Raw genomic sequence first — 55864 nt, 5'->3', positions numbered from 1 at the left:
CGCCGATCAGTGCGCCGACCTGCACCTGGCCGCCAGCGAGGTGGCCGCCAACGCCTTCCGCCACGGCCGGCCGCCGGTCTCGGCGCGGGTGTGGGCCGACGACACCTCGGTGGTCTGCACGATCACCGACTCCGGTGCCGGCTTCGACGACCCGCTCGCCGGCTTCGTCCCCGCGCACGGCGACGACCTCGGCGCGGGCGGCATGGGACTGTGGCTGGCCCGCAAGCTGTGGGACTCCGTCGACCTGCTCCCCGGCACCACCGGCGGCCTCACCGTGCGGCTGGCCACCACCCTGCACCGCGCGGAGGCCGGGCGCGGCGCGGCTTGACGTCCGCGATCTCTCACTGCTGAGGTACCGGGGTGGAGGATGCCGTGGACCTCATCCTCGAGCAGTGGGCCCGCGAGCGGCCCGACCTGGACTGCTCGCCGATGGGGGTCATCGGCCGGATCACCCAGCTGCAGCGCGAGGTGCACCTCGCCCAGCGGGCCACCTTCGCCCGGCACGGCCTCGACGCGCCGTCCTTCGACGTGCTGGCGGCCCTGCGCCGGGCGGGGGAGCCCTACCAGCTGACGCCCACCGCGCTCATGCGCACCGCCCTGGTGACCTCCGGCGCCATCACCCAGCGGCTGGACCGCCTCGAGGAGCGCGGGCTGATCACCCGCACGCGCAGCGAGGCCGACGGGCGGGCCGTCGTCGTCACGCTGACCCCGGCGGGCCGGCAGGCGCTCGACGCGGCGCTCCCCGACCACCTCGACACCGAGCGCCGGCTGCTGGCCGGGCTCAGCGACGACGAGCTCGCGGAGCTGGCGGGGCTGCTGCGCCGCTTCCTGGTGACGCTCGGGCGGTTGCCGCAGCGGCCCTAGCCCGCCGGCGGGACGTCCTCCGGGTGCAGGTCCGAGCGCACCCGCACGAAGCGCAGCGGGTGCCGGAACACCCCGGCGGTGAGGGCGGCGTCGGCGCTGACCTCCACCACGGTCACCGGGTCGACCCGGGTGAGGGGGACCGACAGCCGACCGCCGCCGAAGCGGCCGGTGCCGATCCGGTCGGGCCACGGGTGGTCGGGGCCGGCGGGGGAGAGGACGGCGGCGAGCTCCGCGGCCTGCGCGGGGGAGAGCGGTGCGGTCCGGCCGACGACGACGAGCTCGCCGTCGCGGTGGCGGCCGGCGACGAGCTGGGAGGGACGCTCCAGCGGGCCGATGACGCCGCCGGCGAGCACCTCCGTGGTCTCCCACGACTTCACCTTGAGCCACTCGCGGCGGCCCCCGGCGTAGCGGGTGGCCGCGCCCTTGGCGACCAGCCCCTCGATGCCCAGCGGGCGCAGGTCGGCGGCCCACCGGCGGGCCTCGGCGGGATCGGCGGTCACCGGCGAGAGCTGCATCGGCGGCGCCCACCGCTGCGCGAGCTCCTCGAGCGCCGCGCGGCGGGCCCGCAGCGGGCGGCGGCGCTGGTCGGTCCCGCCGGAGGCGAGCAGGTCGAAGGCGACGTAGGAGGCCGGGTGCGCGGCGGCCAGCGCGGCCATCCGCGACGGCGGGGTGACCAGCCGCCGCTGCAGCAGGCCGAAGTCGAGCCGCTCGCCGCCCCAGACGACCACCTCGCCGTCGAGGACCGTGCCGGCGGGGACCTGCGCGAGGGCCGCCGCGGCGAGGTCGGGGAAGCGGTCGGTGAGGTCGCGGCCCTGCTTGGACCACAGCCGGGTGCCGGTGGCGTCGCGGACGACGACGAGCCGGTAGCCGTCCCACTTGGGCTCGTAGCGGCAGCCGCCGGGCAGCGCGGTCGTCGTCGGCAGGTCCCGGACGGGCTTGGCCAGCTCCACCGCCACCGGCCCGGCCAGGTCCGGCGGCAGGCCCGGCAGACCGGGGACGGAGAGCGGCACCCGGTCAGCGTCGGGCCTGTCCGGCGCCGGCGCAGGCCCCTGAGCTGCCGGCTCACCCCTTCAGGGCACGTCGCGACGCTCCGCGACGGTCGCGGAGCCGGGCACGAGCGGGACGGCGGTGTCCAGGCACGATCGGGTCACGGGCTGCGGTGGACGTCACGCCCCGTGCCGGAAGCGGTTGGTGCAGGCAACCGTTGTCCGTCGACGAGTCCGCCGCCGTCCCGAGGAGCCCCCGTGTCCCGTCCCGTCGTGCAGGTGGTCGCCGCCAGCACCCGCCCCGGCCGCCGCGGCATCGCCGTCGCCCGCTGGGTGCAGCGCCTGGCCGAGGCCCACGGCGCCTTCGACGTCGAGCTCGTCGACCTCGCCGAGGTGGGCCTGCCGGTGTTCGACGAGCCGCACCACCCGCGGCTGCAGGACTACACCCACCAGCACACCCGGGACTGGAGCGCGACGGTCTCCCGCGCCGACGCGTTCGTCTTCGTGACGCCCGAGTACAACCACTCCTTCCCCGCCGCGCTGAAGAACGCGCTGGACTACCTCGCCGTCGAGTGGGCGGACAAGCCGGCCGGGCTGGTCACCTACGGCGGCGTCTCGGCGGGCCTGCGCGCGTCCGTGGCGCTCAAGCCGGTGCTCGGGGCGCTGCGGGTGCACACGGTGCCCGAGGCGGTGTCGGTGCCGTTCTTCGCCCAGTTCCTCGACGCGGACGGCGAGTTCGTGCCCAACGCCGAGCTCGAGGGCGGCGGCAAGGCGGTGCTCGACGAGCTGGCGCGGGTCACCCCGGCCCTGCGCTCCCTCCGCACCGCCTGACCGGTGCCGCCGCGCGCTGGTGGCCCCGGAGGAGGAGCAGGGCGTAGGCGGCGAGCGAGGGGCCGTCGGTGAACCGGCCCTCTGCGATCATCGTCCGCAGCTCGGTCTCCGGCACGAACGCCGTCACCATGTCCGCCTCGGTGGCCTCGCGGGCGGTCGGGCCGGACGTGAGGCCGGTGGCCAGCCAGACGTCGAACTCCTGCGTCGACAGGCCCGGGGCGAGGTCGAGGTGGCCCAGGTGCTCCAGCCGCTCGGCCCGCAGCCCCGTCTCCTCGGCGAGCTCGGCGCGGGCCAGCTCCTCGGGGGTGCCTCCGCTACCCGCGGTCCAGGTGCCCTGCGGGAACTCCCACGCCCGGCGCCCGATCGGGTGGCGGAACTGCTCGACCAGCCAGAACCCGTCCCGCTCGGCGGCCAGGACGATCGCGAAGTGCGGCTTCTCGACGACGGAGTAGACCCCGGTCGACCCGTCGGCGCGCTGCACGGTGTCCTCGCGCAGCCGGATCCAGGGGTTGCGATAGATCTCCCGGCTGCCCGTCGTCCGCATGCAGCCGAGCATCGCAGGGGAGCCTGGCAGAGGCGGACGATGGGGGCAGGAGGTGAGCGGGTGACCGAGCGGAAGCCGGCCGGGGTGTCGTTCGAGACCTGGGTGGAGCGCCAGATCGGGCAGGCCCAGGAGCGGGGGGACTTCACCGGGCTGCGCGGCGCCGGGCGGCCGCTGCCGGCCTTCGACCCCGACGAGACGGTCTACGACTGGGCGGTGGCCAAGGCCCGCCGCGAGGGGATCACGCCGGCGGAGATGCTGCCGCCCGGGCTGGCGCTGCGCCGGGAACGCGACGACCTGCCCGCCCGCGTCGCGGCGCTGCCGTCGGAGGCCGCCGTCCGCGCCGTCGCCGAGGACTACAACGCCCGCGTCGAGGCCTTCTGGCGGCGGCCGCAGGAGAGCCGCTGGTCGCCGGTGCCCGGACTGGCCGACGTCGACGCGCTGGTGGCGGGCTGGCGGCGGGACCGCCCACCTCCGCCGCCCGCCGTCGAGGAGGACGCCCCGGTGGCGCCGCCGCGGCGGCGCAGATGGTGGCACCGGAGCCGTCGTTGACGGCCCCGGTGCGGGGTGTGACGGTCAGGCCGGCGACGGCACGCGGTCGAGGAAGCCGAGCACGGTGCGGATGCGGCCGTCCCCGTCGGTGACGGCGACGTCGAAGCCGGTCACCGGCGCCTCGGCACCGTCGGGCCCGAGGTGCCACGTGAAACGCAGCTGGCCGTGGTGGGCGTCGGCGGGGCCGGCGAGGCGGAAGACGAACCCGGGGAACTGCGCCTGGACGGCGGCGATCAGTCCGTCCAGGCCGTCGCGTCCCTCGACGTCGGCCAGCGGGTCGGTGTAGCGGACGTCCGCGGTGAACAGGGCGTCGACCAGCGCCCGGCGGGCGGCCGGGTCGGTCTCGTTCCAGGCGGCGAGGTAGCGGTCGGCGAGGTCGGTCGTGGCGGTCATGGCTCTCCTGTCCGGGATGGGGTTCAGCGGGTGCGCAGGGCGGTGAGCTGCAGGGCGGCGAAGCCGGCGACGACGGCGGCCTGGAGCAGCACCCAGGTCGTGCCGGCGGCCGTGAGGTCGAAGCGGTCGGTGACGACGGCGGCGACGCTGCCGGCCACCCACAGCGCGTTGGCGCCGACCACCACCTCGACGGCTCCGGTCGGCACGCGCCGGCGGGCACCGACCAGCGCGACACCGGCGGCGAAGACGAGCAGGAAGGCGCCCAGCCCGCGCAGCACGCCCGGGGGGACGCCGAGCAGGTCGGTCAGCAGCGGGGCGGCGGCGAGGTATGCGGCGCCGTTGGCGCCGGTGACGACGGCGTCGAGGCGCAGCGCCGTCCGGAGCAGGTCGAGGGGGCGGCGGGTGGGGGTGGCGGTCGTGGTCATGGCGACGACCGTGCCGCCGCCGGGGAAGGGCGTCGATTACCCGTCAGGTAGGCGACGCCGGACGTCGTCGTCGCTAGCGTCCGCGGCGTGACCGCCACCGTGACCGCTCCCGCGCCGTCCGTCGGGGCGCTGCTGCGCGGCTGGCGGCAGCGCCGCCGGCTCTCCCAGCTGGACCTGGCCCTCGACGCCGGCGTCTCCGCGCGGCACCTGAGCTTCCTCGAGACCGGCCGGTCGCGGCCGAGCCGGGAGATGCTGCTGCGACTGGCCGAGCGACTCGAGGTGCCGCTGCGGGAGCGCAACGAGCTGCTGCTGGCCGCCGGTTTCGCCCCCGCCTACGGCCGGCGCGCCCTCGGCTCCCCGGACATGGCCGCGGTCACCCGCGCCCTCGACCTGGTGCTGACCGCGTACGAGCCCCACCCCGCGCTGGTGGTCGACCGGTCCTGGGAGCTGGTCACGGCGAACTCGAGCGTGGCGCTGTTCCTCGACGGCGTCGCCCCGCACCTGCTCGAGCCCCCGGCCAACGTGCTGCGGCTGAGCCTGCACCCCGAGGGGCTCGCGCCGCGGATCGCGAACCTGCCGCAGTGGCGGGCGCACGTGCTGCACCGCCTGGGCCGCGAGGCCCACCTGACCGGCGACCCCGGGCTGGCCGCGCTGCACCGCGAGCTGTCCGCGCTGCCCGGCGGCACCGACCGCTCGACGCCCGACGGGATCGCGGTGCCGCTGCGGGTGCGCGCCGGCGGGGAGGTGCTCTCCCTGCTCAGCACGGTGACCACCTTCGGCACCGCCGTCGACCTCACCGCCGCGGAGCTGTCGGTGGAGGCGTTCCTGCCCGCCGACGAGCGCACCGCCGACGTCCTGCGGGCCGCGCGTTCACCGGTGGCGAACCCGCGCCTGCCCGGCGGGTGACGGGGTAGGGGAGGCAGCACCCGATCCGCGAGGAGGACCCATGACCGAGGTTCCGGGCACCGACCGCGACCAGGCGCGGGAGAACGTGCTGCACGAGACCCCGCTCGTCCCCGAGGACGTCGAGGCGGCCGGCGACGACGACCCGCGCACCACCGACCACCCGAGCTACCACGGCACCGACGGGGAGACCGGCGAGGAGGCCAAGCCCCCGCCGCACAGCACCGAGCTCGACACCTGACCCGTCGGCGCTCGTGCTCTGCCCCCGGTGGAGGGGCAGAGCACGAGCGCACCTACAGGACGTCGAACTCGTTGGACGTCGCCCCGCCCGACAGCAGCGCGTAGCCCGGGCCGCGGTCGAAGAACGGCTCGTCCCCGGTGCGGGCCGCGCGCACCTGCGCGCGCAGGGCCTCGGTCGCCTCGAGGTCGGCGGTGCCGTCGTCGCGGACGACGACGCCGTAGTCCTCGCGCGCGCCGCCGACGGAGACCTTGCGCCAGGCGACGTCGCGCAGCACCTCCTCCACCGGCCGCTCCAGCGGGTCGCCCCACCCGCCGCCGCCGGTGGTGCGGATGCGCACGACCGTGCCGGCCGGCAGCGGCTCGGCGTCGGCGAGGGCGTCGACCTCGCGCTCGTCGGGGCCGCCGGGGTCGACGGTGACCTGGAACGGCCGCCCCGCCTTCCCGCCGTTGACGCCCCAGCAGGACAGGATCGAGCGGTCGGCGATCGACATGAAGTGCGCGTCGCGCAGCACCCGGATGTGCTTCTCGTAGCCGCAGCCGCCGCGGTGGCGACCGGGTCCGCCGGAGTCCAGCGCCAGCCCGAGGCGCTCCACCCGCAGCGGGAACCGGGACTCGGTGAACTCCGTGGGCAGGTTCCGCGAGTCGGGGACGACGTGGATGGTGTCCTCGCCGTCGGCGTAGTACCGCCCGCCGGAGCCGCCGCCGAGCACCTCGCGCATGAGGTAGGGGCGGCCGTCGAGGTCGGTCCCGTAGACGCCGGTGTAGCGGATCGTCTCCTGGTCGGCGGGCATGCGGCCGCCGGTGGCCTTGGCCAGCACCCCGGCCAGCACGCCGAGCAGCCGCAGGATGACGAAGGTGCGGGCGTTGGTCGGCGCGGGGAAGACCGGGGTGAGCAGCGTGCCCTTCTCGGGGAACCGCATCTCGATCAGCGGCACCACGCCCTCGTTGACGTCGAGCTCGGCCATGCGCTCGGGCGTCTCGGCGAGGTTGCGCAGGATCGGCGCCAGCCACTTCTTGAGGAAGTTGCCGTCGGCGTAGTCGCCGCAGTGGTTGATCGGGCCCTTGGCCTGCGGGCCGGTGCCGGTGAAGTCGATCACCAGCGGCACCTCGCGGGTGGAGTCCATGGTCAGCGTGATCCGCTGCCGGTGCAGCTGCGGCGCCTCGACGCCGTCGTGCTCGGCGTAGTCCTCCCAGACGTAGGTGCCGTCGGGGATCCGGGACAGGATCTCCCGCCGGTAGACCTCGGTGGAGTTGGCCAGGATCGCGTCGAAGCAGGCCTCGACGGCGGCCACGCCGTAGCGGTCGAACAGCTCGCCCAGCCGCCGGGCGCCGGCCAGGCAGGCCGAGCACTCGGCGTCGAGGTCGGCGGCCAGCGAGTCGGGCATCCGCGAGTTGCGGGTCATGATCTTCAGCGCGCTCTCGTTGGGCACGCCGCGGTCCCACAGTCTGATCGGGGGGACCATCAGGCCCTCCTCGTACACGCTGGTCGCCGCGCTCGGCATCGACCCGGGCACCGCGCCGCCGATGTCGTCGTGGTGGCCGAAGGCCTGCACGAAGGCGACGACGCGCTCCTCGCCGTCGGCGTGCGCGAACACCGGCACGGTCACGCACAGGTCGGGCAGGTGCCCGATCCCGCCCTCGGAGAGGTAGACGTCGTTGTGGAAGAACACGTCGCCGGGGCGCATGGTGTCGATCGGGTAGTCGCGCACCACCGGGTGCACCAGCGCCGAGTAGGAGCGGCCGGTGAGCTTGCGCAGCTGCCGGTCGTGGATGCCGGCGCGGAAGTCGTGCGCATCGCGGATCATCGGCGAGCGCGAGGTCCGGCCGATCGCCGTCTCGACCTCCCGCTCGATCGCCGCGAGCGTGCCCGCGACGATCTCCACGAGCACCGGGTCGGCGGCGGTGCCGTCGGTGAGGCTCATCGCGCGGACTCCTTCTCCAGCAGCAGGTTGCCGAACCGGTCGACGGTGGCGGTGAAGCCGGGGTGCACCGGCACGGTCGAGCCGAACTCCTCCACCACCGCCGGGCCGGCGACGACGTCGCCGGGGGCCAGCCGGGTGCGGTCGTAGGTGGGGGTGTCGGCCCAGCCGCCGGCCCCGTCGCCGGTCCCGTCGTCGCCGAAGAGGACCGGCCGCGAGCCGGTGACGGCGCGCTCGACGCCGCTCTCGGCGGGCGGGAGCTCGGGCAGGTCGGGACGGCGGATCGGGCCGATGCCGGTGACGCGCAGGTTCACCCACTCGACGGCCTGGCGCGGGTCGGCGGCGAAGTCGTAGCCGTAGAGCTGCCGGTGGGCGGCGTGGAAGGCCTGCGCCACCGCCTCGGCCGCGGCGGCGTCGAGGTCGCCGTCGGGCACGGGCACCCGCACCTCGAAGGCCTGGCCGACGTAGCGCAGGTCGGCGGTGCGCTGCACCCGCTGCTCGCCGCGGCCGAAGCCCTCGCCGTCCAGCGACTCCCGGGCGCGGTCCTCCAGGCCGGCGAACAGCGCGCGGACCCGGTCGAGGTCGAGGTCGGCGTGCCGGCTGATCGCCGTCTGCACGTGGTCGTTGCGGACGTCGACGGTGAGCAGCCCGAACGCGCTGACGTTGCCGGGGTTCGGCGGCACCAGCGTCCGCGGCAGGCCGAGGACGTCCATCAGCCGGCAGGCCAGCAGGGACCCGGAGCCGCCGAAGGTGGTGAGGGTGAAGTCGCGGACGTCCAGGCCGCGGGCCACGGTCACCTGGCGCAGCGCGTTGGCCTGGTTCCACGCCGAGATCTCCAGGATGCCGAGCGCCGTGCGCTCCAGCGACAGCCCCAGCTTCCCGCCGAGCTCCTCCAGCCCGGCCCGGGCGGCGTCGACCGACAGCGGGATCTCCCCGCCGAGCAGGTGCGGGGGGATCCGGCCGAGCACGACGTGCGCGTCGGTGACGGTCGGCTGGTCGCCGCCTGCGGGGTAGCACATCGGGCCGGGGTCGGCCCCGGCCGACCTCGGGCCCACCTTGAGCGTGCCCTCGGGCGACAGCCACGCGATCGAGCCGCCGCCGGCGCCCACGGTGACGACGTCGATCATCGGGATCTTCGACGGGTAGTCGCCGACCGAGCCCTCGGTGGTCAGGGCCGGCTCGCCGTCGACGACGACGGTGACGTCGGTGGAGGTGCCGCCGCCGTCGCAGGTCAGCACCCGGTCGAAGCCGGCCGTCCCGGCGATGAGCGCGGCCCCGAGCGCCCCGGCGGCGGGGCCCGAGAGCATCGTGGTGATCGGCTGGTGCACCACCTCGGCCGCCGACAGCACGCCGCCGTTGCTCTTCATCACGTAGAAGGGCACGCCGGGGGCGATCTCGTCGAGGCGGGTGCGGATGTTGGTGACGTAGGCCCCCACCCGCGGCTTGACCGCGGCGTCGACCAGCGTGGTCACCGACCGCTCGTACTCGCGGTACTCGCGCAGCACCTCCGAGCTGATCGACACGACGGCGTCGGGGTGCTCCTCGCGCAGCACCTCCAGCATCGCCCGCTCGTGGCCGTCGTCGGCGTAGGCGTGCAGGAAGCAGACGCCGATCGTGGTGATGCCGGCGTCACGGAAGAAGCGGGCGGCGGCGACGGCGTCGTCGCGGTCGAAGGGGCGCACCTCGGCGCCGGTGTGGTCGAGCCGGCCGCGGACGGTGCGCACGAGGTCGGCGGGGACGATCCGCGGCGGCTTGACCCAGAAGTAGCTGTTGCCGTAGCCGTCGGGCACCGACTGCCGGGCGATCTCCAGCACGGACTCGTAGCCCTCGGTGGTGACGAAGCCGATCCGGTCGAGCCTGCCCTCGAGCAGCTGGTTGGTGGCCACGGTCGTGCCGTGGCTGACCGCGGTGACCGCGCTGCCGTCGAGGCCGAGCAGGCCGAGGACCTTGCGGACGCCGGTGAGGAAGCCCTCGGCGGGGTCGGCCGGGGTCGACGGCGTCTTCGTGGTCGTCGTCGCCCCGGTCTCCTCGTCGACGGCGACCACGTCGGTGAACGTGCCCCCGGTGTCGATGCCGATCCGGACCCGGCGCGCCGCTGCCATGCCCGGATACCTTAGTGCTGAGACATCCGGCTCCGGAAGAGCCGCGCCGCACCCCGCTCCACCGGGCCTCCGGGAACCGAACGCCGACGATCGACGTGGAGCGGTGACCGTGATCTCATCGCGGTGTCGAGGAGTCACGACGGGGGAGGGGCCGACGTGGGCGACGAGGGGGCCGGCGACCGGGCCGGGGCGCGCGGCGGTGAGCGCGGCGTGCCGGACTGAGTGGACGACCGACTGGCGCAGGCGTTCGTCGAGGGCACCGACGCCCTCGTCACGGTCGTGGGCGCCGACGGGCGGATCCTGCTGGCCAACCCGGCGCTGCAGCGGTTCACCGGGTGCTCCGCCGACCGGCTGCTGGGCCGGCGGTTCTGGGACGTGTGGGTGGTCCCCGAGCACCGGGAACTCGCCCGCGACGCGCTCGAGCGGGCGCTGGCGACCGGGCGGGCGTACCCGCAGGAGGGCGACTGGCTGACCGGCGAGGGCACCCGCCGGCTGGTGTCCATGCGCAACAACGTGCTGCACGCCCCCGACGGCCGGCCCTTCGCGGTGGCCTGCGTCGGCGTCGACGTCACCGAGCAGCGGCGCCGGGAGGAGCAGCTCGCCCAGCGCGCCTGCACCGACCGGCTCACCGGCATCGCCAACCGGCACACCTTCTTCGAGGAGCTCACCCGGCGGCTGGACCCGGGGTCGGCGGACCCCTGCGGCGTGCTCTTCTGCGACCTCGACGGCTTCAAGGGGGTCAACGACGTGCACGGGCACGGCGTCGGCGACACGGTGCTGGTCGAGGTCGCGGCCCGGCTCCGGGCGGCGGCCGGGCCGGCCGACGTCGTCGCCCGGTTCGGGGGCGACGAGTTCGTGCTGCTCTCCCCCCGCTGCGACGAGACCGACGTCGGCGAGCTCGCCGCGCTGGTGTCCGAGCAGGTGGCCTCCCCGGTGCCCACGGTGGCCGGCCCGCTGCGGGTCGGCATGAGCGTCGGCGGCGCCGTCGGCCGGCCGGGGGACGCGCCCGACGACGTCGTGGCCCGCGCCGACCGGGCGATGTACGGGGCGAAGACGCGGCGCCGCCGCCGCTCGGAGCGTTGAGGAAGGACTGCACTAACGGCGGGGGCGGCCGATCCCGGTGGCGTAGAGGACGGCGAGCACCGCGCCCGACGGCGCCAGCCAGGTGAACCACGGGTAGACCGGCCCGCCGTTGCCCAGCGACACCAGCAGCCAGACGACGACGTTGACCGCGACCACGCCGGCCCACACCGTGGCCAGCACCCGCATCGCGGTGCCGCCGGGCGTGCCGGAGAACACCCGGTGCCGCGGTGCCGGCGGCGGCGGGGGCGGGGGCTCGGGCAGGTCGCGGGTCACCTGCTGCAGCTCGCCGCGGGTGCGCGCCGCCCACACCGTCTGCAGCCGCTCGTCGAACTCGTGCAGGTCGAGCTGGCCGGCGCCGACCGCCCGGTGCAGCCGGTCCTGCACCGCCCGCCGCTCGACGTCGGACACCCGGAGGTCTGCGGTGCGGACCGGTTCCGTCATGGCGCCCATCGTGGCAGCCCGGAGGCCGCCGGCGGGTCCGCCGACCGGTGGACGGCCGGTGCGGGCGGACCGCTCAGGCGACCTCGACGGCCCTGAGCCGGGCACCGCGGGCGGCGGCCAGCCGCTCGGCCTGCTCGCCGACGGCGTCCCGGAGGGCGGCGGTCACCGGGCGCCACGGCTCGACGGCGACGGTCAGCGACGACCCGGCCTTGCGCGCCCGCCACGCCCCCACGACCTCCCCGTCGGCCAGCACCGCGCCCGGGCGGCCGAGCACCGGCCAGAGGGCCCTGCGGTGCGCGGGGTCGGCGACCAGGGTCTCGCGGTCACGGCCCTGCAGGAACAGGTCGAAGGGGCCGAGCAGCCGGGTGCCGCGGGCCGGTCCCGCGCCCAGCCGGTCGGCGTCGGCGGCGAGCAACCAGCGCCGCTGCCCGTCCACCTCGACCTCGACGGCGTCGTCGGGCCAGTGGGCGGTGACCTCCCTGACCGGCGCGTCGAGGTAGCCGGCCACGTGCTGGCGGGTGGCCGGGCCGAGCAGGTGCAGGTACGCGCGGACGACGTCGAGGCGGTCCGGGACCCCGTCGGCCGGCGCGAACCCGGGCACCGGCTGCAGCACCGGGGGCGAGGTGCCCGGCTGCAGCTCCAGGCCCGCCCGCAGCGCGGCGAGGCGGAACGGCTGCTCGTAGAGGTGCACCGCCCCGCACGGGCGGCACCACCGGTTGTACGGGCCGGGCCCGTCGGCGTCGGCGAGGGCGTCGGAGAGCCGGCGCGACATCTCGCCCTTGACCGTCGGCGCGGTGACGATCTCCCGCATCCGCCCGGCGATGGTGTCCAGCGCGGTGAGCACCGGGATGCCCGCCGCGGTGAGCGGCCGGGCCGCGTCGAAGACCCGCTTGGCCGCGTCGGCCTCGGAGAACGGCGCGGTCGCCGCGGCGACGGCGGGCAGGTCGGCGCGCCGGTACAGGTGCGGGGCGCCGCGCAGCGTCCAGACGAGCGCGAGCTCGGCCGGGTCCACCGCCGCGACGTCGACCCCGCGGACCGCCAGCGCCCACGACCCGCCGTCGGGACCGGTGTCCTGCACGCCGAGGTCGAGCACCGCGGTGTCGGCGACGGTGCCGGCCTCGCGGTCGAGCTGCTGGACGGCGACGCGGTACGCCAGCACGTCGCGGGGGGACGCCGTCCGGCTCATGGCCGCACGCTAGCGCCGCGCACCGACGGCACCCGGCGCCTCAGGCCGGCCGGGACTCGACGAGCGCCGGCGCGACGGGGGCCAGCGCCTCCGGCGGCCCCGGGCGGCCGAAGTACCAGCCCTGGCCGAGGTCGACGCCCAGGTCCCGCAGCGCGGCGGCCTCCTCCGCGGTCTCGATGCCCTCGGCGACCACCGTGACCCCGCAGCCGTGCCCGAAGGTCACCAGCGACCCGACCAGCCGGGCGAGCACGGGGTCGGTGTCCAGGCCGCTGACGATGCTGCGGTCCACCTTGATGACGTCGGGGTCGGTCACGACGATGTGCCGCAGCGAGGAGAAGCCGGCGCCGACGTCGTCGATGGCCAGCCGCATCCCGGCCGCCCGGAAGGGCAGCAGCGCGCGGGTGAGCGCGTCGTAGTCCTCGACCGGGTCGTGCTCGGAGAGCTCCAGCAGGACGCGGTCGAGGGGCAGCTCATCCAGCAGCGCGGTGAACGCCGGGGTCAGCAGGGTCTGCGGGGAGACGTTCATGGCCACGTAGCCGCCGACCCGGTCCAGGTGCGCGGCCGCGCCCCGGAGCGCCAGCAGCTCGACCTCGTGGCCGCGGCCGATGCTGTGCGCCTCCTCGAAGACGACGTCGGGGCCCTTGTCCCACTCGCGCGGGAAGCGGCTGAGCGCCTCGGCCCCGACCCGGTGGCCGGTGACCAGGTCGACGATCGGCTGCAGGACGACGTTCGGGCCGCCGGCGGCCACCAGCGGGCCGAGGCGGCCGTCGATGTCGTCGCGGCGCTGCCGCTCGCGGATCTCCGGCTCGATGACCACCGAGGCGGCCGAGGCGAGGACCCTCATCAGCGCCTCGTCGCGGGTGGTGAGCTCCTTGTCGGAGGTGAACCCGAACGCGCAGAAGGTGCCGTAGAGGCTGCCGTCGGACAGCGTGACCGGCGTCGAGACGTAGCTGCGGATGCGCGGGATGCGCGCCGAGGGCAGCGACATCGCCAGCGGGTACCGCTTCACGTCGTCGATGACCGCGGGCAGCCGGCCGTCCAGGATCGCCTGGCAGAACGAGGTCTCCTGGGCGACCGCGGCGCCCTCCTGCACCAGCAGCGGCACCCGGGTGTCGACCACCTCGAGGTGCTGGGTCGTCCCGTCCATCCGGGTCAGGAACGCCACCGGCATGTGCAGCGACTTCCTCGCCGTCCGCAGCAGGTCCGCGACCTGCTGCTCGGCGTCCGTGCGCGTGCGGGCCATGCGGGTGCTCCTCGTCCGGAGGGGGGTGACACCTCCCCATCGACACCGGCCGGGCACGGCTGCAGCGGCCCGCCCGGGTCTCACCCGGACCGATGAGTCGCGGCCGCGGCCGGCGTCTGCACCCCGACACCGCCCCCGGCCCGGAGGAGAGCACCGTGCGCCCGCTCGTCGTCACCACGTTCCTGACCCTCGACGGGGTCGCCCAGGCTCCCGGCGGCCCGCAGGAGGACCCCTCCGGCGGCTTCCCGTTCGGCGGCTGGCTGGTGCCCTTCGCCGACGAGGCGATGGGGGAGCAGATGGACGCCTGGTTCCGGCCGGCCGAGGACTTCCTCCTCGGCCGCCGGACCTACGAGATCTTCGCGGCGCACTGGCCGCACGTGGACGCCACCGGCGACCCGGTCGCGGCGGCGCTGCAGACGAGGACCAAGCACGTCGCGTCCCGGACGCTGACCTCGCTGGAGTGGTCCACCGCCCGGCTGCTCGACGGCGACGTGGTGGCCGCGGTCCGCGCGCTCACGGCCGCCGACGGCGGGGAGCTGCAGGTGCACGGCTCCATCGGGCTGGTGCAGACCCTGCTGGCCGAGGACTTCGTCGACGAGCTGCGCACGATCGTCTTCCCCGTCGTCCTGGGGCAGGGCAGGCGGCTGTTCGCCGGCGGGGCCGCCCCGCGCACCTGGGAGACGGTCTCCTCGGTGACCACCTCGACCGGCGCGGTGATGACGGCGCACCGGCGCGTCGGGGAGGTCGCCACCGGCTCCTTCGCCCTGGACGACGGCTGAGTCGGTTGGATTCTCGTACCGAGAGGCGTAGGGTCGCTCCCGGCCCCGGCCGGACCGTCCGGCCGGGTCCTGCGGAGGAACCGTGAGCCTGGCCGCCCTTCCCGACACCACCACCCGTCCGGCGCCCGCGCGCGTGCTGACGTTCGACCCGAGCTGGCGGTCGTTCACCCACGTGCAGGGCGGCCTGGTGGTCGGGCACCTGCTGGCCGCGGCGGCCGACCGGGCCGGGGCCGCCCCGCGGGCGGTCACCGCGCACCTGCTCGCCGGGGTCGAGCCCTCGGCCGAGGCGCGGGTGGAGACCGCCGCCGACCGCACCGGGACCACCGGCAGCGTGCGCGCCACGCTGGAGCAGGGCGGCCGGGTCACCGCCGTCGCGCAGGTGCTGACGCTGGCCCGCCCGGTGCGGCCGGCCCCGCCCGATCCGGTCCCCGCGGTCGGCGACGGGGTGCCGTTCGCGCTGCCGCGGGACCTGGTGCCCTTCGCCGAGCACCTGTCGGTCCGCGCGCTGGGCACGACGCGGCCGCTGGCCGGCGGCGACGAGCCGCGGCTGACCGCGTGGGTGCGCGTCGACGGCGACCTCGAGCCGCTGGTCGGGCTCGGCGTGCTGCTCGACGCGCTCCCGCCGTCGCTGTTCGCCGTCCGCACCACGCCTCTCGCCGTGCCGACCGTCGAGCTCACCGCCCACCTGGCCGGCCCGCCGCCGGCCGCCGGCGCGTGGGTGCTGGTCGACCAGGTCACCACCTGGGTCGACGAGGACGTGGCCGTGGACGACGCCGAGCTGCGCGCCGAGGACGGCTCGCTGGTCGCGCGGGCCCGGCAGACGCGCCGCCTGCTGTCGCGCTGAGCCGCCGGCTCAGCCCTCGAGCAGGCCGGCCTCGTGGGCGAGGATCGCGGCCTGCGTGCGGTTGGCCAGGTCGAGCTTGGTGAGCAGCCGCGAGACGTAGGTCTTCACCGTCGCCTCGCTGACGAACAGCCGCCGGGCGAGGTCGGCGTTGGACTCCCCGCTGCCCAGGAGGGTCAGCACCTCGCGCTCGCGGTCGGACAGGGCGGCCACCCGCCGCAGCGCCTCGGCCCGGCGGGGTGCGGCGCGCCGGTCGACGTAGGAGGCGATGAGGGTGGCGGTGACGGCGGGGGAGAGGGTCGCCGTCCCGTCGGCCACCGCGCGGACGGCGGCGGCGATCTCCCGCGGCGGGGTGTCCTTGAGCAGGAAGCCGGCCGCGCCGGCGGCCAGCGCCGCGTAGACGTACTCGTCCACGTGGAAGGTGGTCAGGACCGCCACCTGCGGCGGGTCGGGCAGCGCGAGGATCGCCCGGGTGGCGGCGAGCCCGTCCATCCCCGGCATGCGGATGTCGGTGAGGACGACGTCGGGGCGCAGCTCCCGGGCGGCGGCCACGGCCGCGGCACCGTCGCCGGCCTCGCCGACGACATCGACGTCCCCGGCCGCCTCGAGCACGGTGCGCAGGCCGAAGCGGACCAGCTCCTCGTCGTCGACCAGCAGCACCCGGATCCGCCGGGCGTCGGGCTGCCCGCTCACGCCGGGATCACCGCCTCGACGCCGAAGCCGCCGTCGAGGCGCGGCTCGGCCCGCAGCCGGCCGCCGAGCGTGCGCACCCGCTCGGCGAGGCCGACCAGCCCGAAGCCGCCGCCGGGCACCGCCTGCACGGCGCGGGCCGGTGGCCCGTTGCGCACCCGGACGCGCAGCTCGGCCGGCGCCCGCTCGACGCCCACCTCGACCGGAGCGCCCGGGGCGTGCCGGCCCGCGTTGGTCAGCGCCTCCTGCACGATGCGGTAGGCCGCCCGCCCGACCGCAGGGTCGACCGGCGCGCTCCCCTCCGCGGGCCCGGTCCAGGCCACCGTCATCCCGGCGGCGCGGGCCGCCTCGACCAGCCGGGGCAGGTCGGCCAGCCCCGGCTGCGGACCCAGCGGCGCGGACTCGTCGACCTCCTCCGCGCGCAGCACGCCGACCATCTGCCGCAGCTCCTCCAGTGCCTGCCGCCCGGCCGCCTGCACCTGGCCGGCCAGCTGCTCCACCCGCCCGGGGTCCTGCGCGGCCACCTCGATCGCCCCGGCCTGCAGCACCATGAGGCTCACCCGGTGCCCGACGGCGTCGTGCATCTCGCGGGCGATCCGCGTGCGCTCGGTGAGCACCGCCTCGCGGGCCAGCAGTTCGCGCTCGGCCTCGGCCCGCTCCGCCCGGCCGGTGAGCGCCGCGACGAGCTCGGCCCGCGTCCGGGCCCAGGCGCCCAGCGCACCGGGCAGCAGCACGGTGAGCACCGCGCCGCCGGCCGCGCCGACCCACTCGCTCGCCGTGCCGAGCGTCCACGGCTGGGCGACGGCGACGACGCCCGCGACCGCCGCCGCGGTGCGCAGCGGCCAGCGGCCCTCGTAGCGGCCGACCGCGTAGGCGGTGAACAGGGTCGCCACGGTGACCGCGGGGGTCAGCGCCGCCAGGACCGCGCCGACCGCGAAGGGGACCAGTGGGGCCGACCGGCGCAGCAGCGCCAGCGTGCCGACGAGCAGCACGGTGCCGGGGACGACGAGGGCCAGCGGGCCGTTGCCCGGTGCCGCGGCGGACAGCCCGACGGCGACGGTGCCGAGCAGCGCGAGAACCACCTCGAACCCGACGCTGCGGGGTCCGAGGCCCGGCCACAGCCGTGCGCGCAGCCCCATGGCGCGGAGCGTAGGACGCCGCGCCGCCCCGGCGGGTCGTCCGTCGGTCGCTGCCGGGGTCACCGTTCGGACGACACGGCGCGCGACTCCCGGCGCTGCGGGTCGAGCCCCGCGGCCGACGCGGCGCACCCCCGCTCCCGGCCAGTCTCGTCGTCGTGACCGGACGGGCCGGTCGGCGACCGAGGAGGTCCCCATGATCGAGGTCAGCGGGCTGACCAAGCAGTACGGCTCCCGGACCGTCGTCGACGACGTGTCCTTCGTCCTCGAGCCGGGCACGGTGACCGGCTTCCTCGGACCCAACGGGGCCGGCAAGAGCACGACGATGCGGATGATGACCGGCCTGGTGCCGGCGACCTCGGGCACCGCGCTGGTCGACGGCCGGCGCTACGCCGAGCTGCCCAACCCCGGCGCCGTCGTCGGGACGCTGCTCGACGCCTCGGCCGTGCACCCCGGCCGGACGGGGCGGGTCCACCTCCAGCTGCTCGCCGCCGCGATCGGGGTTCCCGGGGCGCGGGTCGACGAGGTGCTGGAGACCGTCGGGCTGTCCGGGGCCGCGCGGCGGCGGATCGGCGGCTACTCGCTGGGCATGCGCCAGCGGCTGGGCATCGCCGGGGCGCTGCTGGCCGACCCGCCGGTGCTGGTCTTCGACGAGCCGGCCAACGGCCTGGACCCCGAGGGCATCCGGTGGATGCGGGACCTGCTGCGCGGGCACGCCGCCCGCGGCGGGACGGTGCTGCTGTCGTCCCACCTGCTCGGCGAGGTCGAGCACACCGTCGACCGGCTGCTGGTCATCGGCGCCGGGCGCATCGTGGCCGACGGCCTGGTGGCCGAGCTGCTCGGCGACGAGGGCACCGCCGTCCGCGCCGCCGACCCGGCCGCGCTGACCCGCGCGCTGGAGGCCGCCGGCTTTCCCGTGCAGCACGGTGCCGACGGCCGGCTGACCGTGCCCGGCGCCGAGCCGGGTGCCGTGGGCGCGGTCGCCGCCGCGGCCGGGCTGGCGCTCAGCGACCTGCGCCCGGCCAGCCGTGGCATCGAGGACGTCTTCTTCCAGCTCACCGCCTGACCGCCCCACTACTCCCTCCCGAGGAGACCGTCGTGACCACCTCCCTGACCACCCCCGCCGCTGTTCCCACCCGCCAGGCCGTGCGGTCCCGGGGCCCGTCGGCCGCCACCCTCGTCGGCATCGAGGTCCGCAAGTCCCTGTCCACCCGCTCGGGGAAGACGCTGGCTCTGGTGTCGGCGTTCCTCGCCCCCGGCGCCGCCGCCGTCATGGCCATGACCAGCGACGACGACCTCGGCTCGGCCGCCGGGCCGATCGGCGCCCTCGGCCTGGTCACCGTGCTCGTGCTGCTGGCCGTGGGGGTGCTGTCGACCGCCGGCGAGTGGACCCACCGGACCGTGCAGACGACGTTCCTCGTGGTCCCCCAGCGCGGGCGCGTGCTGGCCGCCAAGGCGGTCGCCGTGGCCCTCCTCGGTGGGGTCCTGGCCGCCGTCTCGGCCGCGGCGACGGCCGGCGTGCTGGCGGTGGCTCCCGTCGGGGACCTGGCCTGGGACGGCGTCCCGCAGGCCCTCGGGGTCGTGGCCGCGGCCGGTGCGGCCTTCGCGGTGATCGGTGCCGGCGTCGGTGCCGCCGTCGCGAACTCGCCCGCGGCGCTGACCGGCCTCTACCTGACCGTCCTGGGCGTCATGCCGGTCCTGCGGCTGGCCCAGCCGGGCATCGCCGAGAAGCTCGACCCGGCCGACGCCGTCCTCGGCCTCGCGCTCGGGCACGGCGGCACCACGCAGGTGCTGGTGCTGACCGGGTGGGTCGTCGTCAGCCTGGTCGCCGGTGCGGTCGTCACCTCCCGGCGGGCGGTCGCCTGACCGTCCGCCTCGCCCGGACCCTCCCGGCCCACCGCGGCCGGGAGGGTCCGGTGGCGTTCCCGCGGGAACGTCCCGGGCTCGGGCCCCGCCGGGCCCGGCTCCGCCGGGCTCAGGCCGCGGCGGTCGGCTCGCCGGCGCTCTCGGCGCGGATCCGGCGCTCCAGGTCGCGGTTGCCGAGCAGGACGCTCACGACGTAGCCGAGGTCCATCCGTTCTCCGCCGACGCCGAGGGTGTCGGGCAGGCCGGGCGTCCCGTCGGGGAGGGGCAGCCGGGTGACCGGCGTCGCACGGCCCGGCGCCCCGGCCGGTGTCCTCCCGGCCCCCGGCTCCCCGAGGCCGGCCGCGAACGCGGCGTCGGCCGGGCCCCACACCCGCCGGCCGTCGGGGGTGACGGCGACGAGCTCGCCCGCGCACCGCGTCATGACCAGGTCGAGGTCGTGCGCCAGGCCGTGGTCGGCGTCGCAGAGCAGCACCAGGTTGTCCAGGTCGGTGGCGCCGCCGAACACCCAGTGCCGCAGGTGGTGGGCGTGCAGCCGCTCGATGCGCGTCTCCGGGCACTCGGGCCGCGCGCACCCGCCGTCCCGGCGCCACAGAGCCCGTCGTTGCGACCGGGTGGCCAGCCGTCGGGCCCGACCCACGGCGAGTGGCTCACGGCCGCGCGACAGCATGGTCACGACCGTGGCCTCGCACAGCATCCGCCGCACCTGGCTGCCGTGCAGCGGCGGCCCGCCCTCCAGGTGGGCCCGGCCGGCGGCGGCGTCGTCGGCGACCACCGCCGCGTCGACGTGCACCACGATCTCGCGGCGGGGCGGGTCCCCGGCCCGGCGGTCGGCCTCGGGAGCCGCGGCGGCCAGCCGGGCGACCGCGGCGCACCGCCGCGCTGCCGTCCGCTCGCGGGCGAGGGCCACCTCGTCGACCCCGCCGGCCGGGCCGTCGCCCTCGCGCCCGGGGTCGCCCTCGCGCCCGGGATCACCCTCCCGCCGGGCGGCGGCCCGCTCGCGGCGGGCGTCGCGCTCGGCGAGGGAGTCGACGCCGGCCAGGAAGGCCGCACCCTCCTCGGCGTCCAGGCACAGGCGCACGTGCAGCATCCCGTCGTCGTCCCACCAGTGCTCGAACCGCCGCTTCTCGCGCACCGTCCCGGCATCTGGAGCGTCCGACCGGCGCCAGGCCCGGACCACCCGTTCCACCTGGGCGGCGGTGGCCTCGTGCGCGAGGTCGAGCAGCGCGGCCTCGGTGTCGGCCTCGGCGACGCGGGTCAGTGCCCGCACCTTGGAGTAGGAGAGCCGGCCGGCCGCGAACGACTGCCGGGTGCGCGGCAGGCCGGCCAGGGCCCGGGCAACGCGGACGTGCTCGCGGGCCGCGCCGGGGGACAGGCCGCACTGCCAGGCCAGCCAGTGGGCGCACGACCGCAGACCGGCGCCGCCCCAGCCCTCGCGGCGGTCGAACTCCGCGATGAGCGCGAGCCACTCCGCCGTCGCGGCGGCCAGCCGGACGGCGGTGCCGGTGATGCGCTGGGCGAGCTCGTCGAGCGACAGCTCGGGGTCCTGGTCCATCGACGTCCTCCTCGAACACGTGTTCGACACGGTAGAGGAAGACGCCGACAGAACCGCTGGTCAGCGAGCCGGGACGTTCCCGCGGGAACGCGCCGGCCCACGCCCGGCTCATCCGCGCCGGTTCAGTCGAGGCCGCCGCGGGCCACCAGCTGGCGGGCGATGACGTCGCGCTGGATCTCGTTGGTGCCCTCGCCGACGATCATCAGCGGGGCGTCGCGGAAGTAGCGCTCCACGTCGAACTCGGTGGAGTAGCCGTGGCCGCCGTGCACCCGGATGGCGTCCAGCGCGATGCGCATCGCCGTCTCCGAGGCATACAGCTTCGCCATGCCGGCCTCCAGGTCGCACCGCTGCCCGCTCTCGTACCGCTCGGCGGCGTGCAGCACGAGCTGGCGGGCGGCGGTCAGCGAGGTGGCCATGTCGGCGAGCAGGTTGCCCACCGACTGGTGCTGCCAGATCGGCCGGCCGAAGCTCTCCCGCTGCTGGGCGTAGCGCAGCGCGTCGTCGAAGGCGGCCTGGGCGACGCCCACCGCACGCGCCGCCACCTGGATGCGGCCGGTCTCCAGGCCGGTCATCATCTGCGCGAACCCGCGGCCCTCCACCCCGCCCAGGACGGCGTCGCCCGGCGCCCGGTACCCGTCGAAGACGAGCTCGCAGCTCTCCACGCCCTTGTAGCCGAGCTTGGGCAGGTCCCGCGAGACGGTCAGCCCGGGCCCGTGCTCGACCAGCAGCACCGACACCCCGCGGTGCCGCGGCTGCGCCGCCGGGTCGGTCTTGCACAGCAGCGCGATCAGCTGCGACCGCCGCGAGTTGGTGATCCACGTCTTCGCGCCGTCGACGACCCAACCGTTCCCGCCCCCGTCGCCGTCCCGCCGGGCCACGGTGGTCATCGCCTGCAGGTCCGACCCGCCGCCGGGCTCGGTCAGCGCCATCGTCGCCCGCACCTCACCGGTCGCCATGCGCGGCAGCCAGCGGTCCTGCTGTTCGCGGGTGCCGAAGGCGACCAGCAGCTTGGCGACGACGGTGTGCCCGCCCATCGCCCCCGCCAGCGACATCCACCCCCGGGCGAGCTCGGCGGTGACCAGCGCGTAGCAGGGCATCGACACCGGCGCCTCGCCCCACGGCTCCGGGATCGCCAGGCCGAAGACGCCGAGCTGCTTCATCCGCTCGATCAGCGCCTCGGGGTAGGTGTCGGCGTGCTCGAGCTCGCGCACCACCGGCCGCACCTCGCGGTCGACGAACGTCCGCACGGTGGCGACGACGTCGCGCTCCTCCGCGCTGAGCGCGGTCACGCCGGCGCCCCCAGCGTCGCGGTGCCGGTGGCCGACGCCGGTGCGCCGGTCGCCGCGGCCGACAGCTCGACCCGGTCGCCGTCGAACCGGCCGGTCGCCCGCACCGGCGTCCCCGCGTACGCCGGGCGGACCAGCCGGTGCGCGAACGACGTGACGGACCGGTCCGGCGCGTGCCGGCGCGGCACCTCGAGCAGTAGCAGCGCCAGCAGCGGCCCGTGCACGACCAGGCCGGGGTGGCCCTCCACCTGCGTCGCGTAGGGCTGGTCGTAGTGGATGCGGTGGGCGTTGTAGGTCAGCGCGCTGAACCGGAAGAGCAGCGCCGCGTCGGGCAGGACCGCCACCCCCGGCCCGTCGGGCAGGCCCGGCGTGCCCGCCCCCGCCGGCGCCGGTGAGGAACCGGCCTCCTGCGACCGGTAGACGACGTCCTGCTCCTCGGTGACCAGCAGCGCGCCGTCCTCGCGGTACTCGCTGCGCACGGTGACCAGCAGCATCTCCCCGCTCCGGCCGGCCTTGACCTCGCAGCGGGCCAGCGACGACGTCCGCTCGACCACCGACCCGACCCGCAGCGGCGCGGTGACCTGCAGCCGCCCGCCGGCGATCATCCGGCGCCGGTGCGCCAGCGGCGGGAGGAAGTGCCCGGAGCGCGGGTGGCCGTCCTCGCCGAGGTCGGCGGTGGCCGGGCGGTCGAGGAAGGTGAACAGGTGCCAGCCCGGCGGCAGCGGGTCGCCGTCGCGCAGCGGGGGAGCGGGCTGGTCCAGCAGCGCGGCGAAGGCGGCCGCCGGCCCGGGCGCGACCACCTCGGTGCCGGTCAGCGGGCCCGGCGCCCAGCCCTCGACGGCGTCGGTCAGGGAGGTCACCGGGTCATCGTGCCGCCTGTGACGCCGCCCGCACCCCGGAATGGCGCGGGCGGTGCGGGTGTCGGAACCGGTGTGGACCTGTTCTCACCCGTGACCCTCGGCGACCTCGAGCTCGCCAACCGCGTGGCCATGGCGCCGCTGACCCGCATGCGCTCGGGCTCCTCCGGCGTGCCCGGCGACCTCGTCGTCGAGCACTACGCCCAGCGCGCCGGGGTCGGCCTGATCGTCACCGAGGGCACCTACCCCAACCACGAGTCCCAGGCCTTCGTCGGCCAGCCCGGCATCGTCACCGACGAGCAGGTGGCCGGCTGGCGGCGCGTCGCCGAGGCGGTCCACGCCCGCGGCGGCCGGGTCGTCATGCAGGTCATGCACGGCGGCCGGGTGACCCACCCCGACACCAACGGCGGCCGCCGCGTCGTGGCCCCCAGTGCCATCGCCATCGACGGGCTGGCCCGCACCTCCACCGGCAAGCACCCCTACCCGGTGCCGCACGCGCTGACCACCGACGAGGTCCGCGACGTCGTGCGCGACTTCGCCCGCGCCGCCGAGCGCGCCGTCGAGGCCGGCCTGGACGGCGTGGAGGTCCACGGCGCCAACGGCTACCTGCTGCACGAGTTCCTGGCGCCGTCGTCCAACGTCCGCGACGACGAGTACGGCGGCTCGCCGGAGAACCGTGCCCGCCTGGTGGCCGAGGTGGTCACCGCCGTCGCCGACGCGATCGGCGCCGGGCGCGTGGGCCTGCGCGTCTCCCCCGAGCACGGCATCCAGGACGCCCGCGAGCCCGACCGCGCCGACGTGCTCGCCACCTACGGCTCGCTGCTCGACCGGCTGCGCCCGCTGGGCCTGGCCTACCTCTCCGTGCTGCACCGCGATCCCGCCGGCGACCTGGTGCAGGAGCTGCGCCGCCGCTCGGGGATGCCGCTCGTGGCCAACAGCGGCTTCGCCTCGGTCACCACCCGCGAGGAGGCGCTGGCGCTCATCGAGGCCGCGCACGCCGACGTCGTCGCCGTGGGCCGGGCGGTCATCGCCAACCCCGACCTGGTCGAGCGCTGGGCGGGGGAGCACCCGGAGAACGAGATCCGGTCGCACCTGTTCTACGCGTCGGGCGCCGAGGGCTACACCGACTACCCGGCGCTGCGCGCCGGCTGAGGTCCCGCAGCGGGCCCCGGGAGCCCCCTCCGGACGTCCGGAGGGGGCTCCCGGCGTCAGCGGATCAGTACCAGCCGGTCGCCTGGGAGTGCGCCCAGGCCGCGCAGGGGCTGCCGTACCGGTTCTCGATGTAGATCAGCCCGGCGTCGATCTGCCGGTACGGGTCCGACGTCTTCGCGATGCCGGTGCCCGCCCACGTCGAGTCGAGGAACTGGGCGATGCCGTACGCGGTGCTGCTGGGGTTCTGCGCGTTCGGGTTCCACCCGCTCTCCCGCTCCCACAGCTGCTCCAGGCAGCCGAACTGGGTGCTGTCCCCGCCGAGCTGGGCGAGGGCGTAGTCCTTGTACGCCTGCTCGCCCGTGGCGGCCGGGGCCGGCGCGGGCGCCGGAGCAGGAGCCGGAGCCGGAGCCGGGGCCGGGGCCGGGGCCGGGGCCTCAGCGGGGGCCGGGGCCTCAGCGGGAGCCGGGGCGGCGGCCGCCTCGGCAGCCGGCGCGTCGCCGCGGTCCCACCGGTCACCGCGCCAGTCGCCGTTCCAGTCGGAGCTGGCGTCGCGGCCACCCCAGTGCGGCTCGTCGGCCTGGGCGATCGCCTGCCCGCCGAAGGCCAGGGCGAGGGTCATCGCCCCCGTGGCGGTCAGCAGGTGCAGGGCGCGGCGCCGCCGCGTCGCGGTGGCAGCGGTGGGCTCGAGGTGGGTGTGTGCGTGCATCGGGTCGTCCTCCTGGAGGGCACGGTCGAGGGCGCCGTCACCGGACGGCGCTGGCTCGGGATGTGGTGCGGCACGGGGCCTGGGACGGGCAGGGATCGGCAGCCGGGCGCGCGGCACCGGCCGGACGGGGAGTCCGGCTGCAGGCGCGTGCGACGGCTGGGTGTGCAGGCTGGTGGCAGGCGGGAGCGCGACGGTCCCGGACCTGCGGGCGCGGGGGCGCAGTGCCCCGGCGCGGTTGTGCTCCGTTCTCCCCTGGCCGCCTACCAGGTCAGCTGACGGGTTCGGGCTGGGAGTGCCCTACCCGCTCCCGGGGTCCGGGAGCGGGACTCACCCCGGTGGTGCAGGTGGGTCCCCGGCTCGCACCCACGTGGGCGCGACTCGGCGGCATCCGGCAGGGGTCCCCCGGACGGGGACGAGACGACCGGCCGGACGCCGAAACGCTAAGGACGTGACCCGTTCGTGACAATCTGAGACCCGGACGGCAGCGCGACAGGCCGACGTCCCGTCCCCTCCGCGCAGGGACGGTCACCCCGTGCGACCACCGTCACACCGGACACCCCGTCACCGGACGCGCCGTCACCGGACGCGCCGCGACCGCCGGGACGACGTGTCCCGGCGGTCGCAGCGTGTCCGGACCGGCGGCGTCAGTCCCCGGGCTGCCAGTCCGGAGCCGTCCAGCGGTGGAAGACCCGGGCCACGGAGTCGCGGGGGGTCTGCCACGTCTCCGGGCGGTAGGGGCTGACGAAGGGGGCGAGGTCGGCCATCACCTTCGCGAAGGCCGGTCGCAGCGACTCGTGGTCCCGCCGCACGGCCGCGGCCCTGACCGGGTCCTGCTCCAGGAGGTGCACGACGACGTCCTCCATGGAGTACAGCCAGCGGCCGGTGATCCCCGTCCCCGCCGACAGCGGACCGGCGTCGGACTCGGCGTACACCCGGGCGATGTCCTCCTCGCTGCCCGGCCGCATCCGCTGGACCATGACGGTCAGCTGACGCTCTCCGGTGACCCCGCCCTCGGGCACCCACGTGTAGAAGTGCCTCGCCACCGAGTGCGACGGGTTCTCCCAGTAGCTGGGGTAGGGCGTCACGTAGGGGGCGATGGCCTCGGCGATCGCCTGGAACGCCGGCAGGCCGCGGCGCTGCCCGGAGACGGCCGGGTCCTCCTTGCGCTCGAGGACGTGCAGGTACAGGTCGTGGTGGGAGAGCATGACCCGGCCGACGACGCCGAGGTCCTGCGGCCGGGTGATCCCGTCGTAGTGGGCGAACACCGAGCCGACCCGGTCCTCACTGCCCGGGACGAGGCGGCACACGATCACGTTGCGGAACGGACGCCACGTGGCCGAGGCCCAGGTGGCGGGGATGGTCGCGGACATCGCCGGCGGTGCTGCCGTCGACGGCGCGGACGTGGACGGCGCGGACGTGGACGGCGCGGACGTGGACGGCGCGGACGTGGACGGCGCTGGGCTGGAGGTCGTCGGGGCGTCGGTCGACGCCAGCTGGGGAGGGGCGTGGTTCATCGTGTGCCTCCGGACACGGCGTTCGGGGTGGAGAGGAGGGGCGGGTCGGAGCACCCCGTCGGAGGCCGAGGTGGCAGGCGACCACCCGACGCGTCGACGGGGACGTGTGGTCGCCCGGGGTGGAGCCCGTGACGGCGGGAGCCGGTCGCAGAACGCGTCCGACCTCGCCCCCGGCGTCCGCTCGCGCGGGCCGGGGACGAGGTCGGTCGGGTGGGACGGTGCTGCTGCCGTGCGCCCGGTGAGGGTCACGGTTCCCCCTGGGTGGTGCGGTGGTGCGGTGTTCCTGCCGGCGGGGTCAGACCGCGTAGACCCCCGCCAGGTGTTCGCGCAGCGCGTCCTCCCGGACCGGCCGGGTGCGGAAGCCGACGTGCCCGTCGGGCCGCACCAGGTAGGCCGCGGCACCGCGCCCGCTGATCCCGTACGCCGTGCGGAGACGGTCGCCGGGGTCGGTGAGCACCGGCAGGTCGACCAGCGGCGGGACGACGGCGCCGGGGCCGGCCACCAGGTAGGCGCGCACCTGCCCGCGGGTGTCCGCCTTGAGAGCCGCGGCCGTCTCCTCGAACTCCCGCAGCTCCTCCGCGCCGACCGAGGAGTCGACCGAGATCAGCAGCGTCGCGTGCGTGCCGCGGGTCAGGTCGAACAGCCGCAGGTCGTGCGCCACGCCGAACCGGCGCAGCCCCGTGACGTCCGGCGCCCGGTACCCCGGCTCCGGCCCGCCGTCGAACCCGCGCCGGCCGGCCTCCTCGCCGACCAGCGGGCTGTCCGCGTAGTTCATCGTCATCTGCATCTCGAGGAGGAACTGCGCCTTCTCGTCCTCCATGTCCATCTCGTCGGTGAACGCGATGGCCACGGCCCGGTCGACGATCGCCCGGCCCGCCGGGCGCCGCTCGGCCTCGTAGCTGTCGAGCAGGTCGGGGGAGGCCTCCCCGCGGACGGCGAGGGCGAGCTTCCAGGACAGGTTCCACGCGTCCTGGATGCCGGTGTTCATGCCCTGGCCACCCGCCGGCGGGTGCAGGTGCGCGGCGTCGCCGGCGACGAACACCCGGCCCACGCGGTACCGGTCGACGATGCCGTGCTTGATCCGGAAGATCGACGCCCACCGCAGGTTGCTCGCCGTCGTCCCGGCCGGACCGAGGTCGTCGATCGCGGCCTGGATGTCCTCGAGACCCGGCGGGTCGTACTCCTTCCAGAAGCCCGCCGGGACGACGCCGGTGCCGATCGTGTCCTGCAGCCGCTTGGGGGCCAGCGTCGCGACCCGGTAGCGGTTGCGGCCCTTGAGCGGGACGCAGACCAGCATCCCGGTGAAGTCGCCGTCGTCCTCGATGCGGACCCAGCGCACCAGGTGCCCGGGCGGCATCTCCCAGTCGACGTCGACGTCGCCGAGCATGAACAGCTGCGGGAAGATCGACAGCCCGCCGTCGAAGGTCAGGCCCAGGCCCGCGCGCACCGCGCTGGAGGCGCCGTCGGCACCGACCAGGTAGGCCGCCCGCGCCGACTCCTCCTCACCGCCGGGGTGCACCAGCGTGGCGGTGACGCCCTCGTCGTCCTGGGTGAAGCCGGTGAGCTCGACGCCGCGCTCGACCTCGACGCCCAGCGAGCGCAGCCGGTCGCCGAGGATCCGCTCGGTCTCGTACTGCGGGAGGCCGAGGTGGGCGTAGGGCAGCTCCTCCAGGCCCGACCAGTCGACCTGGTGGGTCCGCTGGCCGTTGACGAACACCGTCTGGCCGTAGAGCCAGGCGCCGGCGTCCATCGCCTCGGTGACGATGCCCTGGTCCTCCCAGATCTCCATCGTCCGGCAGTGGATGCCGATGGCCTTGTCCGCCTGGGTGGAGGCCTCCGGCCGCTTGTCCACGATCCGGACGGCGATGCCGCGGCGGGCCAGCTCGATGCCGGCGGTCATGCCGGCCGGGCCGGCCCCGACGACGAGCACCTCGGCCGCGGGCCGGGTGCGCGCCCCCGCGGGGGGCCGGTCCTCGCCGGCCGCGACCGGCGCGGCGGCGGGGGCCTCCTGCACCGGGGCGGGCGTGGGGAGGACGGCCTCCGCCCGCGGCGCGGGGGCGACGGGGGCGGGCGCGGCCGGGGCGGGTGCCGCCGGCGCCGGCGCCGCCCGGACACCCCGGACGCCGGCCTCCTGCGGCCGGTACCGGATCTCGTAGAGCTTGCGCTGGAAGAACACCGACAGCCAGCGGATGAGCGGGCCGCTCTGGTCCTGGTGGGAGGGGTCCTCCACCCAGTTGCGGAAGTCCTGGTCGGACTCCCACTCCGCGAAGATGTGGTACAGGTCGGAGTCGGGCTCCTTGAGCAGCTCCTCCCGGATCAGCCCCTTCGTCCCGCGCAGCCGGTCGGTGACGATCGCGTACGCGCGCTCGAAGGCCTCCTCCTCACCCGGCGCCACCTTGGTGCTGATGTCGACGCGCACGTGCGAGGCCTGCTCGCCGCCGGTGATGCCGTACAGCACCTCGAAGGTGCTGCGGTCGGCGTCCTCGCGCAGGTCCCGCAGCGCCGCGGTGAGCGTCTCGCGGGCCGCCGACCGGCCGAACCCGTCGACCGCCTCCTTGTCGGCCCAGTCGGCCACAACCAGGAAGGTCCGCGGGTCGGCCGCGTCGCGCATCAGCTCCTGGCGGAGGTTGCCCGGCACCGCGGCGATGTGCGACGCCGCCTCCCGCCAGGCGTCCTCGAAGGCCTGCTCGCAGCCCTCGCGGACCCGCATCCGCAGCAGCGTGCGCACCGCGCCGTCGTGCGCCGTCGCGGGCCGCTCCTCCAGGGTCGTCATGCCGTCGCTCCCTCGGGTCGGCGCAGCACCAGGCTGCTGTTGAAGCCACCGGTGCCGCGGGCGAGGACGACCACGGTGGACAGGTCCTGCACCCGGCTGCTGGTGACGAGGTCGACGCCGGGGGCCTCGACCGGGTCGTCGAGGTGGGCGGTCCCCGGCACGATCCCGTCGCGCATCGCCAGCAGGGCGGTGGCCACGGCCAGCGCCGAGCCGCCGGCCATGAGCCGGCCGGTCCACGACGACGGCGCCGTCACCGGCACCGGCGTCGCGCGGTCCCCGAACACCGCGGCGATGGCGTCGAGCTCGAGCCGGTCGAGCTCGGGCACACCGGCGCCGTCGGCGAGGACGAGGTCGACCTCGTCGGGGGTGACGCCGGCGTCGGCCAGCGACACCCGGATCGCCCGCGCGTACTGGACGGCGTCGGGCGCGGGGTCCTCGTGGTGGTGGGCGTCGTGCGTGGCCGCGTAGCCGGCCACCTCGCCCCACACCCGGCGGACGCCGCGCGCGCGGGCCGCCCCGGGCTCCTCCAGCAGCAGGATCGCCCCGCCCTCGCCGACCACGTGGCCGTTGGCCCGCCGGTCGAAGGGCTTGTAGGCGTCCTCGGGCCGCTGCGCGGTCGACAGCCGCCCGCTGGTGGCCTGGCACAGCATCGCGTACGGGCACAGCCCGGCCTCGGTGCCGCCGACCAGCACCGCCGGGGTGCCGCGCCGGACCACCCGGCGGGCCCAGCCGATGCTGTCCAGCCCGCCGGCACCCTCGGTGACGACGACGCCCGAGGGCCCCTTGAACCCGTCGCGGATGGACACCTGGCCGGTGCTGGCCGCGTAGAACCAGGCGATCGACTGGTAGGCGCCCACCGAGCGGGGCCCCTTGGCCCACAGCCCCTGGATCTCGTGCTGGCTGAACTCGTTGCCGCCCGAGCCCGAGGCCAGGAACACCGACGTCGCGTAGGCGTCCTCCGGCGCGGTGTAGCCGGCGTCCTCGGCGGCGAGCGTCGCCGCCGCCAGGGACATCCAGGTCCACCGGTCGGTCTGCACCATCAGCTGCGGCGACACGTGGTCGGCGGGCACGAAGTCGCGCACCTGCCCGGCGAGGGTGATCCCGTATCGGGCGGCGTCGAAGCCCTCGACCGGCCGGATCGCGGGCTCCCCGCGCACCAGCGAGGCCCAGTGCTCCTCGACACCGACCCCGGTGGGGGCGACGACGCCGATCCCGGTGACGAGCAGGTTGCTCACGACTCCCTCCGGGTGGGCGAGGCCAGCACGATCGCCGACTGGAACCCGCCGAAGCCGCTGCCCACGGAGATGGCGACGTCGACCTTCTGCTCGCGCGCCACCTTCGGCACGTAGTCGAGGTCGCACTCGGGGTCGGGCACCTCGTAGTTGGCCGTGGGCGGCAGCACCCCGCGGCTGACCGCGAGCGCGGTCGCGGCGACCTCGATCGACCCGATGGCGCCCAGTGAGTGGCCGACCATCGACTTGATCGAGCTCATCGCGACCCGGCCGGCCGCCGGGCCCAGGCTGCGCTTGACCGCCGCCGTCTCGTGCCGGTCGTTCTGCTTGGTCCCCGAGCCGTGGGCGTTGACGTAGCCGACCTCGTCGGGGTCGATCCGGCCCTGGCCGAGCGCGACGGTGATCGCCTCGGCCATCTCCAGGCCGTCGGGCTTGAGGCCGGTCATGTGGAAGGCGTTGCACCGGCTGGCGTACCCGGTGACCTCGCAGTAGACCTCGGCACCGCGGGCCCGGGCGTGCTCGAGCTCCTCGAGCACCAGCACGGCCGCGCCCTCGCCCATGACGAACCCGTTGCGCCGGGCGTCGAAGGGCTTGGAGGCGTGCTCCGGGTCGTCGTTGCTGTCGGTGGTGGCCCGGATGGTGTCGAAGCAGGCCATCGAGATCGGCGAGATCGGGGCGTCGCTGGCACCGGCCAGCACGATGTCGGCGTCGCCGTCCTCCACCAGCTGGGCGCCGTAGCCGATCGAGTCGATGCCCGAGGTGCAGCCGGTGGAGACCACCGTGGCCGGGCCGTGCGCGCCGAAGCGGACGGCCAGCTCGGTGGCGCCGCAGCTGGGCACCAGGGCGTGCATCAGGTACCGGGAGGCGTAGCGCGGGTCGACCTCCCACAGCCGGCCGGCGTCGCTGACCGACACGTACTCCTGCTCGAGCCGCATCGTCGCGCCGACGGCGCTGCCGAGGGTGACGCCGACCCGGTCGGGGTCGGGGGCGTCGGTGGCGCCGCCGACCCCGAACCGCAGCCCGCTGTCGGCGACCGCCTCGTCCGCGGCCACCATCGCCATCTGCACGAAGCGGTCGTTGCGGTGGACCTCCTGGGCGGACAGGCCCAGCTTGCGGCCGTCGAAGTCCACCTCCGCGGCGACCTGGGAACGGAACCGCGTCGGGTCGAAGAAGGTGATCCGCCGGGTCGCCGTCCGGCCGGCGGTGATCATGTCCCAGAAGCCCTCGCGGCCCATGGAGCCGGGCGCCACCACCCCGATGCCGGTGACGACGACGCGGCGCGTGCCGGCGGTCACCGCACGCCCGGGGCGGGCTCGGTGTCCACGTGACCCAGGTCGGGCCGCGGCGCCAGCGGGCCGCAGAGGAAGACGAAGGTCGCCGTCGTCGCGGTGTCGTTGACGATGCGGTGGCGCACCCCGATCGGGATGTGCACGGCGGACTCGGCGACCAGCCGCCGCTCCTCGCCGTCGAGGGTGACGAGGACGTCGCCCTCCTGGCAGTAGAGGAACTCCTCGGAGTACGGGTGCCAGTGCTCGGTCACGATCTCGCCGGGCTCGAGGGTCAGGGTGCCCATGAAGCCCGCGGTCGAGCCGACGCTGGCCGGGGAGAGCAGCACCCGGATGTCCCCGCCGCGACGGCGGTTGGGGGCGGTGTCGGCGCGGTGGACGGTCGGGCCGCAGCGCGTCGGGACGGCCGGGGCGTGCTGGATGGTCGTCATCTCTCTCCTCAGGGAGTCGGGCGGTTCGGGTGGGTCCGGGTCAGGCGGGCAGGGAGCCCGCGAGCGCGGGACCCGGGACGTCGATGGGGACGGGGACCCCGGGCCCGGAGGCCAGGGAGACCGGCAGGCCCGGGTGGACCTGGCGGACGAGCGGACCGAGCACCGGCTCGGCGCCGACCTCGACCGCCGAGGTGGCGCCGAGGTCCACCAGCACCCGGGAGGTGGCCTCCCAGAGCACGGTCGCGGTGAGGTGGCGGCGCAGCGCCGCGGCCAGCCGGTCGGGGTCACGGGTCGGCTCGCCGTCGGCGTTGGGGACCACCGGCACGTCGGGCACCGACCAGTCCAGGTCGCTCAGCGCGGTGGCCAGGTGGGTGGCCACCTTCTGCACCAGCGGACCGCCGCAGGGCGCCCGGCCGGGCAGCCGGACCAGCTCCAGCCCGGCCGCGCGGACCAGCTCGCCGGCGTGGGCCAGCTCGGCGCGGTTGCCGGCCAGCACCGCCCGCTCGGGGCCGTCGACGGCGGCCAGGCACAGCGGCCCGTCCACCCCGGCGACCGCGATCGCGGAGCGGGCGACGGCCTCGGCGTCGTGCCCGAGGACCGCGGCCAGGCCCGCGCAGGAGGGCCGCGGGGCCAGGCCCAGCAGCTCCGCGCGCCAGTGCACCAGCTCGACGACCTGGTCGAGCCGGAGCGCACCGGCGGCAACGAGGGCGGCGTACTCGCCGACGCCGTGGCCGGCGACCACCACCGGCCGCAGCCCGGAGGCGGCCAGCGAGCGGAAGCCGGCGACTCCGGTCACGACCACCTCGAGGTGGGTCGCGACGGGATCGGGTGCGGTCGCGGGGTCCCGCCACCAGGCGGCGACGTCGCGGCCGACGACGGCGTCGACCTCGGTCACGGTGGCTGCCGCCACCGGGTCGGCCAGCCACGGGTCGACCATCCCGGGCCGGGAGCCCTCCTCGCCGGGGAGGAGGACCGCGGGACCCCGCGCGCCGCTCACCTCACCGCTCCTGCTCCGGTGCCGCGGCCTCCACCTTGTCCTTGATGATCGACATCTGCACCTTGCTGTTCGCGTCGATCCGCCGGGTCATGCCCTCGGTGTCGATGGGGGCCTCCGGCCGCATCCGGAAGTCCTGCACCCAGCGCATCCGGGTGCCGCTGCCCTCCGGCGTGTAGCTCCAGTGGATGTCCATGAACTCGAACGGCCCGGGCTCCACGCGGCGGGCGCGGACCTCGCGCGCGGCCGGGTCGAGGGTGCGCTCGGACACCCAGCTCCAGGTCCGGCCGGACTCGTCGGGGTGCATGGTGAGCCGGAAGCGGAACCAGGTGTCGGTGGACTCGAGGATCTCCACCGAGCGGTACTCGGTGAACAGGTCCGGCCAGGACGCCAGGTCGTTGGTCATCGTCCAGACGTGGTCGATGTCGGCGTCGATGAGGATCGAGTTGTCGGTGTGGCCGACGGTCGCGGTCTGGGGGCTGTCGGTGCTCGTCACGTCGGTGTCCTCTCGGGTCTAGGCGGGCTGGGCCTGGGCGGCGCGGACGGCCTCGACGATCTCGCCGAACGTGTAGCGGTCGGCGCTGTCGTCGGGCAGCTCGGTGCCGAAGCGGTCCTGCAGGGCGGTCTGCAGGGACAGGAAGGCCAGGGAGTCCAGCCCCACGTCGGCGAAGCGGGCGTCGGGGTCGGTGGTGTGCGACTCCTGCGGCAGGCCCGCCTTCTCGGTGAGCAGCTGCATGAGGTCGGTCTGGCTGAAGGCGGTCATGGCGGTGTCCTCCTCGGGACGGGGGTGCGGACGGGATGCCGGGACGGCGGGGTCGCCGTCCGGGACGAGGTGCAGCGGGCCGCGCAGGGCGGCCGGCAGGGCCGGCTCCGGGCACGCGGCGATGAGCTCGGCGCGGGCCACCAGGTCGGGCAGCCGGCGGTCGAGGAACTGGACGTCGTGCCGGTCGGCGCGCACGTCGGGGTCGCGCAGCATGGCGCGGTGCAGGGCGGTGGTGGTGTGCACGCCGGGTCCCTCGACGCGCAGCTCGGCCAGCGCCCGGTCCATCCGGCGCAACGCCTGCTCGCGGTCGGGGGCCCAGACGACGAGCTTGCCCAGCAGCGAGTCGTAGTGCGGGCTGACCTCGTCGCCCTGGCGGTAGCCGGTGTCGAAGCGCGTCCACGGGCCGTCGGGCACGCGCAGCACGTCGAGCCGGCCGGGCGCCGGGGCGAACCCGCGGGCGGGGTCCTCCGCGTTGATCCGGCACTCGATCGCCGCCCCGCGGACGACGACGTCCTCCTGCCGCAGCCGCAGCCGCTCGCCGCCGGCGACCAGCAGCTGCTCGCGGACCAGGTCGACGCCGGTGAGCAGCTCGGTCACCGGGTGCTCGACCTGGATGCGCGCGTTCATCTCCATGAAGTACGCGCGCCCGGCGTCGTCGACGAGGAACTCGACGGTGCCGGCGCCGGAGTAGCCGACCGACAGCGCGCCGCGGACGGCCATCTCGCCGAGCTCGGCCCGTTGTGCCGGGGACAGGTGCCCGGCCGGGCCCTCCTCCAGCAGCTTCTGGTGCCGCCGCTGCAGCGAGCAGTCCCGCTCGCCGAGGGAGACGCCCGAGCCGTGGGAGTCGCAGAGGACCTGCACCTCCACGTGCCGGGCGCCGGAGAGGTAGCGCTCGACGTAGACGGTGGGGTCGCGGAACACCGCGCGGGCCACCGTCTGGGTGGTGGTGAACGCCTCGGCGAAGTCCTCGGGCCCGCGGACGACGGTCATCCCGCGCCCGCCGCCGCCGGCCGCCGCCTTGATGATCACCGGGTAGCCGATGTCGGCGGCGATCCGCATCCCCTCCTCGGCGGTGCGGACCGGGTCGACCACACCGGGCAGCAGCGGCAGCCCGGCGGCGGCCATGAGCTTGCGCGCCGTCGCCTTGTTGCCCATCTGCTGCATGACCTCGGGCGGCGGGCCGACGAAGGTCAGCCCCTCCTTGTCGCAGATCTCGGCGAAGTCGGGGTCCTCGGAGAGGAAGCCGTAGCCGGGGTGGACGGCGTCGGCCCCGGTGCGCAGCGCCGCCTCGATGAGGTTGGGCACGTGCAGGTAGCTCGCCCGCGGCGCCGGCGGCCCGATGTGCACCGCCTCGTCGGCCATCTCCACCACGGCGGAGTCGCGGTCGGCCGTCGAGTGCACGGCGACGACCTCGATGCCGAGCTCCCGGCAGGCCCGGGCGACGCGGACGGCGATCTCACCGCGGTTGGCGATGAGCAGCCGGCCGATCACCGCGGCCCCCCGGGTGGCCGGAGCAGGAGCAGCACCTGGTCGTACTCGACCGACTCGGCGTCGCCCACCCGGACCTCGGTCACCACGCCCGCGGCGTCGGCCACGATCGGGTTCATCAGCTTCATCGCCTCGACGATCCCGAGCGTCTGACCGGCCTCCACCTCGTCGCCGACCCGCACGAACGGCTCGGCGCCGGGGGAGGGGGCGGTGTAGAAGGTGCCCACCAGCGGCGCCCGGACGGGGACGGTCCCCTCCGGGACCTCCGGCGCGGCGGCCGGCGGCTCCGGGGCCGCCGGGGTGGCGGCCACCGCCTGCAGCGCGCCGGACGCCGGGGCCGCGGCGGGTGCGGGGGCGGCCGGGGCGACGACGACGTCGGCGGCCCACTCCACCTCCACCGACCGGTCGCCGCTGCGCACCGTCAGCCGGCGCAGCGGCCCGGGCAGCGCGCGGGCGAGGTCGACGATCTCCTCCTGCAGCGACCGCGTCGCGTCGTCGCGCTCCTCCGCGCCGCCCGCTCCGGGCCGCGGGGGCAGCTCAGCCGGCCGCACGGTCGTCCCCTCCCGTCGACACGGGCACGACGCGCAGTGGTCGGGCCTCGTCCCCGCCGATCCGCGACAGCCGCCGGGTGCGCAGCGCCAGCAGCGTGGCGACGTCGAGCCGGCACAGCTCGTCGAGGTCGGCGACCAGCGCCGCGCGGACCCGCCGGGCCGCGTCGAGGGGGTCGGCGTGCGCCCCGCCCGGCGGCTCGGTCACCACGGAGGTGGCGATGCCGCTGGCGCACAGGTGCGGCGCGCCCAGCCGCATGGCGCGGGCGGCGGTGGGGGCGGCCGACGCCGTCCGCCACAGGATCGCCGCGCAGCCCTCCGGGCTGATCACCGACAGGTAGGCGTTCTCCAGGACCAGCAGCCGGTCGGAGGTGCACAGCGCCAGGGCCCCGCCGCTGCCGCCCTCACCGGTCAGCACGGAGACCACCGGGACCCGCAGCCGGCTGCTGCGCATGATCGTCTCGGCGATGGCGTGCGACTGGCCGCGCTCCTCGGCCGCCGGGCCCGGGTGGGCGCCGGGGGTGTCGACGAGGGTGACCACCGGCAGGCCCGAGGCCTCGGCGTGCGCCATCAGCCGCATCGCCTTGCGGTAGCCCTCGGGGTGCGGCATGCCGAAGTTGCGGGCCACGCGCTCGCGGACCGAGTGGCCCTTCTCGTGGCCGATGACCACCACCGGGCGCCCGTCGAGCGAGGCGACGCCGCCGACGATCGCGGGGTCGTCGGCGAAGGCGCGGTCCCCGTGCAGCTCGACGAAGTCGTCGAAGGCGGTGTGCAGGTAGTCCAGCGTCGTCGGCCGGCCGGCGACCCGGGCCCGCTGGACGACGTCCCAGGCGTCGGCGTCGCGGACGGTCCCGGGGTCGGCGGTCACCGGCTCGGCGACGACCTCGGTGCGAGCGGCGGCGGTGCCGGAGCGGGGGAGGACCGGGCGGCCGTGCAGGTCGAGCAGACGGGCGAGCAGCGGGCGCAGCTCCGCCCGGCTCTCCACCCGGTCGACCAGCCCGTGCGCCAGGAGGAACTCCGACGTCTGGAAGTCGCTGGGCAGCTCGGCGCGGATGGTCTCCTGCACGACCCGGGGGCCGGCGAACCCCACGTGGGCGCCGCGCTCGCCGACCAGGACGGCGGCCAGCGTGGCGAAGGAGGCCGACACCCCGCCGTAGGTGGGGTCGGTGAGCACGCACACCGACAGCAGCCCCGACTCGCGCAGCTGCGCGAACGCCTGGCTGACCCGCGCCATCTGGAACAGCGAGAAGACGCCCTCCTGCATGCGCGCGCCGCCACTGGCGCAGACGACGACCAGGGGGAGCCGGCGCTCGACGGCGAGGTCGGCGGCGGCGCTGACGCGGCGCCCCACCTCGATGCCCATGCTGCCGCCGAGGAAGCCGAAGTCCATCGCGGCGAGGACGACCTCGGTGCCGCCGATGCGGGCGGTGCCGGCGACGACCGCCTCCGACTCACCCGAGCGGGCCGCGGCCTCGATCAGCCGGTCGTGGTAGTCGCGCAGGTCGCTGAAGGACAGGGGGTCCGGCGGTCCCGGCGGGCAGGTCTGCTCGTCGAAGGTGCCCGGGTCGGCGAGCAGCCGGATGCGGGCGCGCGCGCCCAGCCGCAGGTGGTGGTCGCACTCGGGGCAGACCGACAGGTTGCGCTCCAGGCGCTTGCGGTAGAGCAGCCAGCCGCAGCTCGGGCAGCTGACCCAGTCGGCCGAGCCGGCCGCCGCCGTCGGGCGGCGGGCCGGGGTCGTCGCGGTCACCGCTCGGCCGACCACTCGTAGAAGCGGCGGGCCATGGCGTCCTGGGGCGAGCGCCAGCCGGGGTCGTAGGCGGTGATGTAGGGCCGCAGCTCCTCGCTCACCGAGCGGAAGGACGGCAGCGCCTGCGCCACGCGCATGGCCTCACCCGGCGGGCGGTCGAACTGGATGAGGTGGACGTAGAGCTCGTGGAAGGTGAACAGGGACCGGTGGGTCACACCGATCTCCTGCGGCATCGACGTCGCGTCGGAGCGGGCGAAGACGTCGGCGACGCGGTCGGCGTCACCCGGGTTCATCCTCGCGATGATCATGGTCTGGTGCACGGGCACTCCAGCGTCGCTGCGGGGCCGGCCGGGAGCCGGCGGGCCAGGGACGGATGACCGGGGACGCTAGGGCCGTCGGACCTCCCCGGGACACCGGCCAGGGGTCGGATCCTGCGAGGGCTCCCGGGGGTGGAGGGGCTGGTCAACCGGGGGTGGACACCGGGTGGAGGGGGGTCCGCACCCCCCGGCTCTGCGCCCGCAGGGGGAACTGCCCCGTCTCCGGGATCGGGGGACCACGACTCGGGTATGAACCGGTCCCCCGTTTGAGCACCGTGGGGTCACGGACGGTGGCGGACGGTCGCGTCCCGTCTCTAGGGTCCGTCTCAGGTATGGGGGCGCCGGGCGCCGGACCTGAGCGGAGCAGACGCATGGGCGGCGAGTTGGAGGGACGAGTCCCTCCGCCGAGAGATGCCCAGAACGGGGGCGTCCCGCCGGCCAGGGTGCTGATCTGCGACGACCACGAGGTCCTGCGGACGGGTCTGCGGGCGGTGCTGCGCTGGGCGCCGGACCTGGTCGTGGTCGCCGAGGCCGGTGACGCCGACGCCGCCCTGACGCTGGCCGCCGAGCTGCGGCCGGAGATCACGCTGGTGGGGCTGGGGACCCAGGGCCCCGGGATCCCCGAGCTCGTCCGGGCGCTGACCGCCACGGGCACCCGGGTCGTGCTGCTGGGCGAGGCCGGCAGCGGCGGCGACATGGTCGAGGCGCTGCGCGCGGGCGCCCGCGGTTACGTGCACACCACGGTGAGCTCCGAGCGCCTGGTCGACGGCGTGCGGGCCGTGCTGCGGGGCGAGACCCTGCTCGACGCCACCGTCACCGGTGAGCTGCTGCACCACCTCGACGGCGGGCGGCCGGGCGGGGAGTCCGCGGACCGCAACCCGCTCACCGCGCGTCAGCAGGCGGTGTCCGAACTGGTGGCCGAGGGGCTGACCAACGCGGAGATCGCCGCCCGGCTGCAGGTGAGCCGGGCCACCGTCAAGGGCCACATCACCGTGGCGCTGCGGAGGCTGGGCCTGCGCGACCGCACGCAGCTCGCCATCCACGTCAACCGCGCGACCCGGCCGGGTGACGGTCGCCAGGTTGGTCCCGCCAACGGGTGATCTCCGTGTGGGAAGAGTCACTCTCCGTACTGGCCGACCGACGGGCACGGAGTGTCACCGAACTTCCTGGCAGGAGCCTGGACGCGGGCTGTGGCTCCCGTGCACAGTTCCAGCCTGCACAGACTGATTGCGCGCTACGGTTCGCCCCCGTTCGTGAGACGGACGGGTTCCGCTCGCGGCTGGAGAAACCGGCCTCCACCCCGTCACCGACCGGACAGGGGGAACAGGATGAACTCCGACGACGTCCCGAGCAGGGTGGCGCCGCGGCTGCACCGTCCGCACGGCCCGGGCACGACCGCGCCCGGGCACGTGGGTCCCCCGCGTGCCCGTCCGGCGCCGCGGCCCGTCCGCCCCCTGCTCGCCCGGCCGCCGTCGAGCCTCGTGCGCATCCTGCTGTGCGAGGACCAGGAGGTCTTCCGCCTGGGCCTGCGCGTGGTCCTCGAGGCCGAGCCGGACATGGCCGTCGTCGCCGAGACCGAGCACCTGCCCGGGGCGCTCAGCGCCGCCGCGGACGTGCCGGTGCAGGTCGTCGTCGCCCGGCAGGGCCTGGTCGAGGGCGCAACGCTGCCGCTGCTGCGCGACCTCTGCCACCGCGGGACGTCGGTCCTGGTGCTCGCCGAGCGCCGGGAGGACCCCGGCGCCGAGCTGGTCGAGGTGCTGCGGGCCGGCGTCCGCGGCTACCTGCCCCGGCGCTCCTGCGCCGCCCGGCTGGTCGAGGCCGTGCGAGCCCTCTCCCGCCACGAGCCGGCCATCGACTCCTCGGCCACCAGCGAGCTCGTCCGCTACCTCGCCGACCCCGCGGCGCCGGCCCAGGTCCCCGAGCGCGTCCTCGACCGGCTCACCGACCGGCAGCGCGACGTCGCCGAGCTGGTGGCGCAGGGGCTGAGCAACGAGGAGATCGCGCGCCGGCTGTTCCTGAGCCTGGCCACGGTCAAGAGCCACCTCACCGCCTCGATGCGGCGGCTCGGGGTCCGCAGCCGCACCCAGCTGGCCATCCTGGTCAACCGGGACCGCTCACCGGCCTTCTGAGGGAGGACCCCCCTGCCCGGGGGGTCGGTTCCCGTCCGTCACGAGAGGTCGCGGCGGGTGAGCAGCAGCGCGGTCAGCGCGACCGCCGCGGCGAGGAAGGCGCCCAGCACCCACGCCGCCTGGCCGCCGTCGACCACCGCCACCACACCGGGTGTGCGGACCGGGGTGGCCGACCCGGCCAGCGCCGCCACCAGCGACCCGGCGTTCACCCCCGGCAGCGCCTGCTGCGCGGTCTCGAAGAACCCCAGCAGCGGTGCGGCGACGTTCACGACCAGGCTCTCGACGGCGAGCACCCACACCAGCCCCAGGCCGATCGCCAGCGCGGTGCCGCGCAGCGCCGTCCCGAGCAGCACGCCGAGCGCGCCCCAGGTGGTGGCCACCAGCAGGCCGCCGCCGAAGCCGCGGGCGATCTCGGCCGCACCGGGCCAGTCGGCCGGTGCCGACTCCGCGCCGGCGATCAGCGCGCTGACCCCGGCGGTGAGCGCCAGGCTGACCGCGACCGTGCCGGCGAGCACGGTGACCAGGGCGAGCAGCTGCCCGGCGAGCACGGTGGTCCGCCGCGGCCCCTGGGCGAGCAGCGTCTTGAGCGTCCCCCAGCCGTACTCGCTGCCGGCGAGCAGCGCCCCGAGGGTCAGCAGCAGCGCGCCGCCGAACAGCGGCAGCCCCGACAGCGCGTTGCCGACCAGCCGGTCGGGCAGCGTGCTGGCCAGCAGGGCCTCCGGCGGACTGCCCTCGTAGGAGGACCCGCGCGAGTAGCTGACGTAGGGGATGACCAGGCTGAACACCAGCTGCAGCGCCGGCCACAGCCCCAGCAGCACCCAGGTGGCCGGCCGGCGGGCGAGCTTGAGCAGCTCGGCGCTGACGATGGCCGGCAGCGACCCCGAGGTCCGCCGAGCCGGCAGCGCCAGCGGTGCGGCGGCGGCGCTCACCGGGTCCCCCGGCGCAGCCGCCGCGGGCGCGGTGCGGGCTCCGGTGGCCTCGCCCCGTCGACGTCGGTGAGCTGCAGGAAGACCTCCTCCAGCGTGCGCGCCTCCTGGCGCAGCCCGGTGACGTCGACGCCGGCGGTGACCAGCGCGCGGTTGACCGCCGCGGTCTCCTCCGGCGCGGCCTGCAGGTGCAGCGCGCCGTCGACCACCGAGACCCGGTCGGGCCCCAGCAGCCGCCCGGCGACGGCGACGGCGGTGTCCAGCGGCCGGGCGTCGACGACCAGCCGGCCCAGCCCGCGCAGCTCCTCGACGCTGCTCTCGACCAGCAACCGCCCCGAGGCCACCACCGCGACCCGGTCGCAGATCTGCTCGACCTCGCCGAGCAGGTGGCTGGAGAGCACCACCGTGCGGCCCTCGGCGACCAGCCGGCGCAGCAGCGTGCGGACCTCGGTGATGCCCGCGGGGTCCAGGCCGTTGGTGGGCTCGTCGAGCACGACGAGCGCGGGGTCCTTGAGCAGCGCGGCGGCGATCCCCAGCCGCTGCTTCATGCCGAGCGAGTAGGTGCCGAAGCAGTCGCCGGCGCGGTCGGTGAGGGCGACCGTGTCGAGCACCGCGGCCACCCGGTCGGCCCCCACGCCGGCGTAGCGGGCCAGCACGCGCAGGTTGTCCCGGCCGGAGAGGTAGGGGTAGAGCCCCGGCCCCTCGACCAGCGCCCCGACCTGCGCGACCGACGCGCCGGCCGGGCGCCCCAGCACGGTCGCCGACCCGCTGGTCGGGCGCACCAGACCGAGCAGCATGCGCAGCGTCGTCGTCTTGCCCGCCCCGTTGGGGCCGAGGAACCCGAACACCTCCCCGCGGCGCACCCGTAGCGACAGCGCGTCGACGACGGTCCGCGAGCCGTAGCGCTTCGTCAGCCGGTCGGTGGTGACGACCGGGTCGTCGTCGTGCGGGCGGGTGCCCGGCGCCCGGGCGGTCGTCGAGCCCGGCGCAGGCCGCGGCCCGGCGGTCCCCGTGGCGGTGTGCATGGCCGGAGACTGCCCGGGGCGGTGCCGCGGTGTCGAGCCGCCACGAGTGTCCGCTGCACTTCCGACCCGGGTCGCGGGACCTAGGACCCACCGGTGCACCCCGTGGCGGAACCGGCGCCGATCCGGCGGTCGCACGACACCCCTCCCCAGGCGGACCTACTACCTGAGGCGCGCACAGGTTCATACCCCTGACCCGTTGGACGGCGCCGGGTCCCCAGGGAGTGTGTGCCGCGTTGCCAGGCACTTCACAGGTTCCGAGCCGGCGCTCTCGGCCGCTCCGGGACTTCCTCAGACGCCAGGAAGGCCACTGATGGAACGAACGACGAACACGACCGGAACGAGGTTCCGCGGCCGGGCGGTGCGCACGCTCGCGGTGGCCGGCGCCGGCGCGATGGTGCTCGGCGCCCTCCCCGGGGTCGCCTCGGCGCACGGTGGCGGCGGGCGGATGTGGGACGTCCGGGAGGGCGAGTCCATCCAGGCCGCCGTCGACCAGGCGCGCTCGGGCGACACCATCCGGATCGCCCCGGGCACCTACACCGAGGCCGTCTGCATCGACGGCAAGGGCCTGACCATCCGGGGCGCCGGGCGCGACCAGACGATCATCCAGGCGCCGGACGACAGCTACGACCTCGAGCCGGGCCAGGCGTGCTGGGAGGCGCAGAACGAGGCCGACGGCGAGGACGACGACGCCACGCTGCGCGACAACCTCTCCGGGCTGTTCTTCCTGGACCCGGACTCCCGCGTGGTGGTGAAGGACCTGCAGACGCAGAACCACCCGGCCAACGGCATCTCCGCCTGGGGCGCGGACGGGTTCACCGTCACCGGCACCAAGGGCCTCGGCCACGACCGGTACGGCATCTTCGCGGGCAACTCGCACAACATCCACATCGTCGGGAACGTCGAGGAGGGCATCGACCGGGCCGGCCCGGGCGAGGCGCCGAACTCCGGCACCGCGGGCATCTCGATCGGCGACTCCGCGGACTCGCGGGCGCTGGTCGCCGGCAACCGGGTCCGCAACTACAACCTCGGTGTCTTCCTGCGGGAGGCCAGCGGCGGCCGGGTCGACGGCAACCACGTCAGCGGCAACTGCATCGGGATCCTCACCTTCGACGACGCCACGACGGAGACCCCCGGCGCCCCGGACAACGTCGAGGCCGGCGACTGGAAGATCAACGGCAACGTGTCGCAGGCCAACAACCGGTGGTGCCTGCAGGGACGCGCCGGTGACCAGCGCATCTCCGGTGTCGGCATGGCCGTGGTGAACGCCGCGAACGTGCGGCTGACGGCCAACGTCATCAAGGACCACAACCCGACGATCCCGCCGGCCCAGTTCATCCCGCCGCCGCCGGCGCCGGGAGCGCCGCCGCCGCCCCCGCTGACCTTCCCGCCCGGTGGGCTGGTCCTGCTCAGCTTCGCGCAGCCGCCGGGTTCCGACCCGAACCCGGACGACGACATCCCCGGTCTGGTGACCGACGTCAAGGTCGTCGCGAACTGGTTCGGTGACAACCGCGGGTTCGTCCCGCCGACGTTCCAGCCCGGTCAGATGGACATCTTCGTCGGGCAGGCGTCCCCGACCAACCCGTTCATCGTCGACCCCGGTCCGGGTCTGGAGTTCCGGGCCAACCGCTGCGACGCCAGCTTCCCGGCTGACATCTGCGGCGGCTGACACCACCCGCCCGAGGGCGGTCCCGGCACCCGCCGGGGCCGCCCTCGGCGCGTCCGCGCACCCGGGGACGCAGCGAGGCCCCCCGACCGTGGTCGGGGGGCCTCGTCACGGGTTCGTCACGGGTTCGTCACGGGGTGGTCAGCGGCGGCGGCCCAGCAGCCAGCCGACGAGGACGCCGAGCAGCGTGAGCCCGGCGCCACCGAGCGCGCCGGCCGCGAGGGTCCGCACGTCCGACGACGGCGCGGGCGCGGGGGCCTTCGTCCCGCGGAACACCTGCGGCTCGGGCGCGGCCGGCGTCCCCGCCGGGACCGCGGGCGCAGCGTCGGTCGCGCTGACCGCCGTCGAGGTGGCGCGGGCCGCCGCCGGTGCGGTCCCCACCGGTGCACCGGAGGTCAGCTCCCGGTCGATCGCGGCGAAGAACTGGCCGGCCATCCGCTTCGCGACGCCGGTCATCATCCGCTGCCCGACCCCGGCCACCGGCCCGCCCACGACGGCGTCGGCCGAGTAGGTGAGCGTCGTCCCCTCGTCGGTGGGCTCGAGGTCGATCCGCACCGTCGCGCGCACGTTGCCCGGCGCGCCGGCGCCGGACGCGTGCATCACGTAGGACGAGGGCCGCTGCTGGTCGCTCAGCCGCACCTCCCCGGCGTAGGTCCCGCGGATCGCGCCGACCCCCACCGAGACGTCCATCCGGTACTCGTCCTCGCCGGTCCGCTCCAGCGACTCGCAGCCGGGGATGGTCCGCGCCAGGACGGCGGGGTCGGTGATGACCGTCCAGACCTCCTCGGGCGAGCCGTGCAGCACCGCCGAGCCGTCGAGGTTCACGCAGGCACTCCCGTCTGGGGCGACGTCTGCCGGGAGGCAGCCGTGCGCTCCGCCGTCTCGTCTCTCATCAGGTCGTACAGCTCGGTGGGGGAGATCGGCATCGAGGTGATCCGCCGGCCCACCGCGTCCTCGATCGCCGAGGCGATCGCCGCCGTCCCGGGGATGACGCCGGCCTCGCCGGCGCCCTTGATCCCGAGCGGGTTCAGCGGCGAGGGCGTCTCCTGGTGGTCGATCGCGATGTCGGGCACCTCGGAGGCGTAGGGCATGAGGAAGTCCATGAACGACGCGTTCTGCAGCTGCCCGTCGCCGTCGTAGGCCATCCGCTCGTACAGCGCCCCGCCCACCCCCTGGGCGACGCCGCCCTGCACCTGGCCCTCGACGATCATCGGGTTGACCACGTTGCCGCAGTCGTGCACGACGGCGTAGCGGACGACGTCGATCTCCCACGTCCGCGGGTCGATCTCCACGACGGCCGCGTGCGCGCCCGAGGCGAACGTGGAGCGGATGGGGGAGTAGTAGTCGCGGTGCTCGAGGCCGGGGGCGTCCCCGGGGGCGACCGGCGGCTTGCTGTCGTCGTGGGTGACGAACTGCGTCGCCTGCTTGGCGGCCTCGTCGAAGGCGTAGCGCAGCGGGTTGGACAGCACCGCCACGGTGCGCAGCGGGATCGAGGCCCCCGGCGTGCCCTTGACCTGCACCTGGCCCTCGTCGATCTCGAGGTCGCCGGGGTCGGCCTCCAGGACGTCGGCGGCGATCCGGAGGGCCTTCTCGCGGACCCCGCGGGCGGCCAGCGCGACGGCGTTGCCGCTCATCACCGCGGCGCGGGAGGCGAAGGTGCCGACGGCGTAGCCGAAGCGGCGGGTGTCGCCGGTGTGCACCTCGACGTCGTCGATGGGCACGCCGAGCTCGGAGGCGACGATCTGGGCGAAGACCGTCTCGTGCCCCTGGCCCTGCGAGGTCAGGCCGGTGGAGACCAGCACCTTGCCGCTGCCGAGCACCTGCACGTGCCCGCCCTCGTAGGGCCCGGGCCCGGTGCCCTCGACGTAGAGCGCCATGCCGATCCCGAGCAGCCTGCCGCGGGCCTGCGCGTCGGCCCGCAGCGCCGCGGCCTCGTCCCAGCCGACCAGCGCGACGAGCTTGTCGAGCAGGCCGGGGTAGTCCCCGGAGTCGTAGATGACCGGCCGGCCGTCCTGGAAGGTCAGGCGGTGGTCGTAGGGGAACTGGTCGGGGGTGATGAGGTTGCGGCGGCGCACCTCGGCGCGGTCGAGGCCGAGGGCGTCGGCGATGCGGTCCACCGTCCGTTCCATCGCGTAGCAGCCCTGCGGCCGCCCGGCCCCGCGGTAGGGCGTGACGATGACGGTGTTGGTGTAGACGCTCTCGACGACGACCCGGTAGACGGGGATCGCGTACGGCCCGACCAGCTGGGTGGCCGTGATGATCGGCACGATGATCCCGTAGGGCGTGTAGGCGCCGTTGTCGTGCCAGACGTGCACGTCGAGCGCGGTGATCCGGCCGTCGTCGTCGAAGCCGACGGTGATCTCCTGCCGCTGCTGGCGCTCGTGCGCGCTGGAGATGAAGTGCTCGCGCCGGTCCTCGGCCCACTTCACCTCGCGGCCGAGCCGGATGGCCGCCATCGGCACCAGCAGCTCCTCGGGCCACGGGTGCACGATCTTGACGCCGAAGCCGCCGCCGACGTCGGGCGCGATCACCTCGACGCGGTCCAGCGACAGCTCGAGCTTGGCCGCGATCGCGGCGCGGACCGACGTCGAGGCCTGGGTGCTGGAGTGCACGCGCAGGCTGCCGTCGTCGGCGTCCCAGCGGGCGTGCACGCCCTTGCCCTCCAGCGGCATGCAGGCGCTGCGCTCGATGTACTGGGTGAACGACAGCGTGTGCGGTGCGACGGCCAGCGCCGGCTCGACGTCGCCGGTCTCCTGGTGGTGCCGGGCGGCGACGTTGTCCGGGACGTCGTCGTGGACGGCCGCGCGGGCCTCCCGGGCGGCGTCGACCCCGACGACGACCGGCAGCTCCTCGTAGGTGACCACGATCCGGTCGGCGGCGTCCTCGGCGACGTAGCGGTCGGTGGCCACGACCATGACGACGGGCTCGCCGACGTGGTGCACGACGCCGTTGGCCAGGGCGTACCCGGTGCGCGGCGCGTGCAGCTGCGGGTGCGGGATGAGCACCGGCATCGGCTCGGCCATCGGGCCGGTGAGGTCCTCGTAGGTGTAGATGGCGACCAGGCCCTCGACGTCCAGCGCCGCCTCGACGTCGACGTCGGTGACGCGGGCGTGCGCGTGCGGGCTGCGCACGAAGGCGGCGGCCAGCGCGCCGGCGCCGAGGTCGTCGAGGTAGCGGCCCCTGCCGGTGATCAGGCGGGCGTCCTCGCGCCGCCGCACCGGCTCGCCGAACAGCTTGGTGGTCACTGCGCGTCCCTCATCGTCGCGGCGGCGTGCCGGACGGCCTTCTTGATGTTGGCGTAGCCGGTGCACCGGCAGAGGTTGCCGCCGACGAGCTCGTCGACCTCCTCCTCGGTGATCTCCGCCGCGGTGTCGCGGGCCTCGAGCCCGGCGGCGATGGTGACCAGGAACCCCGGCGTGCAGAACCCGCACTGCAGGGCGTGGCACTCGCGGAAGGCCTCCTGCACCGGGTGGAGCACCTGCCCGCCCTGCTCGTCCTCGCGGGCCAGCCCCTCGACGGTGGTCACCTCCGCGCCGTCGACCTGCACGGCGAGCACCAGGCAGGAGCGCACCGGCGCGCCGTCGACGAGCACCGTGCACGACCCGCACACGCCGTGCGCGCAGCCGACGTGGGTTCCGGTCAGCCGCAGGTCCTCCCGCAGCAGGTCCGACAGCACCCGGCGCACGGGCACGGTGGCCTCGCGCAGGACGCCGTTGACGGTGACGTTGACGGTCCGCTCGCTGTCGACGGACGTGGTCATGCGGCGGTCCTCTCCCGTGCCTCGGCTGCTGCCTCCGCCAGTGTCCGCTCGGTCAGCACGCCGACGAGCAGCCGCCGGTAGTCGGCGCTGGCGTGGATGTCGCCGTCGGGGTCGACCAGCGTGCAGGCCAGCGCCCCGGCGGCGGCCCAGTCGGCGCCGTCGACCGGCTTGCCGGCCACGGCCTCGGTGAGGTCGTGCACCTCGGGCACCAGCCCCACCGAGAGGTAGGACGCCCGGACGGCGGCGACCCGGCGGTCCTCGTCGAGGGTGACGACGACGCCGGCGCCGCAGACGGCGTAGTCGCCCCTGCGCCGGGAGATCTCGGCGAAGGCGGTCCCGGAGCGGTCGGGGAGCGCGGGGAAGAACGCGTCGACGACGACCGCCGGGCCGGCGATCGAGGTCTCCAGCGGGCCGACGAAGAGGTCCTGCCAGCCCACGGTCGAGCGGCCCCCCGGCGTGGCCACGGTGACCGAGCCGCCGGTGAGCGCCAGCACGGCGGTCATCTCCCCCGAGGGGTCGGCGTGCGCGATCGAGCCGACCGTCGTCCCGCGGTTGCGGATGGCGGGGTGGGCCACGTTCGCCGTCGCCCGGGCCAGCAGCGGCTGGACCCGGGCGGCGGCGGTCGCGTCGGGGCTGTCGCGGAGGAGACCGTTGTGCCGGACCAGGGCTCCCACCCGCACGCCGTCCCCGGTGGCCTCGACGGCGTCGAGGCCGGGCACCCGGTTGATGTCCACCAGCGTGGCCGGCGCCGCGAGCCGCATCGCCAGGAGCGGGAGCAGGGACTGCCCGCCGGCGAGCACCTTGGCGCCGGGTTCGGCGGCGAGGACGTCGAGTGCCTCCTCGAGGGACCGGGGGTCGGCGTAGCGGAAGGGAGCCGGTTTCACCTGTCGAGCGTCCCCTTACGGGTGTCGATGCCGGGCCGGCCGACCTCGTCGACCGACGACGGGTCGGGGCTGTACTCGGGGTCGTACCCGTGCCGCCCGGTGTGGGAGCGGTCGTGCGCGCCGGTGTGACCCAGCGCGGGGCCGGTGCCGCCGAGGTACTCGCGCTCGGCCACGAGGGCGGCGCGCATCTCCGCCGGCGCCAGCGCGCGGGCGACGTGCCAGCCGAGGACCGCCACGATCGTGCCCAGCGCGATGCCGCCGAGGGAGAAGTTGTCGGTGATCTGCATGGTCACGTTGCCGATGGCGATGATGATGCCCGCGGCCAGCGGCACCAGGTTGATCGGGTTGGCGAAGTCGACGCGGTTCTCCTTCCAGATCTTCGCGCCGAGCAGGCCGATCATCCCGTACAGCACCACGGTGATCCCGCCGAGGACGCCGCCCGGGATGATGTTGATGAGCGCGCCGAACTTCGGGCACAGGCCCAGCAGGATCGCCACGATCGCGGCCACGTAGTAGGCCGCCGTCGAGTAGACGCGGGTGGCGGCCATGACGCCGATGTTCTCGGCGTAGGTGGTGGTGGGCGAGCCGCCCACCGAGCTGGCCACGACGGTGGCGACGCCGTCGGCGACGATCGCCCGGCCCATGTAGGGGTCGAGGTCGCGCTTGGTCATCTCCGCGACCGCCTTGACGTGGCCGGCGTTCTCCGCGACCAGCGCGATGACGGCGGGCAGCACCAGCAGGCTGAAGTTCAGCGAGAAGCTGGGCGCGGTGAGGTCGGGGAGGCCGATCCAGTCGGCCTGGCCGACGGTGTCGAAGTCGATCCGGTCGCGGGTGACCACCGCGCCGGTGCCGTCGGGCGAGGTGATCTGGCCGGCGGTCGCGTCGAGCAGGATCGACAGCAGGTAGCCGAAGACCAGGCCGAGCAGGATGGAGATGCGGGCCCAGAAGCCGCGCAGCAGCAGCGAGGCGACGATGACGAAGGTCATCGTGGCCAGCGCCACCCACTGGTCCTGGGGCCAGTAGATGCCGGCCACCACCGGGGCCAGGTTGAAGCCGATGAGGAGCACGACCGCGCCGGTCACCGCCGGCGGCAGGATCGCGTGCAGGAAGCGGACGCCGGCGAAGTGGATGAGCACGCCGATGAGGGCCAGCACGACGCCGGAGACCAGGATCGCGCCGACGACGTCCCCGGAGTCACCGCCCTGCGCCCGGACGGCGACGACGCCGCCGACGAACGAGGCGCTGGTGCCCAGGTAGCTCGGCACCTTGTTGTTGACGATGAGCAGGAAGATGATCGTCGCGATCCCGCTCATCATGATCGCCAGGTTGGGGTCGAGCCCCATGACGATCGGGAAGACGAACGTCGCCCCGAACATCGCGACCACGTGCTGCGCGCCGATGCCGACGGTGCGCGGCCACGACAGCCGCTCGTCGGGGGCGACGGCCTCGCCCAGCGGCGGCGTCTTCCCGTCGCCGTACAGCTTCCACCCGAACGCCATGGGGACCTCCTCGACGTGCCCAACCGACGCAGCCGGGAGGTGCACCACCCCCGGGAGGCCGTCACAGTGTCACGCGTCTCACAGGCGCGGAAGTACCTCAGCGCTAAAACTCCGGTGTGCAACAAGATCGTTGCACTGCGGGTATCTCACCGGTGAGGGATCGCCCGGTACGGTCGGCGAGGTGAGCGCACCAGGCCCCGGAGAGGGCGTCTCGCACGTCTCCCTGCGCAGCGGCGTCTACGCCGACTCGGTCCGGTTGATGCAGGTCAGCCGTGACGTCGGCGCGCGCGACGGCGTCACCGCCGTCCTGGTGGCCATGGCCACGCCGCTCAACGTCGAGCTCGCCGAGGGGATGGGGCTCGCGCCCGAGGGCGCGGCCTCGCCCGACCAGCTGCTCATCGCCGTCCGCGCGGTCGACGACGACGCCCTGGCCGCCGCGGTGACCGCCGTCGACGCCGCCCTGTCCGAGCGCGAGCGCTCCCGGGCGACGGCCGACGCGCAGCCGGCCCGCACGATCGGCGCCGGTCTCGACGACCTCGCCCCCGACGCCGCCGCCCTGGCGATCGTCAGCGTCCCCGGGCAGTACGCGGCGCTCGAGGCCGCCGACGCGATCGCCGCGGGCCGCAGCGTGCTGGTCTTCTCCGACGGCGTCCCGGTGGAGCAGGAGGTCGCGCTCAAGCGCGCCGCGCACGAGGCCGGCGTCCTGGTCATGGGGCCCGACTGCGGCACCGCGATCGTCTCCGGCGTCGCCCTCGGCTTCGCCAACGTCGTCCGCCCCGGCCCGGTCGGCGTGGTCGCCGCCTCGGGCACCGGCGCGCAGCAGGTGTCCTGCCTGCTCGACGCGGCCGGCGTCGGCGTCTCGCACGTCATCGGCGTCGGCGGGCGCGACCTGTCCGAGGCGGTCGGCGGACTGGCCACCCTCGACGCCCTCGCCGCGCTCGACGCCGACCCCGCCACCGAGCGGGTGCTCGTCGTCTCCAAGCCCCCGGCCCCGTCGGTGGCCGAGGCCGTGGCGCGGGCCGCCGACGGGCTGGCCACGCCGGTGCGGTCGGCGGCGCTGAGCCCGCGGACGCCCGACCTCACCGCCGCCGTCGAGGCGCTGCTGGCCGACATGGGCCGGGAGGTCCCGCGGTGGCCGTCGCGCCCGGGGCCGGACGACGCCGCGCTCCCCGGCGCGGTCCTCAAGGGCTTCTACTCCGGCGGCACGCTCGCCGACGAGGCGATGCTGCTGGCCGCGCCCGTGCTCGGCGACGTCCGCTCCAACACCCCGCTGCGGCCGGAGCTCGACCTCGGGACGGACCTGTCGGCCGCCGGTCACGTGGTCGTCGACTTCGGCGACGACGCGCTCACCGTCGGCCGGGCGCACCCGATGATCGACCCCACGCTGCGGCTGGAGGCGATCGCGCGGCTGGCCGCCTCCGGTGAGCCGGCGGTGCTGCTGCTCGACGTCGTCCTCGGGTACGGCGCCGACGCCGACCCGGCGGCGAGCCTCGCCCCGGCCCTCGCCGCCGCCCGGGAGCGGGCGCAGCTGCCGGTGGTCGTCGCGCTGGTCGGCACCGAGGCCGACCCGCAGGGCTGGAGCCGGCAGGCCGACGCCCTCGCCGCGGCCGGTGCCGCCGTCTTCGCCTCCAACGCCGCGGCCACGCGGCACGCCCTCGACCTGCTGGGAGACGCGCGATGAGCCTGGGTGGCCTGCTCGACGGCCCGCCGGCGGTGGTGGCCGCCGGTGTCGACGTCTTCTCCGGCGCGCTGCGCGCGCAGGGGACGGCGGTGACCGACGTCGACTGGCGGCCGCCGGCGATCGGCGACCCCGCCGACCTCGCCGCGCTGGCGCTGGACCCCCGCCGCGCCGCGGCCAACCGGACGGGGGTCGAGCGGGTGCTGGCGGCCGGGGCGGTGCTGACCGACGTGCGGCCCGCCGGCGAGGTGCTCGGCCTCGAGGGTCGCGTGCTGCTGCACTCCGGTCCCCCGCTGACCTGGGAGGCGGCGTCGGGCCCGATGCGCGGGGCGCTCCTCGGCGCCTGCCTGTTCGAGGGCTGGGCGGCCACGGTGGAGGAGGCCGAGGCGCTGCTGGCCTCCGGCGGGGTGACCCTCGACCCCTGCCACCACCACTCCGCGGTGGGCCCGATGGCCGGCGTGACGTCGCCGTCGATGTGGGCCTGGTGCCTGGAGGACCCGGTCAACGGCGGCCGCGCCTACTGCAACCTCAACGAGGGCCTGGGCAAGGTGCTGCGGATGGGCGCCTTCGGCGAGGAGGTGCTCACCCGGCTGGCCTGGATGCGCGACGTCCTCGGCCCGCTGCTGGCGCGGGCGGTGCGGTCGATGGCCGAGCCGCTCGACGTCAAGGCCGTGCTCGCGCAGATGCTGCAGATGGGCGACGAGGGGCACAACCGCAACCGCGCCGGCTCGCTGATGACCCTGCGCGAGCTGTCGCCGGCCCTGGTGGCGCTCGACGCGCCGTCCGACGACGTCGCCGCGGCGCTGCGCTTCATCGGCGGCAACGAGCACTTCTTCCTCAACCTCGGCATGCCGGCGGCGAAGCTGGCCATGGACGCCGCCCGCGACGTCCCGGGGTCGACGATGGTCACGGTGATGGCCCGCAACGGCACGGAGTTCGGCGTGCAGACGGCGGGCACCGGCGACCGCTGGTTCACCGGCCCGGCGCAGACCCCGGTGGGCCTGTTCCTCGGCGACTACGGCCCCGAGGACGCCAACCCCGACATCGGCGACTCCGCGATCATGGAGACCTACGGCGTCGGCGGGTTCTCGATGGCCGCGGCGCCGGCGATCGTGCGGTTCGTCGGCGGCACCGTCCCCGACGCGCTGGCCACCACCGAGCGGATGTACCAGCTCACCCTCGCCGAGAACCCGGCCATGGCGATCCCGATCCTGGGCTTCCGCGGCGCCCCGACCGGCATCGACGTCCTCGCCGTGGCCCGCACCGGCTGGCTGCCGCAGATCAACACCGGCATGGCCGGGCGGGTGGCCGGCACCGGCCAGGTCGGCGCGGGGCTGGTGCAGCCGCCGCGGGAGTGCTTCGAGCAGGCGCTGACCGCCCTCGCGCAGGAGGCGCGCCCCGCGACGGCGGCCTGAGCCCCGGCTGCTGCCGCGAGATCGGCGGTCTCGTGGCCATCACCGCCCGATCGCCACGAGACCGCCGATCTCGTCCGCCGGAGTGCGACTCGAGCTCACCCGGGGACGAGCACGGCGACGTCGTCGGCGAAGGACAGCCGGGCCGCGGTGGCGCCCTGCAGGTCGTCGCGGGTGAGCCCGGCGACCATCTCGCGCACGAGGAACCCCTCGCCGGTGACGTCGAGGACGGCGAGGTCGGTGTAGACGCGGTCGACCACGCCGGCGGCGGTCAGCGGGTAGGTGCAGCGCGGCAGGAGCTTGGGCTCGCCGTGCTTGGTGGTGTGCGTCGTCATCACCAGCACCCGCCGGGCGCCGACGGCGAGGTCCATCGCGCCGCCGACCGCCGGCGGGTGGGCGACGTCGTCGGTGGCCCAGTTGGCCAGGTCCCCGGTCTCCGACACCTGGAAGGCGCCCAGGACGGTGAGGTCGAGGTGGCCGCCGCGCATCATGAGGAAGGCGTCGGTGTGGTGGAAGAACGCCCCGCCCGGCAGCAGCGTCACCGGCTGCTTGCCGGCGTTGACCAGCTCGGGGTCCTCCTCGCCGGGCACCGGAGCCGGGCCCATGCCGAGGATTCCGTTCTCCGAGTGGAAGACGACCTCCTGGTCGCTGCCCAGGCAGTCGGCGACCAGCGTGGGCAGGCCGATGCCGAGGTTGACGTAGGCGCCGTCGGGGACGTCGCGGGCGACCCGGCGGGCGACGGCGCGCACGGGCAGGCGCAGGTCGGGCCTCACGCCGGGCCCACCCGGACGACGCGGTCGACGAAGATCCCCGGCGTCACGATCGTCTCCGGGTCGAGCGCGCCCAGCGCCACGAACTCGTCGACCTCGACGACGGACAGCGTGGCGGCCGCGACCATGGTCGGGCCGAAGTTGCGCGCCGCGGTGCGGTAGACCAGGTTGCCCCAGCGGTCGGCCCGCGCCGCCTTCACCAGCGCGACGTCGCCGCGCAGCGGCTCCTCGAACACGTGCCGGCGGCCGTCGATCACCCGCACCTCCTTGCCCTCGGCGAGCCGGGTGTCGGCGCCGGTCGGGGTGAAGAAGCCCCCGAGCCCGGCGGCCGCGGCGCGCATCCGCTCGCTGAGCGTCCCCTGCGGCACCAGTTCCAGCTCCACCTCCCCGGCCCGCCAGCGCTCCTCGAACCAGACCGACCCGGCCGACCGCGGGTAGGAGCAGACGATCTTCCGCACCCGCCGCTCGCGGAGCAGCGCGGCGACGTCGGTCTCGCCGGAGCCGGCGTTGTTGGTGACCACGGTCAGGTCGGTGGTGCCCCGGTCGAGGAGCGCGTGCACCAGCTGCACCGGCACCCCCGACGCGCCGAAGCCGCCGACGAGCACGGTGGCGCCGTCCTCGATGCCCTCGACGGCGTCGGCCACCGTCGCGACCCGCTTGTCGATCACCCGTGCCTCCGCTCCGGTCGGGTGCCGACGCTAACCCGGTGGCGGTGCGCGGGGCCGACCCGCAGGCTGCCCGCGTGGGCAGGGGCACCGGGCCCGACGACGTCGTCCGGGTCAGCAAGCGGTTGTCGTACGTGCTGCGGCACCGGCCCGACAGCGTGGGACTCACCCTCGACGACGCCGGCTGGGTCGACGTCGACGCGCTCCTCGCCGCCCTGGCCGCGCACGGGCTGCCGCTGACCCGCGAGGACCTCGACCGGGTCGTGGCGGCGAACGACAAGCGCCGCTTCGCCGTCGACGGCACCGGCACGCGGATCCGGGCGAGCCAGGGGCACAGCGTGCCGGTCGCGCTGGGGTACGCCGCCGAGCAGCCGCCGGCCGTCCTCTTCCACGGCACGCCGGTGCGCTCCCTGCCCGCGGTCCTCGCCGAGGGGCTGCGCCCGGGCCGGCGGCACGCGGTGCACCTGAGCGCCGACGAGGCCACCGCCCGGGCGGTGGGGGAGCGCCGCGGCCGGGCCGCCGTCCTGCGGGTCGACGCCGCCGCGCTGGCCGCGGCCGGCGCCGTGTTCACCCGCTCGGCCAACGGCGTCTGGCTGGTCGACGCCGTCCCGCCGGGGTACCTGACCGTCCTCTAGCCGGGGACCCGCACGGCGAGCAGCGCGACGTCGTCGTGGCGGGCGACGCGGGCCACGGTGGCCAGGAGGCGGTCGCAGAGCTCCTCGAGGGGGTCGTGCGCGCGCCGGCCGAGCTCCTCGACCAGCCAGGCGGTGCCCTCGTCCAGGGTGCCGTGCCGTCGCTCGACGAGTCCGTCGGTGTACAGCAGCAGCGTGTCGCCCGGGCGCAGGAGGAGCTCGGCGTCGGTCCGGGCGGTGTCCGGCGCCACGCCCAGCAGCGGCTCGGGGGTGCGGGCGAGCAGCCGCACCGCACCGTCCGCGCCGACGAGCACCGGCGGCGGGTGGCCGGCGTTGGACCACCGCAGCCCGGCGCCCTCGCCGGTGGGGGTGACCACGGCGACGACGACGGTGGCCAGCGCGGGCGCCGCCGGGTGGGCCATCACGCGGTCCAGCGCCTCGAGGACCCCGGCCGGGGACGAGGCGTCCACGGCCACCGCGCGCAGCATCCCGCGGACCTCGGCCATGGCGGCCGCCGCCCGGGGGTCGTGGCCGGCGACGTCGCCGATCACCAGCACCGTGCCACCGTCGGCCGCGGGGAGGGCGTCGTACCAGTCCCCGCCGACCCGGGTCTCGCGCACGGCCGGCAGGTAGCGCACCGCGGACTCCAGGGACGGGACCACCGGCGGGGGTCCGAGCAGGTGACGCTGCAGGTTCTCCGCGAGCTCCAGGGACGCCCGTGCCGACGCCGCCTCGGCGCTGACCCGGGCCAGTTCGGCCTCGCGCCGCAGCCGCACCTGGCAGATCCCGAGGGCCACCACGGCCACGACGGCGATCGCCACCAGCCGGACGACCTGGACCGGGAGGGCGGGCCCCGTGTACTGCTCGTCGTAGACCCCCAGCAGGGCCGCGGTGAGCAGGGTCAGCACGCCGTAGACGACGGTGGCGCGACGCCCGGTGAGGGCGGCGGCCACGAGCGGCGCCACCGCGACCAGGCCGATGAGCACCTCCTCGCGCCCGGCGACCACGTCGAGGACGGCCAGCGAGGCCAGCACGCCGGCGGGCGGCAGGTGCGACCGGACACGCCTGCCCACACCCGCCCCCCGTCCCGCGGGTTCGCCGACCGCCGCGTCCGGCCGCCAACGTAGACGAGCCCCGGTGCGGCGCGGACCGGT

At 75.8% G+C, this 55864-nt stretch carries 54 protein-coding genes and 1 riboswitch (1 of these 55 cut by a window edge); of the genes, 18 read left to right on the top strand and 36 right to left on the bottom strand.

Translation table 11 applies throughout. From position 1 onward, the window contains the following. Together ACI8AD_RS16215 and ACI8AD_RS16210 are read left to right on the top strand one after the other, a co-directional pair. Positions 1 to 328 carry the 3' portion of an anti-sigma factor RsbA family regulatory protein gene (locus ACI8AD_RS16215; protein WP_456871549.1) on the top strand. The gene continues 716 nt to the left of window position 1, outside the view, so 328 of the gene's 1044 nt are visible here — the last part of the coding sequence; its start codon lies off the left edge, out of view; its stop codon occupies positions 326 to 328. A 44-nt stretch (positions 329 to 372) separates the two neighbouring features. Then, on the top strand, positions 373 to 864 hold the full coding sequence (locus ACI8AD_RS16210) for a MarR family winged helix-turn-helix transcriptional regulator (RefSeq protein ID WP_456871548.1): 492 nt from the start codon (positions 373 to 375) through the stop codon (positions 862 to 864). Here the strand turns inward: ACI8AD_RS16210 and ACI8AD_RS16205 are convergent. Then, positions 861 to 1874, bottom strand: coding sequence for an ATP-dependent DNA ligase (locus ACI8AD_RS16205; protein ID WP_456871547.1), 1014 nt, complete (start codon positions 1872 to 1874; stop codon positions 861 to 863). The genes ACI8AD_RS16210 and ACI8AD_RS16205 overlap by 4 nt on opposite strands. Before the next feature lie 234 nt (positions 1875 to 2108). Between ACI8AD_RS16205 and ACI8AD_RS16200 the strand changes: the two genes are divergently transcribed. Further along, positions 2109 to 2681, top strand: coding sequence for an NADPH-dependent FMN reductase (locus ACI8AD_RS16200; RefSeq protein WP_456871546.1), 573 nt, complete (start codon positions 2109 to 2111; stop codon positions 2679 to 2681). Here the strand turns inward: ACI8AD_RS16200 and ACI8AD_RS16195 are convergent. Further along, the gene (locus ACI8AD_RS16195; RefSeq protein WP_456871545.1) at positions 2647 to 3225 is read right to left on the bottom strand and encodes an NUDIX domain-containing protein; all 579 of its coding nucleotides are present in this window, start codon (positions 3223 to 3225) and stop codon (positions 2647 to 2649) included. The genes ACI8AD_RS16200 and ACI8AD_RS16195 overlap by 35 nt on opposite strands. Before the next feature lie 60 nt (positions 3226 to 3285). Between ACI8AD_RS16195 and ACI8AD_RS16190 the strand changes: the two genes are divergently transcribed. Continuing rightward, positions 3286 to 3774 (top strand): DnaJ family domain-containing protein, encoded by a 489-nt coding sequence (locus tag ACI8AD_RS16190; RefSeq protein WP_456871544.1) that lies wholly within the window; start codon positions 3286 to 3288, stop codon positions 3772 to 3774. 24 nt (positions 3775 to 3798) lie between these two features. Here ACI8AD_RS16190 and ACI8AD_RS16185 read toward each other — a convergent pair whose 3' ends face one another. Both ACI8AD_RS16185 and ACI8AD_RS16180 read right to left on the bottom strand, forming a co-directional pair. Beyond that, entirely contained in the window at positions 3799 to 4167 is a 369-nt protein-coding gene (locus tag ACI8AD_RS16185; protein ID WP_456871543.1) for a nuclear transport factor 2 family protein, read from the bottom strand. A gap of 23 nt (positions 4168 to 4190) precedes the next feature. After that, on the bottom strand, positions 4191 to 4592 hold the full coding sequence (locus ACI8AD_RS16180) for a hypothetical protein (protein WP_456871542.1): 402 nt from the start codon (positions 4590 to 4592) through the stop codon (positions 4191 to 4193). An 87-nt stretch (positions 4593 to 4679) separates the two neighbouring features. Here ACI8AD_RS16180 and ACI8AD_RS16175 point away from each other — a divergent pair, with 87 nt between their 5' ends. Then, positions 4680 to 5498 carry a helix-turn-helix domain-containing protein gene (locus ACI8AD_RS16175; protein WP_456871541.1) on the top strand — a complete coding sequence of 273 codons (819 nt, stop codon included), beginning with the start codon at positions 4680 to 4682 and terminating at the stop codon, positions 5496 to 5498. Between the two features lie 40 nt (positions 5499 to 5538). Further along, positions 5539 to 5736 carry a hypothetical protein gene (locus ACI8AD_RS16170; RefSeq protein WP_456871540.1) on the top strand — a complete coding sequence of 66 codons (198 nt, stop codon included), beginning with the start codon at positions 5539 to 5541 and terminating at the stop codon, positions 5734 to 5736. 52 nt (positions 5737 to 5788) lie between these two features. Here ACI8AD_RS16170 and ACI8AD_RS16165 read toward each other — a convergent pair whose 3' ends face one another. Next, positions 5789 to 7657 (bottom strand): hydantoinase B/oxoprolinase family protein, encoded by a 1869-nt coding sequence (locus ACI8AD_RS16165; RefSeq protein ID WP_456871539.1) that lies wholly within the window; start codon positions 7655 to 7657, stop codon positions 5789 to 5791. Then, a complete protein-coding gene (locus ACI8AD_RS16160) occupies positions 7654 to 9756 on the bottom strand; it encodes a hydantoinase/oxoprolinase family protein (protein WP_456871538.1) in 2103 nt (700 codons plus the stop codon). The genes ACI8AD_RS16165 and ACI8AD_RS16160 overlap by 4 nt, the downstream gene beginning before the upstream one ends. Positions 9757 to 9978: 222 nt before the next feature. Between ACI8AD_RS16160 and ACI8AD_RS16155 the strand changes: the two genes are divergently transcribed. Next, on the top strand, positions 9979 to 10839 hold the full coding sequence (locus ACI8AD_RS16155; protein WP_456871537.1) for a GGDEF domain-containing protein: 861 nt from the start codon (positions 9979 to 9981) through the stop codon (positions 10837 to 10839). Positions 10840 to 10851: 12 nt separating this feature from the next. On the opposite strand, the gene ACI8AD_RS16150 is transcribed toward ACI8AD_RS16155, so the two are convergent. The 3 genes from ACI8AD_RS16150 to ACI8AD_RS16140 form a co-directional block, all read right to left on the bottom strand. Beyond that, complete coding sequence (locus ACI8AD_RS16150) at positions 10852 to 11280, bottom strand: DUF1707 SHOCT-like domain-containing protein (RefSeq protein WP_456871536.1); 429 nt, start codon at positions 11278 to 11280, stop codon at positions 10852 to 10854. A 73-nt stretch (positions 11281 to 11353) separates the two neighbouring features. Next, entirely contained in the window at positions 11354 to 12466 is a 1113-nt protein-coding gene (locus ACI8AD_RS16145) for a winged helix DNA-binding domain-containing protein (RefSeq protein WP_456871535.1), read from the bottom strand. Between the two features lie 40 nt (positions 12467 to 12506). Next, on the bottom strand, positions 12507 to 13709 hold the full coding sequence (locus ACI8AD_RS16140; RefSeq protein ID WP_456871534.1) for a sensor domain-containing phosphodiesterase: 1203 nt from the start codon (positions 13707 to 13709) through the stop codon (positions 12507 to 12509). Positions 13710 to 13864: 155 nt separating this feature from the next. On the opposite strand from ACI8AD_RS16140, the gene ACI8AD_RS16135 reads away from it, so the two are divergent. Both ACI8AD_RS16135 and ACI8AD_RS16130 read left to right on the top strand, forming a co-directional pair. After that, positions 13865 to 14488 (top strand): dihydrofolate reductase family protein, encoded by a 624-nt coding sequence (locus ACI8AD_RS16135; RefSeq protein WP_456871533.1) that lies wholly within the window; start codon positions 13865 to 13867, stop codon positions 14486 to 14488. Positions 14489 to 14570: 82 nt separating this feature from the next. Next, positions 14571 to 15332: a thioesterase family protein gene (locus tag ACI8AD_RS16130; protein ID WP_456871532.1), complete on the top strand. Its 762-nt coding sequence runs from the start codon at positions 14571 to 14573 to the stop codon at positions 15330 to 15332. A 9-nt stretch (positions 15333 to 15341) separates the two neighbouring features. Here ACI8AD_RS16130 and ACI8AD_RS16125 read toward each other — a convergent pair whose 3' ends face one another. Together ACI8AD_RS16125 and ACI8AD_RS16120 are read right to left on the bottom strand one after the other, a co-directional pair. Next, the gene (locus ACI8AD_RS16125; RefSeq protein ID WP_456871531.1) at positions 15342 to 16022 is read right to left on the bottom strand and encodes a response regulator transcription factor; all 681 of its coding nucleotides are present in this window, start codon (positions 16020 to 16022) and stop codon (positions 15342 to 15344) included. Further along, on the bottom strand, positions 16019 to 17158 hold the full coding sequence (locus ACI8AD_RS16120; protein WP_456871530.1) for a sensor histidine kinase: 1140 nt from the start codon (positions 17156 to 17158) through the stop codon (positions 16019 to 16021). Before ACI8AD_RS16120 ends, ACI8AD_RS16125 begins: the two co-directional genes overlap by 4 nt. A gap of 193 nt (positions 17159 to 17351) precedes the next feature. On the opposite strand from ACI8AD_RS16120, the gene ACI8AD_RS16115 reads away from it, so the two are divergent. Continuing rightward, positions 17352 to 18221: an ABC transporter ATP-binding protein gene (locus tag ACI8AD_RS16115; protein ID WP_456871529.1), complete on the top strand. Its 870-nt coding sequence runs from the start codon at positions 17352 to 17354 to the stop codon at positions 18219 to 18221. 32 nt (positions 18222 to 18253) lie between these two features. Further along, the gene (locus ACI8AD_RS16110) at positions 18254 to 19021 is read left to right on the top strand and encodes a hypothetical protein (RefSeq protein ID WP_456871528.1); all 768 of its coding nucleotides are present in this window, start codon (positions 18254 to 18256) and stop codon (positions 19019 to 19021) included. A 109-nt stretch (positions 19022 to 19130) separates the two neighbouring features. Here ACI8AD_RS16110 and ACI8AD_RS16105 read toward each other — a convergent pair whose 3' ends face one another. The 3 genes from ACI8AD_RS16105 to ACI8AD_RS16095 all read right to left on the bottom strand — a co-directional run bounded on the left by ACI8AD_RS16105 (position 19131) and on the right by ACI8AD_RS16095 (position 22719). Further along, complete coding sequence (locus ACI8AD_RS16105) at positions 19131 to 20573, bottom strand: DUF222 domain-containing protein (RefSeq protein ID WP_456871527.1); 1443 nt, start codon at positions 20571 to 20573, stop codon at positions 19131 to 19133. A gap of 122 nt (positions 20574 to 20695) precedes the next feature. Further along, positions 20696 to 21862 carry an acyl-CoA dehydrogenase family protein gene (locus tag ACI8AD_RS16100; RefSeq protein ID WP_456871526.1) on the bottom strand — a complete coding sequence of 389 codons (1167 nt, stop codon included), beginning with the start codon at positions 21860 to 21862 and terminating at the stop codon, positions 20696 to 20698. Beyond that, positions 21859 to 22719 carry a hypothetical protein gene (locus tag ACI8AD_RS16095; protein WP_456871525.1) on the bottom strand — a complete coding sequence of 287 codons (861 nt, stop codon included), beginning with the start codon at positions 22717 to 22719 and terminating at the stop codon, positions 21859 to 21861. Before ACI8AD_RS16095 ends, ACI8AD_RS16100 begins: the two co-directional genes overlap by 4 nt. A gap of 72 nt (positions 22720 to 22791) precedes the next feature. Between ACI8AD_RS16095 and ACI8AD_RS16090 the strand changes: the two genes are divergently transcribed. Then, positions 22792 to 23868 (top strand): alkene reductase, encoded by a 1077-nt coding sequence (locus tag ACI8AD_RS16090; protein WP_456871524.1) that lies wholly within the window; start codon positions 22792 to 22794, stop codon positions 23866 to 23868. A gap of 64 nt (positions 23869 to 23932) precedes the next feature. Here the strand turns inward: ACI8AD_RS16090 and ACI8AD_RS16085 are convergent, their stop codons facing one another. From ACI8AD_RS16085 to ACI8AD_RS16030, 12 genes are all read right to left on the bottom strand, one after another. Beyond that, positions 23933 to 24574: an aggregation-promoting factor C-terminal-like domain-containing protein gene (locus ACI8AD_RS16085; RefSeq protein ID WP_456871523.1), complete on the bottom strand. Its 642-nt coding sequence runs from the start codon at positions 24572 to 24574 to the stop codon at positions 23933 to 23935. 242 nt (positions 24575 to 24816) lie between these two features. After that, positions 24817 to 24968, bottom strand: a riboswitch (cyclic di-AMP (ydaO/yuaA leader). A gap of 250 nt (positions 24969 to 25218) precedes the next feature. Next, a complete protein-coding gene (locus ACI8AD_RS16080) occupies positions 25219 to 25944 on the bottom strand; it encodes a TcmI family type II polyketide cyclase (RefSeq protein WP_456871522.1) in 726 nt (241 codons plus the stop codon). Positions 25945 to 26383: 439 nt separating this feature from the next. Further along, on the bottom strand, positions 26384 to 28861 hold the full coding sequence (locus ACI8AD_RS16075) for an FAD-dependent monooxygenase (RefSeq protein WP_456871521.1): 2478 nt from the start codon (positions 28859 to 28861) through the stop codon (positions 26384 to 26386). Next, entirely contained in the window at positions 28858 to 30096 is a 1239-nt protein-coding gene (locus tag ACI8AD_RS16070) for a beta-ketoacyl synthase N-terminal-like domain-containing protein (protein WP_456871520.1), read from the bottom strand. The genes ACI8AD_RS16075 and ACI8AD_RS16070 overlap by 4 nt, the downstream gene beginning before the upstream one ends. Beyond that, complete coding sequence (locus tag ACI8AD_RS16065) at positions 30093 to 31388, bottom strand: beta-ketoacyl-[acyl-carrier-protein] synthase family protein (protein ID WP_456871519.1); 1296 nt, start codon at positions 31386 to 31388, stop codon at positions 30093 to 30095. Before ACI8AD_RS16065 ends, ACI8AD_RS16070 begins: the two co-directional genes overlap by 4 nt. Next, positions 31385 to 31810, bottom strand: a complete 426-nt coding sequence (locus ACI8AD_RS16060) for a cupin domain-containing protein (protein ID WP_456871518.1) — start codon at positions 31808 to 31810, stop codon at positions 31385 to 31387. The genes ACI8AD_RS16065 and ACI8AD_RS16060 overlap by 4 nt, the downstream gene beginning before the upstream one ends. Positions 31811 to 31850: 40 nt before the next feature. Beyond that, positions 31851 to 32807 carry an ACP S-malonyltransferase gene (locus ACI8AD_RS16055; protein ID WP_456871517.1) on the bottom strand — a complete coding sequence of 319 codons (957 nt, stop codon included), beginning with the start codon at positions 32805 to 32807 and terminating at the stop codon, positions 31851 to 31853. 1 nt (position 32808) lies between these two features. Beyond that, a complete protein-coding gene (locus tag ACI8AD_RS16050; RefSeq protein ID WP_456871516.1) occupies positions 32809 to 33300 on the bottom strand; it encodes an SRPBCC family protein in 492 nt (163 codons plus the stop codon). 18 nt (positions 33301 to 33318) lie between these two features. Beyond that, complete coding sequence (locus tag ACI8AD_RS16045) at positions 33319 to 35058, bottom strand: acetyl-CoA carboxylase biotin carboxylase subunit (RefSeq protein WP_456871515.1); 1740 nt, start codon at positions 35056 to 35058, stop codon at positions 33319 to 33321. Further along, positions 35055 to 35606 (bottom strand): acetyl-CoA carboxylase biotin carboxyl carrier protein, encoded by a 552-nt coding sequence (accB, locus tag ACI8AD_RS16040; RefSeq protein WP_456871514.1) that lies wholly within the window; start codon positions 35604 to 35606, stop codon positions 35055 to 35057. Before accB ends, ACI8AD_RS16045 begins: the two co-directional genes overlap by 4 nt. Continuing rightward, entirely contained in the window at positions 35593 to 37350 is a 1758-nt protein-coding gene (accA, locus tag ACI8AD_RS16035; protein ID WP_456871513.1) for an acetyl-CoA carboxylase carboxyl transferase subunit alpha, read from the bottom strand. Before accA ends, accB begins: the two co-directional genes overlap by 14 nt. Beyond that, positions 37347 to 37670, bottom strand: coding sequence for a TcmI family type II polyketide cyclase (locus tag ACI8AD_RS16030; protein ID WP_456871512.1), 324 nt, complete (start codon positions 37668 to 37670; stop codon positions 37347 to 37349). The genes accA and ACI8AD_RS16030 overlap by 4 nt, the downstream gene beginning before the upstream one ends. Positions 37671 to 38110: 440 nt before the next feature. On the opposite strand from ACI8AD_RS16030, the gene ACI8AD_RS16025 reads away from it, so the two are divergent. Continuing rightward, the gene (locus ACI8AD_RS16025) at positions 38111 to 38767 is read left to right on the top strand and encodes a LuxR C-terminal-related transcriptional regulator (protein ID WP_456871511.1); all 657 of its coding nucleotides are present in this window, start codon (positions 38111 to 38113) and stop codon (positions 38765 to 38767) included. Positions 38768 to 38995: 228 nt separating this feature from the next. Continuing rightward, entirely contained in the window at positions 38996 to 39796 is an 801-nt protein-coding gene (locus ACI8AD_RS16020; protein WP_456871510.1) for a response regulator transcription factor, read from the top strand. Positions 39797 to 39834: 38 nt separating this feature from the next. On the opposite strand, the gene ACI8AD_RS16015 is transcribed toward ACI8AD_RS16020, so the two are convergent. Both ACI8AD_RS16015 and ACI8AD_RS16010 read right to left on the bottom strand, forming a co-directional pair. Then, complete coding sequence (locus tag ACI8AD_RS16015; RefSeq protein WP_456871509.1) at positions 39835 to 40725, bottom strand: ABC transporter permease; 891 nt, start codon at positions 40723 to 40725, stop codon at positions 39835 to 39837. Then, positions 40722 to 41747 carry an ATP-binding cassette domain-containing protein gene (locus ACI8AD_RS16010; RefSeq protein WP_456871508.1) on the bottom strand — a complete coding sequence of 342 codons (1026 nt, stop codon included), beginning with the start codon at positions 41745 to 41747 and terminating at the stop codon, positions 40722 to 40724. Before ACI8AD_RS16010 ends, ACI8AD_RS16015 begins: the two co-directional genes overlap by 4 nt. A gap of 310 nt (positions 41748 to 42057) precedes the next feature. Between ACI8AD_RS16010 and ACI8AD_RS16005 the strand changes: the two genes are divergently transcribed. Beyond that, positions 42058 to 43413 carry a right-handed parallel beta-helix repeat-containing protein gene (locus ACI8AD_RS16005; protein WP_456871507.1) on the top strand — a complete coding sequence of 452 codons (1356 nt, stop codon included), beginning with the start codon at positions 42058 to 42060 and terminating at the stop codon, positions 43411 to 43413. A gap of 138 nt (positions 43414 to 43551) precedes the next feature. On the opposite strand, the gene ACI8AD_RS16000 is transcribed toward ACI8AD_RS16005, so the two are convergent. From ACI8AD_RS16000 to ACI8AD_RS15980, 5 genes are read right to left on the bottom strand one after another with little or no spacing between them, the layout of a single operon-like run. Then, a complete protein-coding gene (locus ACI8AD_RS16000) occupies positions 43552 to 44235 on the bottom strand; it encodes an SRPBCC domain-containing protein (RefSeq protein WP_456871506.1) in 684 nt (227 codons plus the stop codon). Continuing rightward, positions 44232 to 46655, bottom strand: coding sequence for an aerobic carbon-monoxide dehydrogenase large subunit (gene cutA / locus ACI8AD_RS15995; RefSeq protein ID WP_456871505.1), 2424 nt, complete (start codon positions 46653 to 46655; stop codon positions 44232 to 44234). Before cutA ends, ACI8AD_RS16000 begins: the two co-directional genes overlap by 4 nt. Next, positions 46652 to 47170, bottom strand: a complete 519-nt coding sequence (locus ACI8AD_RS15990; RefSeq protein ID WP_456871504.1) for a (2Fe-2S)-binding protein — start codon at positions 47168 to 47170, stop codon at positions 46652 to 46654. The genes cutA and ACI8AD_RS15990 overlap by 4 nt, the downstream gene beginning before the upstream one ends. After that, positions 47167 to 48054 (bottom strand): FAD binding domain-containing protein, encoded by an 888-nt coding sequence (locus ACI8AD_RS15985; RefSeq protein WP_456871503.1) that lies wholly within the window; start codon positions 48052 to 48054, stop codon positions 47167 to 47169. Before ACI8AD_RS15985 ends, ACI8AD_RS15990 begins: the two co-directional genes overlap by 4 nt. Beyond that, positions 48051 to 49553, bottom strand: coding sequence for a uracil-xanthine permease family protein (locus ACI8AD_RS15980; protein WP_456871502.1), 1503 nt, complete (start codon positions 49551 to 49553; stop codon positions 48051 to 48053). The genes ACI8AD_RS15985 and ACI8AD_RS15980 overlap by 4 nt, the downstream gene beginning before the upstream one ends. 181 nt (positions 49554 to 49734) lie before the next feature. On the opposite strand from ACI8AD_RS15980, the gene ACI8AD_RS15975 reads away from it, so the two are divergent. Together ACI8AD_RS15975 and ACI8AD_RS15970 are read left to right on the top strand one after the other, a co-directional pair. Next, positions 49735 to 51234: an FdrA family protein gene (locus tag ACI8AD_RS15975; RefSeq protein WP_456871501.1), complete on the top strand. Its 1500-nt coding sequence runs from the start codon at positions 49735 to 49737 to the stop codon at positions 51232 to 51234. Further along, entirely contained in the window at positions 51231 to 52646 is a 1416-nt protein-coding gene (locus tag ACI8AD_RS15970; protein WP_456871500.1) for a DUF1116 domain-containing protein, read from the top strand. The genes ACI8AD_RS15975 and ACI8AD_RS15970 overlap by 4 nt, the downstream gene beginning before the upstream one ends. Before the next feature lie 95 nt (positions 52647 to 52741). On the opposite strand, the gene ACI8AD_RS15965 is transcribed toward ACI8AD_RS15970, so the two are convergent. Continuing rightward, a complete protein-coding gene (locus ACI8AD_RS15965) occupies positions 52742 to 53416 on the bottom strand; it encodes a 3-oxoacid CoA-transferase subunit B (RefSeq protein WP_456871499.1) in 675 nt (224 codons plus the stop codon). Then, complete coding sequence (locus ACI8AD_RS15960) at positions 53413 to 54081, bottom strand: 3-oxoacid CoA-transferase subunit A (RefSeq protein ID WP_456871498.1); 669 nt, start codon at positions 54079 to 54081, stop codon at positions 53413 to 53415. The genes ACI8AD_RS15965 and ACI8AD_RS15960 overlap by 4 nt, the downstream gene beginning before the upstream one ends. Positions 54082 to 54155: 74 nt before the next feature. Here ACI8AD_RS15960 and ACI8AD_RS15955 point away from each other — a divergent pair, with 74 nt between their 5' ends. Next, on the top strand, positions 54156 to 54713 hold the full coding sequence (locus ACI8AD_RS15955) for an RNA 2'-phosphotransferase (RefSeq protein WP_456871497.1): 558 nt from the start codon (positions 54156 to 54158) through the stop codon (positions 54711 to 54713). On the opposite strand, the gene ACI8AD_RS15950 is transcribed toward ACI8AD_RS15955, so the two are convergent. After that, complete coding sequence (locus tag ACI8AD_RS15950) at positions 54710 to 55783, bottom strand: PP2C family protein-serine/threonine phosphatase (RefSeq protein ID WP_456871496.1); 1074 nt, start codon at positions 55781 to 55783, stop codon at positions 54710 to 54712. The genes ACI8AD_RS15955 and ACI8AD_RS15950 overlap by 4 nt on opposite strands. Positions 55784 to 55864 lie beyond the last annotated feature (81 nt).

It is taken from the genome of Geodermatophilus sp. SYSU D00766 (assembly GCF_054049915.1).
The sequence above is the reverse complement of the archived record's forward strand: the minus strand, read 5'-3'. Positions and strand labels throughout refer to the sequence as shown.

What these genes read in the sequence shown, in the direction of transcription:
- ACI8AD_RS16195 (WP_456871545.1), bottom strand. Translation starts at nt 3,225, where the DNA reads ATGCGGACGACGGGCAGCCGGGAGATCTATCGCAACCCCTGGATCCGG.
- ACI8AD_RS16185 (WP_456871543.1), bottom strand. Translation starts at nt 4,167, where the DNA reads ATGACCGCCACGACCGACCTCGCCGACCGCTACCTCGCCGCCTGGAAC.
- ACI8AD_RS16180 (WP_456871542.1), bottom strand. Translation starts at nt 4,592, where the DNA reads ATGACCACGACCGCCACCCCCACCCGCCGCCCCCTCGACCTGCTCCGG.
- ACI8AD_RS16170 (WP_456871540.1), top strand. Translation starts at nt 5,539, where the DNA reads ATGACCGAGGTTCCGGGCACCGACCGCGACCAGGCGCGGGAGAACGTG.
- ACI8AD_RS16165 (WP_456871539.1), bottom strand. Translation starts at nt 7,657, where the DNA reads ATGAGCCTCACCGACGGCACCGCCGCCGACCCGGTGCTCGTGGAGATC.
- ACI8AD_RS16160 (WP_456871538.1), bottom strand. Translation starts at nt 9,756, where the DNA reads ATGGCAGCGGCGCGCCGGGTCCGGATCGGCATCGACACCGGGGGCACG.
- ACI8AD_RS16150 (WP_456871536.1), bottom strand. Translation starts at nt 11,280, where the DNA reads ATGACGGAACCGGTCCGCACCGCAGACCTCCGGGTGTCCGACGTCGAG.
- ACI8AD_RS16145 (WP_456871535.1), bottom strand. Translation starts at nt 12,466, where the DNA reads ATGAGCCGGACGGCGTCCCCCCGCGACGTGCTGGCGTACCGCGTCGCC.
- ACI8AD_RS16140 (WP_456871534.1), bottom strand. Translation starts at nt 13,709, where the DNA reads ATGGCCCGCACGCGCACGGACGCCGAGCAGCAGGTCGCGGACCTGCTG.
- ACI8AD_RS16120 (WP_456871530.1), bottom strand. Translation starts at nt 17,158, where the DNA reads ATGGGGCTGCGCGCACGGCTGTGGCCGGGCCTCGGACCCCGCAGCGTC.
- ACI8AD_RS16115 (WP_456871529.1), top strand. Translation starts at nt 17,352, where the DNA reads ATGATCGAGGTCAGCGGGCTGACCAAGCAGTACGGCTCCCGGACCGTC.
- ACI8AD_RS16105 (WP_456871527.1), bottom strand. Translation starts at nt 20,573, where the DNA reads ATGGACCAGGACCCCGAGCTGTCGCTCGACGAGCTCGCCCAGCGCATC.
- ACI8AD_RS16085 (WP_456871523.1), bottom strand. Translation starts at nt 24,574, where the DNA reads ATGCACGCACACACCCACCTCGAGCCCACCGCTGCCACCGCGACGCGG.
- ACI8AD_RS16080 (WP_456871522.1), bottom strand. Translation starts at nt 25,944, where the DNA reads ATGTCCGCGACCATCCCCGCCACCTGGGCCTCGGCCACGTGGCGTCCG.
- ACI8AD_RS16075 (WP_456871521.1), bottom strand. Translation starts at nt 28,861, where the DNA reads ATGACGACCCTGGAGGAGCGGCCCGCGACGGCGCACGACGGCGCGGTG.
- ACI8AD_RS16060 (WP_456871518.1), bottom strand. Translation starts at nt 31,810, where the DNA reads ATGACGACCATCCAGCACGCCCCGGCCGTCCCGACGCGCTGCGGCCCG.
- ACI8AD_RS16020 (WP_456871510.1), top strand. Translation starts at nt 38,996, where the DNA reads ATGAACTCCGACGACGTCCCGAGCAGGGTGGCGCCGCGGCTGCACCGT.
- ACI8AD_RS16010 (WP_456871508.1), bottom strand. Translation starts at nt 41,747, where the DNA reads ATGCACACCGCCACGGGGACCGCCGGGCCGCGGCCTGCGCCGGGCTCG.
- ACI8AD_RS16005 (WP_456871507.1), top strand. Translation starts at nt 42,058, where the DNA reads ATGGAACGAACGACGAACACGACCGGAACGAGGTTCCGCGGCCGGGCG.
- ACI8AD_RS15990 (WP_456871504.1), bottom strand. Translation starts at nt 47,170, where the DNA reads ATGACCACGTCCGTCGACAGCGAGCGGACCGTCAACGTCACCGTCAAC.
- ACI8AD_RS15980 (WP_456871502.1), bottom strand. Translation starts at nt 49,553, where the DNA reads ATGGCGTTCGGGTGGAAGCTGTACGGCGACGGGAAGACGCCGCCGCTG.
- ACI8AD_RS15970 (WP_456871500.1), top strand. Translation starts at nt 51,231, where the DNA reads ATGAGCCTGGGTGGCCTGCTCGACGGCCCGCCGGCGGTGGTGGCCGCC.